The following is a 53,925-nucleotide window of genomic DNA, read 5'->3' as shown; positions in this document are numbered from 1 at the left end:
ACATAATCAAGAAAACGTAATTCAAACTGATAAGAATCACGTGTTGCATCAACACTTCGACGTTCATAAAGATTTTTTTCAAAGATTTCTTTAGGGGTGAATTGTTCATGGTCAGGTCGTAGATACTTTACAGGAATCTGATTATCATTTAATGTTTTTGTTGTGAGTAATGTATATATATTTTGACAAAAGGATGTAAAACTTTCAGTTGATTCACTTGAAATACGATAAGTTAAGTCTTTCATATATTGATCTTTAATCTGTGATCCTAAGACAAAACAGGGACCAATCAGAATACGATATGTTTGCTTATTGATAGGATAGAGAAAAGAAGCACCAAGAAATTGATAGTTATTAATGATATGTAAAGGGAATTCATCATTGGTATAAAGATATTGAAGGTCTCGTCGATAATGAAATAATGGTGAGTATTCAGGAAAAATGAGTTGATCATCTTTCACAATAGAAAAAGGAATATAAGTTCTTTGATAAAAACAATCAAAAATATTTTGTAATGTATGTAAATTCATCATTTCCTCCTTAAATATCTAATATAAATATTAAAATCATGATATATTGCATGTGTAAACTATTATATAATGAACATGCAATAAAGTAAAGCGTTTACATATATGGCCATATAATAAGACTTTACGATTGAAGAAAGGATTGAAAATATGAACAAATTAGAACAAATCATTAATGACAAATTAATGCCATTAGCTGAAAAGTTAACAAAGAATAAAATCTTAGGGGCATTAATGGAAGGGTTTATTAGAACAAGTCCTATTACTTTAGGAATTGCATTTATTACGATTGTGGGAAATTTCCCAGTGCCAGGATGGACACAGTATTTAGAAAGTATTGGTATAATGCAGCATGTCAATGCCATTACCAATGGAGCAACTGGTGTTTTAACACTGTATGTGATTTACTCATTAGCAATGGCTTATGCAAGTCGCATTGGAACAAATGAAAAGAATTCTGCGATTATCTCATTGGCGTTCTTTATTATGATTATGCCTCAAACAATCACAACATCTGCAATGCAAGATGGACAATTGGTTGAATCGACAATCAATGCCTTGAAATTAGATTATCTTGGGGGACAAGGTTTATTTATTGGTATGATTGTTGCTTTGGTTGTCACAAGACTGTACGCTTATTTATCTTCTAAGAACTTATCATTTAAATTACCTGATACAGTTCCACCAATGGTATCTCAATCATTATCACCAGTCTTTGTAGTAACAATTATCTTTGTCTTAGCATTTATGATTCGTGTTGGATTTAGTTATACATCTGCTGGAGATATCATTAATTTCTTTATCCAAGTTCTTAATGCCCCATTGATGTCATTAACAGCCAGTCCAATATCTATTATTATCATTATGGGATTGCTTGCTTTCTTATGGTTCTTTGGTATTCACAATGCTGTTTTACAAGGACCTTTGGGAGTGATTAGTTTAACAATGGTGATGGGAAATATTACTGCTTATCAAAATGGTCAGGAATTACCTTATTTATTACCATCAGTGATTTATGGTGGAATGATGGCATCAGGATTCTTAGGATTAATTATTATGAAAATGTTTAGAGGGAAATCTGCAAAATTCAAACAACTTGCAAAATTATCATTTATTCCTTCATTATTCAATATTACAGAACCAATTATGTTTGGTATGCCAATTATTTTAAATCCAATGTTCTTCATTCCACAATGTTTTACACAAATAATTTGTGGTTTTGTGACATGGGGATTAGTCGCAACAATTTTACCTATCAACTTAAATCCAACCATGGCATTATTACCTTGGACAACACCAATTTTTATTAAAATGCCTTTATCAGGAGGATTAAATTATACAATCTTAATGGTCATCTGTTTTGCTATTACATTCTTAATGTGGTATCCATTCTTAAAAGTCGCTGACAAAAGAGAATATGAATTAGAGCAAGCTAATGCTGCTGCTCAAAAAATAGAGAATGAATAATTGGGTAACATGGTGGGCAAGAGCACAGCGAGGTGTTGACTTCATGCCAGAAAAATGTCCATCACGTATTGAAATTGATATTCATGATGTGCCTCCATGTTCATCGATTCGTCTAACATTTGGGACATGTTATGATACTCAGCCAGTGATCATTAAGAATATTTATTGTTATTGTGATAAGAGTCAAAAGATACCTGTTACTTTTAAAGGACAAACAATGTATCAATTGCAGCCTCAACAGATGATAACTACAGATGAAATCAGTAGCCTTGATTTTACTGGAGATGTTCATTTGGTTTATGAAATTGAAACTCAAGATAATTATCTTTGTGCATCAGGCTTTGGATTAGAGTCATATGACAACATGACAGCTTCTTCTCCATTGATTTATTTATTAAGAAGAATTGATATAAAGGATTCTTCCTTAAAAGGATGTATTGTTGCTTTTGGTGATTCTATTACGGAACAGGGACACTGGACAACCCCACTATCTTTGATGTTAAGAAAACGTGGCTATGCATTATTACAGTTAGGAATCAGTGGGAATCGTCTTTTACGTGAACTAGAAAATGTGAATATTCGTAGAGAATATCATGAAGATATTCATTTAGAACATAAAATATACACTCGTATTCCTATTGATAAGCAAGTCTTTGGGAAAGCTGCTATCAAGAGATTTGATGAAGATGTTTTAAGTTGTTATGGCTGTCAGGGACTTATACTTGCAATTGGCGTCAATGATCTTTATCAGCCAGGTACATTCTGTGCCAGTATACAAGAGTTTCCATCAGTTGAAGATATGATTCAGGGCTATCAATGTCTACAAAAATTCTTTCCTATTGAAAAAACATTGACACTAGGTATTACATCTTTCTTGGGTGGTGAGGCTTCTTCAGTGGCAAAAGAAGAAGTGCGTCAAAATATCAATCATTGGTTAGAAAACAATTATCAAAATTATCTTTCATTTGATGAATGGCTATTAAATGAATTTCAGCAAATGAAAAATGAATATCATCATGGTGATTATCTGCATCCTAATGAAGAAGCAGGGAAAATCATGGCACAGCATATTATGCAGAAATTGGAGGTGTTGGTATGTGGATCATCATCATAACAATTGTATTACTTCTTATGTATATCTTCATATTCACACCTTATCCTTTTGTCTGGCTCTTGCGTTCTAAGAAGGAAGAACAAACAGAAAAAGAGCCAGAGAATATTGATGAAATCAAGGCTGGGTTGATAATCAAGACCAACCTCCCTTATCCTTCTGCTTATCCCCAGTCTACTTTTGATTTCTATTATGATCCTCATCAGCCTGTTCAACATGTCATTGTTTGGGTGCATGGGGGAGCATTTATTGCTGGATCAAGTATTGGTATGAGAAACTTTGGACCAATGCTTGCTAAACAAGGATATGCTGTGTGTGCAATGAATTATGCTTATGCACCACGATACTCTTTTCCAGTTCAAATAAGGCAAGTAGATGAAATGTTATGTTATACGAAAGACTATCTTCAAAAAGAATATCAGATTGACTTAGTTGGGGCTTTTTTAGGCGGTGATTCTGCTGGAGCTAATATTGTAGCCAGTTATGCGACTATGTATAAGAACAATCAACTTGCAACAAAAAGTCAGATTGAACTTCGTAACTCTTTGCCTATTCAAGGATTATTGTTGTTTTGTGGTCCTTATGATTTTACAGAAGATTTACAACGTGATGAATTTAAACAGTTAAAAACATTCTTGAAATATATTGGATGGTCATATTTAGGGCATAAGTCATGGATGAAAAGACAAGAAAAAGTTTTGGCGTCACCACTTATAAATATTCATTCAGACTTTCCGTCAGCTTACATTTGTGATGGGAAAAAGTTCTCATTTATGTGGCAAGGGAAAAAATTAGTCAAAGTTTTAGAAGAAAAGGGGATTGATGTGAAAAGTCGTTTTTATGATGATATGCCACATGAGTTTCAATTCAATTTTGTCAAATATCCAGAAGAATCTATGCAGGTTTTTAAAGAGAGTGTTGCTTTCTTGGATAGGATGACAGGAAAGGAAGAGAAAGAATGTTAAAGAAAAATTTTTTATGGGGTGGAGCTTTAGCTGCTAATCAGTGTGAAGGTGCCTATAATGAAGATGGGAAAGGTCTTTCAATTATGGATATCATTACTGCTGGTGATAAAGATCATCCTCGTCAAATAACAATGGATATCAAGGAAGATTGTTATTATCCTAATCATGAAGCCATTGATTTTTATCATCGCTATGAAGAAGATACTGATTTATTTGCTGAAATGGGATTCAAATGTTTAAGAATTTCAATTGCCTGGAGTCGTATTTTCCCTCATGGTGATGAAGAAGAACCTAATGAAAAAGGTTTGGCATTTTATGATCATTTGTTTAAAACACTTCATCAAAAAGGAATAGAACCCATTGTGACAATATCACATTATGAAATGCCATTAGAACTTGTGAAAAAATATGGTGGCTGGCGTAATCGGAAATTAATTGATTTTTATGTTCATTATGCCAAAACATTATTTGAACGTTATCAGGGTGTTGTCAAATATTGGATGACATTTAATGAAATCAATAGTACTATTCATATTCCTGCCATTGCAGGAGTTATAACAAAGCCAGAAGAAGATGCAAAGAGTATTGCTTATCAGGCTTTGCATTATCAATTTGTAGCAAGTGCTAAGGCTGTTCAAATCGCTCATTCTATTGATCCTGAAAATCAAGTAGGATGTATGGTGATGACAACAGTGGGTTATCCGCAAACACCACATCCATTAGATGTTGCAGCTGCGCAAAACTATTTACGAGATGGAACATTGTTTTTCTGTGATGTCCATGTGCGTGGAAATTATCCAGCTTATTTTAAGAGTTATGGTGTGAAGATTGATGTGACGAAAGAAGACCAGGAAATTTTATCACAAGGATGTGTTGATTATATTGGTTTCTCTTATTATTCATCACAAGTTGTTTCTTACAATAATGATGGTGAAGAAGCTCAAGGAAATATTGTGAAAGGTCTTAAAAATCCGTATTTACAAGCCAGTGAATGGGGATGGCAAATTGATCCTCAAGGTTTGTCTTTCTTAATGAAGGAACTGTATGAGCGTTATGAAAAACCGTTATTTATTGTGGAAAATGGTTTGGGATATGATGATCAGTTGACAGAAGATGGATGTATTCATGATGATTATCGTATTGATTACTTACGCCAGCATTTAGATATGATGATCAAAACAGTTGAAACAGAACATATTGATTTGATGGGGTATACAGCATGGGGTCCAATTGATATTGTAAGTGCAGGAACTGGTGAAATGAAGAAACGTTATGGTTTTATTTATGTTGATAAAGATAATCAGGGGAATGGAACTTTAAAGCGTATCAAGAAAGATTCTTATTATTGGTATCAAAAAGTCATTGCAACGAATGGAGAAGATTTATCATGAAGTATTTAAGTATAGATGCAGGTGGAACTTTTATTAAATATGCATGGTTAGATGAAAAAGCAAATATATTAACACAAGGGAAAAAACCAACACCACGGACAACGAAAGAAGATTTTCTCGCAGTTATAAAGGAAATATGGAATCATGAAAGTGATGAAAAAGGTGGTCTTTGTTTATCATTACCTGGAACAATCAATAATCAGACAGGTTTTGTTCATCAAGGTGGTTCATTAACTTATCATCATCAGTTCAATATTAAAGAATATTATGAAAAAGAATTACAAACACATGTTGAAGTAGAAAATGATGCCAGATGTGCAGCACTTGCAGAGATGACAAGTGGACATATGAAAGGAATTCAAAATGGAATTGTCTTAACATTTGGGACTGGTGTTGGGGGATGTTTTATTATTAATGGGAATATATATAAAGGAACACATTTGCTTTCTGGTGAAGTATCAGCATTAATATGTAAAGATTTAAAAACATATGGACATGATGCATTACTTGGAAATATGGCTGGTATTCCTAGTTTTGTAAAACGTGTCTGTGAGGCAAAGGGTGTTGAGAAAACGGATGGTAAGACTGTTTTTAAATGGATTGAACATGGTGATGAGATTGCAGTCAAAATGTTTAAAGAGTATTGTTATGATGTGATTATTCAGCTCATGAATCTACAGTTAATCATTGATCCACAACGTGTTTGTTTAGGCGGCGGTGTCTCTGAAAATCCAATCTTTATTGATGGTATCAAAAAAGCAATGGAAGATTTCTATAATTCATTACCATACCCAGTTCCTCATTTAGATATTATGTCATGTGCTCATCATAATGATGCAAATCTCAAAGGGGCTTTCTATCATTTTCAAAGATGTATGCGAGGTGAAAGACAATGATTAAAAAAAGAACAGCATGGATCATAGGGATTTCCTCCTTCCTTATTCCTGTGATCATTTTTATTGTACTTTTCAATTTTGTGATGAGTCAAGTCACAATGATGGGAACATCGCAAAGACTTACTAAAACAAATAATTATACATCACTAACTGATATTGCCCCACATGAAGCAACTGTCTTTTTTGGAGATTCCATTACAGAACTTTGTTCAACAGAAGAAATATATGCAGATTATATTAAAGAATCAGGTATTCCTATCATTAATAGAGGCATTAGTGCCGAAACCACTACAACAATGGTGGAAAGATTTGAAGATAATGTGATTGGTTTAAAACCAAGAAATCTTGTTTTATTAATGGGGGTTAATGATTTATCTGAAGGAACACCATTAGATCAAATTGTACAAAATATTCAGCAAATGATTCAAACAACCAAAACAAAAAGCCCTCAAACACATATTGTTTTACAGGCTGTTTATCCAATCAATAAAACAGATAGAAAAGAGTTTTACGAAAAGTTTCAAATTGGTGATCGTGATAATGAAACCATCAAGCAATTGAATCAAAAGTTAGAAAAACTTGCAAGTGATGAAGAAATCACTTTCTTAAATGTCAATGAACATCTTATGAATGAACAAGGTGAACTCAGGAACGATTATACAAGTGACGGACTTCATCCTAATATTGCTGGATATATGGCAATTAGGGATCAGATTATAAAAGAATTAAAATAGATATGAAAATCAGTAAGTGGTCTATTATTTCATGGTTATGTATTCTGTATAGTTTTGTTTATGATTATATTGATATAGGAATCAAAAAAATTCATAAATAAAAATGTAATATTAGTATTATAAAATGTATTTGAAATATTGATAGATGACTATTCAATCCATTTCTTTTGAAGAAATGGATTTTTGATCTATAAAGAATTTGGATTCGTCAAAGTTTAAAAACAAATAGATCGCATTAAACAATCTATTTATAGGTGTTGCTTTTTCTGTAACTGAAAAAGTACAATGCTTTATTCCTTTTTAAACATTGCTCCATGACATTTTGGACATTCTATTGCAGTTTTTCTATCTGCTTTTCCTAAGGCAATATCTTCTCCTCTCAATTCTCCATAGACCCAGTCAGGTACATTTTCCTCATATCCACACCTGTTGCATTTCATTCTTATGTAGGTGTCTCTAGGTCCCAAGAATTCTAATATCTCTTCCTCGCTCCAGTTTTCCCATTCCTCGAATGCTTCTGTTTCTGTATCTTCTGTCATTTTTCTTTCCTCCCTCAATATGATTGTATCATATGACAGCAATATTTGAGATCATCAAGTTTCCTTTTTAGAAGTTTTTTTGCGTTCCTGCGATGTTTTGATCTTTCTTATTTTTACTTTTTTACCATAGAGTTCATATATCCTTTCAAGCAGCGGTCTGCTTTTGTTTGAATAAAAGCCATAGTATCTTGTCATCTTGAAATTCTTTTCCGGACAGTGAAGAATAAGATGATGAAGAAAATTGTAGACCCCAATTGAACTTACTGAAACACATAGAAGTATAATATCAATAGTGTAAGAATAAAAACAATATAGAAAAATAAGTTCCAATTTTATGATAAGGATATCTAATATAGATATTGAAATATGCCAACAGGATGAATGAGATTGCTATTGGTTAATAGAAGTGATAAAATAGGATAAGAAAAGTTATCTGATTGAATATATGGTTGTGTTTTCATTGATTTTTCTATTATGAAAGGTAATGGGACTATATTAATGGGCAGGTTTAATTCGACGTCCAAAGAAGAAATGGAAAAGATAAAACAAATATAATCGTCATAAAATGATAAATGATTTAATATAAGAATGATCTCTCAAATCATTATAAAAAGTGGAGGTTAAAAAAAGTTAGAAAAATACAGATACAATCAGTGTAAATATGGATTTATGGAGGGTAGTATGAACAATAAACTAGAGGAGTCACAATTTATAATTTATAAGAATAAAGAAGGCGATATAACCGTTAATGTTATTTTGAAAGATGAAACTATTTGGATAACTAAAAAAGGGATGTCTGAATTGTTTGAATGTTCTACTGATAATATTGGTTTGCATTTAAAAAATATTTATCTAGAGCATGAGTTAGAAAAAGGAGCAACTACCGAGAATTTCTCGGTAGTTCGAAAAGAAGGCAATAGACAAGTTAAACGAACAGTAGAATTCTATAATTTAGATGCTATCATCGCAGTGGGATATAGGGTTAACTCGAAAAAAGCAACTCAATTTAGAATATGGGCAACAAATGTATTGAAAGAATATATGATTAAAGGGTTTATCATTGATAAAGAGAAAATGAAAAATGGGTCTTCTTTTGGTAAAGATTATTTCGATGAATTACTTGAAACCATCAAAGAAATTTGTTTAAGTGAAAGAAGACAATATCAGAAAATAACAGATATTTTTGAATCTACAAGTGTAGATTATAATGCTGAATCAGAAGAAGCATATACTTTTTTTAAGATTGTCCAAAACAAATTACATTATGCAATCACAGGAAAAACTGCTGCTGAACTCATTTATGAAAGAGTTGATGCAGATTTAGAGCATATGGGTTTAACAAATTGGAAAAATTCACCTGACGGAAAAATCTGATATAGAAATCGCAAAGAATTATCTAAAAGAAGATGAAATAAAAGGACTAGAACGTTTGACAATCACATTTTTAGACTATGCTGAGGACATGGCCTATGAAAATAAAGTGATGACTATGAACGATTGGATTCATGCTACAGATGAATTATTGACGTTTAGAAAAAAACAAGTTTTGGAATGTTCAGGGAAAATATCGCATAACCAAGCTATGCAAAAAGCGAGTGAGGAATATTCTAAGTTTAGAATAAGGCAAGATGAAGAATATATTTCTTCTATGGATGAATTACTTGGACAATATCTTATTGAAAATCAAAAAAAGAAGAAATGAACCAAGTGTCATGAATTATTTATTTAATGTATAGAGAAATGATTTAAATGTTGATTCTTTTTCTTTTAAATAACAACAATAAAACATAGCGTGAGCTTGTTGGTCGGTAATAGGAACAATAGCTCTATTAGGTGGAATACCATCATATTTCATACTATAATCTGATGTGAAAGAAGGTAAAGATGATAATTCAATGAGATCATAGAAAACACTGCGATCTTGTTGAATCAAGAATTTTGTATGAGGCATTGTTTCTTGATGCATTTGATTCCAAAAACCAATATTAGACATCAATAACATACGACCTCCATCCATTTCTTTTAATGAAATGGATTTTTTCTTTGCAAGAGGATGATCATAAGGTAATGAAAAGAAAAGCTGTTCTTCCATAAAAGGAATACTCTCAATTGTTTCATTATCTATTTCATAAGGTGTAATAATAAAAGTATATGTATTCTCTTTTAAACCTTTAAGAAGAATTTCCATATCTTTGATTTCACTAGAAATCGTTTTATCAGGATAAAAACGTGAAACTTTTTGATTAAGATAATTTTGAGGAGCAGGAGCACAGGATCCAATAGAAATAGTATGTTGCTTTCTATCAAATTCTTTGAGTTGTCTTTTCATATTGTCAGTATCATTGATAATTCTCTTGGCATGTTCGATAGCCAGCAATCCTGTTGCATTTAAACTAATACGGTTTTTTGTTCTTTCAAATAGTATTAAATCAAGTTCATCTTCTAATTTTTGCATAGAACGTGTCAACACAGGCTGAGAAATATGCAAGGATTTAGCTGCATTGGATAATGTTTTGTGCTCATTAAAGGCAATCAGATGGACTAATTGTTCAAGTTCAATCATGATAATCATCTCCTTTCACTATTCATATTCATTATAGCAGATTTCAATATTAATATTGTACTTTTTTAATATAATTGAGTAAAATGGATGTGTAAAGGAGAATAATAATTATGAAAAAAACATTATATTTAATGAGACATGGACAGACATTATTTAATTTACAGCATAAAATTCAAGGATGGTGTGATGCCCCATTAACACAACTTGGTATCAAACAAGCAAAGATTGCAAGTGAATACTTTAAAGATAATCAGATTACTTTTGATCACGCTTATTCATCAACTTCAGAAAGAGCCTGCGATACTTTAGAAATTGTCACAGATGGGAAAATGCCTTATACAAGAGTCAAAGGTTTAAAGGAATGGAACTTTGGAGCATTTGAAGGAAAAGATGAATGTTTAAATCCAAAACTACCTTATGGTGATTTCTTTAAACAATTTGGTGGTGATAGTGAGATGGAATTAAGAGAAAGAATGGTGAAAACATTAACTGATATTATGAATCAAGATGATCATAAAGTTGTTTTAGCTGTTTCTCATGGAGCTGCATGTGCGCAGTTTTATCGTGCATTTGAACAGTATGCTAAGGTTCTTAAAAAAGAAAGATTTTATAATTGCTGTATTTTAAAGTTTGAATATGAAAATGGGATCTTCACATTAGTAGAACTCTATAACAAGAATGTAACGGAATAGATGGATGATGGATATTCAAAAAAAGAAATTTGTGAATTTTGATGTTGATTTAATTCATGGCCCCATATTTAAATCATTGGTTATCTTTGCTATCCCATTATTGATATCTAATATTTTCCAACAATTATATAACACTGTTGATACAATGATCGTTGGGCAATACTTAGGTGATGTGTCTTTGGCAGCAATTGGTTCATGTGCAGCAATTTATGATTTACTGGTTGGTTTTGCATTAGGAATTGGCAATGGGTTATCAATTGTGACTGCACGAAGTTATGGATCGAAAGATGAAACATTATTAAAGAAATCAGTTGCCAGTTCGATTGTGATAGGTATTATTGTTTCTGTTGTTTTAACGCTTATTGGTCTTGTTTTTTTAAGACCATTATTGAATATATTGAATACACCAATTGAAATTATTGATGAAGCGTACAGTTATATTTTCTTTATTGTTTTGTTTATTATTGTAATGTTTGCTTATAACTTATGTGCTGGGTTATTAAGAGCTATTGGGAATAGTATGATGCCACTTATATTTTTGATTATTTCATCAGTATTAAATGTAGGTTTAGATATTCTTTTTATTACTCAATTTCAAATGGGGATTAGAGGAGCAGCAGTTGCTACGGTTATTTCACAAGGAATATCAGTTATTTTATGCATCATTTATATCATCAAAAAAACACGTGTTTTATTACCTGAAAAGAAACATTTTCAAATGGATAAAGATCTCTATAGAGAACTATTAGGACAAGGTTTTTCAATGGGATTGATGAGCTGTATTGTTTCAGCGGGTTCAGTGATATTACAATATGGAATCAATAACTTAGGTTATTTAATTATTGCTGGACACACAGCTGCGAGAAAGTTATACATGTTCTTTAATATGCCTTTTATTGCAATGGCATTAGGGATTTCTACTTTTGTTTCTCAAAATAAAGGTGCAAATCAAAAAGAACGTATTAAAAAAGCTTTGAAATATGCTTATATTTATGATGTGATTGCTGCTATTGTGGTTACTGTGATTATTCTCCTTTTTGGTAGTTCGTTAGTACAACTCATTTCTGGATCAAGTGAAGCTATTGTTTTAGATAATGGAACATTATATTTGCAAATTGTGGGACCATTTTATGCTGTGTTAGGAATTTTGATGCAAACACGTTATGCCCTTCAAGGAATTGGACAAAAATTATTACCACTTATATCAAGTGTAATTGAGTTCATTGGAAAGATTATCTTTGTTTTTGTATTCATTCCTCAATTTCAGTATATGGCAGTTATATTCTGTGAACCAGCTATCTGGTGTATTATGTGCATACAGCTTGTGTATTCATTTTATCATAATCCATATATCAAGGGAGTCAAAACTGAGTAATTTCATTATATTTTTGAGTTCTCCATATGATGAATATTCATATGCAGTTGTTTTTATTTGGGAAGGAGCATGTCAGTATGTATAATCCACAACTAGATACATTTATTGCAGTTGCAGATGCTGGTAGTTTTAATAAAGCATCAGAGAAACTTTATGTATCACCCAATGCAGTGATGAAACAAATGAATTTACTAGAATCAAACTTAGGTTTGCATTTGTTTGAACGGACACATAGAGGACTTCAATTAACACCAGCTGGTCAGTCACTCTATCACGATGCCTTGTATATCATTCAATATTCTAAAGATGCAATTGCAAGAGCAAAGCACTTTAATCCCCAAAAAACTTTAAGAATTGGTGTTTCTTTTACAACACCTGTTGAATATCTCATCTCATTATGGGATAAAGTTCAAAAAATATATCCACAGTTAAAATTTGAATTAATTTCCTTTGAAAATACACCAGATAATGCAAGAGAAATCATGAAAAACTTTGGAGTGAATATTGATATGGTGGCAGGTATTTACAGTTCAAATTTATTAGAAGAAAGAAGATGTGCTGCTATGCTTCTCTATCATACTCCAGTATGTTGTGCTGTTCCTAGAAATCATAAATTGGCAGCTCATGATAAATTAACTATTGAAGATTTATATCATGAAACAATATTTTTACTACAGCATCATTATTTTGATGATTTTGATATCATCAGAGCAGATTTGCTTAAAAACCATTCTGCCATTCAAATAGAAGATATATCCTTTTTTAATATGGACGTCTTTAATCGTTGCGTGAATGAAAGTAAGCTCATGTTGGCAATGCCTGAATGGAAAAATATCCATCCTATGTTAAAAATCATTCCTATTGAGTGGGATTATGTGATTCCTTTTGGTATTATGTATTCACCTCATCCGAGTCATGAAGTTCAATTGTTTTTAGATGCTATTGAACAATGAGAGTTATAACCCAAAGGTTCATACCTATGAAAAAACAGAGAATTCTCAAGATTCTCTGTTTTTTATATACTGTAGATGTAAGGAGGAATACAAATGAAAAATAAATTATTAAAAATGGCATTGTTATCAGTGTCAATGCTGGTCACAATTGCACCAGCAATCAATGCTAATATTCCAATGATGAAAGAGGCGTTTCCTGATATATCACTTTCATTGGTCGAAATGATTACAACAGTTCCATCATTGTTTTTAATGATATCTGTTTTGACAAGTGGGATAATTGCGAAAAAGTTAGGATATAAGGAGACAATTATGTTGGGGATTGGTATTGTTGCTGTATCAGGAATTGTTCCTGTGTTTGTGAATCATTTTTATATCGTGCTTCTATCGAGGGCATGTTTAGGATTCGGTATTGGATTATTTAATTCGTTGCTTATTACATTAATCAGCTATTTCTATGATGGTGATGAAAGAACAACTCTTATTGGGTATCATGAAGCGTTAGGTGGTTTAGGAGGTATGATGATTACATACATTGCGGGTCGATTCATGAATGTGAATTGGCAAGCACCTTTTCTTGCTTATGCTATAGCTATTCCTGTCTTTTTCTTCTTTTTAAAGGTCATACCACAGGTAGAAACAAAAGATATCTTGCAGAAATTTGAAAGCAATGTTCAAAAAGATACCACTCATCAATATGGTCGTTTTTCAAAAGTTTTTGTTTTTATGATTTTAATAGTAATAGGCGCAACTCTTAATATGACAATGGGAATTAAAGTTTCTAGTTTAATGGTAGAAGAAGGGTATGGATATGCAAGTGATGCAAGTATGGTCATTATGTTGCTTAGTTTAGGATCAATGATCTCAGGATTCTTGTTTGGAAAACTCTATAAGATTTTAAAAAATTATATTTTATCAGTAGGATTTATCATCACAGCGATAGCGATGATAATAATTGGTTTATCTCATACAGTTTGGATGAGTGTATTAGGAGGATTTTTGGTCGGATTTGGATTTAGGGTTATGATGCCTTGTCTGACAGATATTGTGAATAGCTCACATTTAAAAAATCCTACACTAGCAACTTCACTACTATTGGTAGCTTATAATTTGGGAAGTGCTTTTGCACCTTATGGCAGTATGCTGATTCAAAAATTGTCATGGACACAAGATTTAAGAGGGATTTTTTATGTAGACGGAATAGGATTTATGATCTTGGCTTTGATTGTAGGAGTGGTTGTTACTATTCAAATATTCAAAAAGCAAAGAATGAGAGGAGGTGTGAATGATGCAAAAAGTATTAATCAATTGTCAAATATTACAAAAGGATGATATCATTCATATTCTCAAAGTCAATAACTATCATCCAATAGAATTTGATAATGAAAATCAAGTCATTCTTTTATTGGAATTATACGACTATCAGATCAATTTATTGACAAAACTTATGCATGATTATAGTCAAAATCAACAGCATGAAGTATTCGTTTGTGTATGCCATAAGATATCATTTTATGGATAGAAAATCTGACTATCTGTTTTTGTTATAGCAGATTGCAGTATTGTTATTGTACTTTTCATAAGGACAAAGATAAAATAAAAGTGTAGAAAAAAAGGAGAACAGACTATGAAAACATTTCAACTGAATAATGGAGAATTGATACCAGCAGTAGGATTTGGAGTCTTTATGATTCCTAATAATGGACCAACTTATGAAGCAACATTAGCAGCATTAAAAGCCGGTTATCGCCATATTGATACAGCGGCTGGTTATATGAATGAATGTGATGTGGGAAAAGCCATTAAAGAGAGTGGTATTGATAGAAAAGACATTTATATTACATCTAAATTATGGTTACAGGATTATGGTTATGAAAATGCGAAGAAAGGAATTGAAAACTCTTTAAAAGCATTAGATGTTAATTATATTGATTTATATCTATTACATCAGCCTTATGGTGATTACTTAGGCGCATGGAAAGCGTTAGAAGAAGCATTAATAGCTGGAAAGATTAAATCTATTGGTATTTCTAATATGACTGTGAACTTATGGAATAAGTTTAAAGATGGAATGAAAACGATGCCAGTTGTGAATCAGGTTGAATTTAATCCCTTTACTCAACAAAGAGAATTAAGAAAAGTCATGGCTGAAAACAATATCAGATTAGAAGCGTGGTATCCATTAGGACATGGGAATAAAGATTTACTGGAAAATGATACAATCATATCTTTAGCAAAGAAATATCATAAAAATGCTGGACAGATTATATTAAGATGGATTTATCAGGAAGGTGTTATTTCATTACCTAAATCAACCAATCCAGAAAGAATGAAAGGTAATATTGAAATCTTTGATTTTGAATTAACAGATGATGAAATGAAAGCTATGGAAGCATTGGATACTGGAAAAGCAACACACAATCCTGAAGATCCAGCCAATGAAACAAGATTAATGGGATTAAAAATACATGATTAATAGGAGGATAAGAGAATGGAGTATGTAACATTGAATAATGGTATCAAGATGCCAGTCGTTGGATTTGGAGTTTTCCAGATTAAAGAGAAAGATGAATGTGTAAGAGTTGTTTTAGATGCAATTGAGGCAGGTTATCGTTTAATTGATACAGCTCAATCCTATGGTAATGAAGAAGCAGTCGGAGAAGCAATTCAAAAAACAAATGTGCCTAGAGAAGAATTATTTATTACAACAAAAGTATGGATTACAAATTATGGTTATGAAAATGCGAAGGCATCAGTAGAAGATTCTTTAAAGAAAATGCAGTTAGATTATCTTGACTTGGTTTTATTACATCAGCCTTTTAAAGATTATCATGGTGCCTATAAAGCATTGATTGATTTATACAAAGAAGGGAAAATCAAAGCTATTGGTGTTTCTAATTTCTACCCTGATCGACTTGTTGATTTATGTTTAGATACAGAAGTGATTCCAGCAGTGAATCAAGTAGAAGTGAATCCATTTCACCAGCAAGAAAAAGCACTTCAATATAATCAAAAATATGGTGTACAATTAGAAGCATGGGCACCTTTTGCTGAAGGAAAGAATGGTGTTTTTAATAATGAAACATTAAGTGGAATTGGTCAAAAATACAATAAATCAGTTGGACAGGTGATTTTAAGATGGTTAGTTCAAAGAGGAATAATTCCACTTGCAAAAACAGTGAGAAAAGAAAGAATGTTAGAAAATATTGATATCTTTGATTTTGAATTAACTGATGAAGATATGCAGCTTATTTCTGATATGAATAAAGATACAAGTTCATTCTTTTCACATTATGATCCAGCAACAGTTGAAATGATTTGTGGTTTAAAAAGATAAAAGAACAAGGAGAAAATATTTATGGAATATGTGACTTTAAGCCATCAATTAAAAATGCCGATTTTAGGATTAGGGGTATTTCAAGTACCAGATAAAAAAGAATGTCAGGAAAGTGTTTATCAGGCAATCAAAGCTGGTTACCGCTTAATTGATACAGCAGCTTCTTATATGAATGAAGATGCTGTTGGATTAGCAGTCAAACAGGCAATAAAGGATGGTATTTGTACAAGAGAAGAATTATTTATTACATCTAAACTTTGGGTACAGGATATGCGTACTTACGAAGATGCGAAGCAGGGAATAGACAATTCATTACAAAAGAGTGGATTGGAATATTTTGATTTATACTTGCTTCATCAAGCTATAGGTGATTATTTTGCAGCGTGGCGTGCGATGGAAGATGCTTTTCGTGAAGGTAAGTTAAAGGCAATTGGTGTTTCTAATTTTTATCCCAATATCTTAACAAATTTCTGTGAAATTGTAGACATCAAACCAATGGTCAATCAAGTTGAATTGCATCCTTATTTCACACAGGAGCAGGCACTTGAAACAATGAATTATTATGGAGTGATTGCTGAAGCTTGGGCACCACTTGGTGGTGGCAGATATAATCCTTTTGAGGATGAGATGTTAATATCAATTGCTAATAAATATCAGAAAACAGTTGGACAGGTACTCTTAAGATGGAATATTCAAAGAGGTGTTGTTGTGATTCCTAAAACAACCCATATTGAAAGAATGATTGAAAATATTGATGTTTTTGATTTTGTATTAAATGATGAAGAAATGAATAAGATATCTGCATTAGATATGGGTTATTCAGGAACAAGAGCCAAACATTTTGAACCTGATTTTGTGAGAATGGTTCTTAACAAGAAAATACATGATTAAGGAGAGAAAAATGAGTATCTTATTTATTAATGGTAGTCCTCATAAAAATGGGAATACAGTGAAATTAGCAGAAAGTTTTTTAAAAGATAAAGATTATGAGCATTAGATCTTGTTGATTATAAGATTTATAGTTATGGACAGAATTTTGAGGATGATCAGTTTGATGAAGTTGTTTTAAAAATGAGTCAGGCTGATACAATAATCATTGGTTCACCATTATACTGGCATAGTATGTCTGGTGCTATTCGTAATTTATTAGATAGATTTTATAATCATGTGAGTGAGAGTTTATGAAAAGGAAAGGACATGTATTTTATCTTTCAGGGATATGCACCGACTCTACAACAATTAGAAGCTGGTGATTATACAATGAAACGTTTTGCATCATTGTATGGTATGAACTACAAAGGTATGATTACAAAATAGGATATAGTTATGGAAAAAAGACGATTAGGAAAAACAGATATGTATGTTCGCCCTGTGGGGCTTGGATGTATGGGCTTTTCACATGCTTATGGATTGGCACAAGATAAGGAAACAGTAATTCAAACGATAAGGCAAGCTTATGAAATGGGATATAACTTTTTTGATACAGCAGAGTGCTATACTGGTGAAAATGCTGATGGAAGTATTTCTTATAACGAAGAACTTGTTGGTACCGCATTAAAAGACGTGAGAAATCAAGTCATAATTGCAACAAAGTTTGGCGTTGAACATAAAGGTGATCATTTAGAATTAGATAGTTCTCCTAAGAAAATACGTGAATCAATAGAAGGAAGTCTCAAAAAATTACAGACAAATTATATTGATTTATATTATCAGCATAGAATTGATCCAAATGTTGAACCAGAAGTCGTTGCACAAGTTATGAAGGAACTTATAGAAGAAGGAAAAATCAAAGCATGGGGTATTTCGGAAACCGATGAAGATTATTTACGAAGGGCTCATGCGGTTTGTCCAGTAACAGCGATTCAAAATAGATATTCCATGATGGCAAGATGGCATGAAAATCTATTCCCAGTATGTGCTGAATTAGGTATCACATATGTTGCTTTTTCACCTATGGCTAATGGCATCTTATCAGGACAATTTACACCACAATCTGCTTTTGAAAAAGGGGATTTTAGAAATAATATGCCTCAATATCAGAAAGAAGGATATCAAAAGGCAGAAAAACTATTAAGTTTATTAAAAGATTTGGCAAAAAAGAAAAACTGTACGATGGCACAATTATCATTAGCTTGGATGCTATGTAAAGAAGATTTTATTGTTCCTATTCCAGGAAGTCGAAAAGTAAACAGACTCACTGAGAATTTTGAAGCACAAGATGTCAAATTAATCAATTATGAGATTGAAAAGATAGATGCATTATTAGATAGTATTGACTTTGATATCTTTGGAGGACATTCTTCTTAGATGAAAAGTAGAGAGGAGAGAAAATATGCTATTTTATTTCACAGCTACAGGCAATTGCCTTTATGTAGCTAGAAAACTTGAAAACCAGATTTTGAGTATTCCTCAAGAATTAAAGAAAGAGAATCTTCATTATAAGGATGAAAAGATTGGAATTGTGACTCCTGTCTATGCAGGTGAATTACCTCAAATAGTCAGAAAGTTTATAGAACAGGCACATTTTGTTACAGATTATTTTTATATGATATTAACATATGGAAAATCTGACAGTGTTGCTACTGTTTGGAGTGAAGCATTTTATCAAAAAAATCATATACACTTAGATTATGCACAATCTATTCTAATGGTTGATAACTATCTCCCTTCATTTGATATGGAAGAAGAAATATTAATTGATAAAAAAATAGATGCACAAATTCAAATTGCAAAAGAGAATATTGAAAAAAGAATGAAATTTATTCCTGAACCAGATCAGGCTGCTAAAGATTTATATGCTATGGCTTCAAAAAGATTTGCAAAGCACCCTGAATTAAATAATGGAGAGGCTATTATCATGACCGATCAATGTGCAGGATGTAAGATTTGTGAGCAAGTTTGCCCAATAGGTAATATAAAAGTTATTGATGGGAAAGCCAAAAGACTCAATAAGACTTGTGAATTCTGTTTAGCATGTGTTCATCATTGTCCATTTAAAGCTATTCATTTGGTTACAGATAAAAATCCAGATGCACGATATCGTCATCCACAAGTGAGTTTAAAAGAAATTGTCAAATCAAATAAACAATAAGGAGAATAAAATGAAAGTATTAATGATAAATGGCAGCCCTCATCCAAAAGGGAATACACAAACTGCCTTGAATGAAATGATAAAAATATTTGATCAACAAAATATTGATACTGAGATCATTCATATTGGAAACAAAGATATCAGAGGTTGTATTGCATGTATGTCATGTAAGAAAACAGGAAAATGTGTTTTTGATGATATGGTCAATGAAGTGGCTCAAAAGTTTGAAGAATGTGATGGCTTGGTTGTTGGAACATCAGTTTACTTTGGATCAGCCAATTCAACATTAATATCGTTTTTAACGCGTTTGTTTTATAGTGTACCTTTTGATAAAACAATGAAAGTGGGGGCAAGTATTGTTGTTGCAAGACGTGGTGGCATTTCAGCAACTTATGATGAAATCAATAAATTCTTTGCGATTTCAGGAATGCCTATTGCTTCAACGCAATATTGGAATGCTATTCATGGTAGAGAGCAGGGAGAAGCGAGTAAAGATGAAGAAGGTTTACAAACAATGAGAGTCCTTGCTAGAAATATGTCATTCTTATTAAAGAGTATTCATGATGGTAAAGAAAAATATGGATTGCCTCAAAAAGAAGAATTTGTAAGAACGAATTTTATTCGTTAATTAAGGGTTTTGTTTGATGTTAGGTTTTTTGAATGATAAAATAGAAGTAAGAAGAATATATGAAATTTAAAGGAGAAAACCTATGGCAAATGAAACATTTGATTTTAAGACATGGATTTTAGGACATCAGAGTGAGGAGTATCATGTCAGTCAGGAAAATGATCAGTTGATTAAGTTGAAAACAGATTATGGTGAAGCATCTATTCAATTTACAGAAATAGATAATAATACAATTGTTGAATTTACAATAACATTTGATAAAGACCACTCTGTAAAATTCTATCTTCATTTTGAATTAAATGATGAAGATCATGCAAAACAACTATATGATGAGATGGTTGAAACATTGATTGGTTTAAAAGATCAAAAAACATTAAGAGTTTTATTATCATGTTCAGCTGGTCTGACAACGTCTATGTTTGCAGAAAATTTAAATTCTGTTGCTGAAATGCTAGGTTTAGATTATCATTTTGATGCAGTGTCTTATTTGAGTATTTATGAAGAAGTTCAAAATTATGATATTGTTTTCATTGCTCCTCAAATTGGTTATATGTTTAATCGTTTAAAAGAAAGTTTACCTAATAAATTGGTTTTACAGATTCCAACTGCTGTATTTGCATCATATGATGCCTTAGGGGCCATCCAATTTATTCAGCAGGAATTTCAAAATAAAGAAAAGGAAGAGGAAAAAGAAGAGGATTGTTGTGTTTGCTGTACAGAATATGAAAAAAGAATTTTATCTATTGCGATTATGATTAATGGCGAACAAACACGTATTACTTATCGTTTGTATGATCAATGTGAAATTATTGATAGTCATGTGATTATGAAACCTTCAATGGATATTTATGATTTATATGATATTATTGATACGGTATTATTGAAACATTCTTATATTGATGTCATTGGTATAGCCACACCAGGAATTGTAGAAGATAACAAAGTCTTTAAAGAACCTAATGATGGTAAGATGATTGATATGAAGAATGATTTTGAAAAGAAATATCATATTGATATATTTGTGTATAATAATGCTGATGCTGCAGCTGTTGGATTTGTATTAGAACATCCTGAATATCAAAATGTTATTTATCATTCTCAGCCATTTGGATTTGGAGTAGGTGGTCAGGGAATCGTTGTGAATGGGAAAGTCATTAGAGGAAAAAATGGTGTTGCTGGTGAAGTGAAGTATTTTTTAAGACGTATGCAGCTTTCAGATGATGTTCATAAATTAGCATGGACTCAGCAGGGAACATTAGAATTAATCACAAAATCATTATTACCATCTTTAACTGTTATTGGACCTGAAGCAGTCGCCTTATATGCACCTATGATGCCAGACATAAATGAAGTGAAGAATAAACTAAAATCATTTATTTCTGAAGAATTTTTACCTGAATTTTATTATATCAAGGAACCTATTTCATATATGTTAAGTGGAATTACAGAACTATGTATTGATTATCTTGAAAAATAATTCAAATAGATCTTTATCTTTCTGAGATGGGGATCTATTTTTGATTGATGTCTATGTTTTGATAGTCAGAAAAAACATGGGAAATAGGATTGTTTTATTTGAAATGATGTAATAGTATTAATTATAGAAGAACAGAGTTAAATAAATATTTGAAAATGGAGGAAAAAGAATATGTATTATCAATCAAGTTATGATTCACCAATAGGGAAACTCATTATTGTAAGTGATGAAAAAAATATCATTGGTTTATGGATGGTAGGTCAAAAGTATTTCTTGGGAACACTTTCTCATGAAGCTTTTCAGTATACTGACAATGTAGTTATAAAACAAACGAAGAATTGGATGGATAGATATTTTGCATCACAAAAACCAGATATAAAAGAATTACCAATAGTTCCTATTGGTAGTGAATTTAGACAAAGGGTTTGGAAAATTCTTTGTGATATTCCTTATGGAACAGTCACAACATATGGTGATATAGCAAAACAGATTGCAAAGGAAAAAGGTATAGCCTCTATGTCAGCACAAGCTGTTGGAAATGCTGTAGGACATAATCCTATATCTATTATTATTCCTTGTCACCGTGTTGTGGGAACACAAGGAAGCTTAACTGGTTATGCTGGTGGGATTGATAAAAAGATTGCTCTTTTAGAGTTAGAAGGCGTTGATTTAAGTGATTATCATAGACCAAAGAAGGGAACTGCATTATAATTTTTAGATGAAAAATCAAAAAATGATGCTAAATCACTTGATACATCATTCTTATTTGAGTTGATTTTAGATAGAAGTTTGATGGTCGTCCAAGTTATGAGATACTTACGAAAATGTATTGAAATATAATAAGGAATAGGTATGATCTATCTGTATAATGAGAAAGGAACTTGTTTATGTAACTATAAAAGGTGGTTAGATGAATAAGATTTATAAAACAATTGATGAGCAAATTAAATAAAATATAAAAAATAATTGTTTCGCAAGAAGATAAGTATGCTTTTGAAGAAAGAAATTATTCATTCTTGATTAATTCATATAAAGGTTTTTTCTTATGGGAGAGATGATAATGGAAATCATATATATAAGAACGCTGTTGGTTTTGAAAGAATTTTAGAAATTATAAGAAGAATACGAAATATTGTAAATCATTACGAACCTATATTTCCATTTTTGGTTTTAGAAATGAAACAACATAAAAAAATTGAAAACTCATAAATTTATTCTGTACTTAAATTTTTAGAAAAAATATTTTATTGAAATGAGCATGAATACCACGTCTTTTAGGCGTGGATGAAATGCTTCTAGTTGTTTCGTAGTCTTACAGACGAAGAAATTGTTTCTAATAAGTTGCGTATTCGATTGATTTACGCAACTATATATGATATAATTTGCTTATAGAAATGAGGTGATATGATGTCTGTTAACTATGTGACTAGAGGATACTGTGTTCCTTTATATCCTGACTGTCTTCAGAGGATAATGCTAGCAAAGACCTTTGGATGTGTTCGTCTTGTCTTTAATCATTTCCTTGATGTTCAAAAAAACAACTTGATCAATCAGGGCCATATTTATACAAAGAATGAAATATCTCATATGCTGACACTTATGAAAAAAGATGGACAGTTTTCTTTTTTGAAGGAAGTGGATTCAGTTGCTTTGCAATCATCATGTGAAAACCTGAACTGGGCTTTTATGAAGTTCTTTAATGAACATAAGGGATTCCCTCGTTTCAAGAAGAAAGGGTATTATAGTACCTATACTGCCAAGAACAATAACAACTGTATCCGTACTGGTAATAATTGTATAAGACTTCCTAAGATTGGTTGGGTGAAAACCAAACTCTATCAAAAAATAGAGGGTCATATACAGAGAGTGACAGTTATTGATCATGGAGATGGAAACTACTCACTTTCCATATGTGCAACAGATGTACCAGTTGAAACATTACCATCAACTGGTAAGCGTATTGGTATTGATGTAGGAATCAGTGAACTGCTGACATTAAGTAATGGAGATATCTATGACAATAAAAGATTCTATGCATCAACACTAGATAAGCTGATTGTTCAACAACAGAAACTTTCAAGGATGATAAAAGGATCCAACAATTATGAAAGACAGCGAAGGAAAGTTCATAAGCTGCATAAAAAGATAAGAAATCAAAGAACTGATTATTATCATAAACTGTCAAAACAGTTGATAGAGGATTATGATGTTATTGCAGTGGAAACATTAGATATCAAATCAATGATGAATGGAAAGGTCAGTAATCTTAATCTATCTGATGCATCATGGTCAAGATTCTTATATATGCTAAAATACAAGGCAGAGTGGTATGGAAAGAGGTTCATCAGGATTAATCAGTATGAACCAACATCACAGAAATGTCATGTTTGTGGATATATCAATAAAGGTGTTAAGGAACTCAGTATAAGAGAATGGGAATGTCGCCAGTGTGGAGCAAAACATAATCGAGACATCAATGCAGCAATCAATATAATAAAAGCCGCCAATATAGCGACTCTATAAAACAATAGACGAGGGCACAGTCTAGGAAACGAAGTGCGAGTTATACTCAGCACCGAAACGAAACCTCATGAGACATGGATATCCAAGATACCACATGTTTTACATGTGGAGTGTCATATAATAATTTTGATATAGAGATAACGAATTTTAACTCTAAATATGTAAAAAATTTAAATGTAATGAAAGATATTATAAATAAAAAGTGAACCTTTCGATTCACTAGTTTGAAGACCAAGTCTTCCTCCATCAATGTCATTATATGCAATTTTGGAAGAAAATCAATAGTAAATTCACTTTTTAATCTCATAACGATTAAAATGATTGCTGGAGAGAAAATACGAAAAGTATACTGATTATTTCTTAATATATTTCTAATATTAGTAAATGAAAAGAATGTGAGATGAGTATTTACCTTATTTTGTATTCAACAATAATTCTTCATATCATTCTTATTTTTTAGATGAATGACATTTAAAATCTTACTGATCTTTTAAATGTAAATCCTGATATTGTTTAGGAGTCATATGTTTATATTTTTTAAAAACTTGAATAAAGTTACTTTGAGAACTAAAATTTAATAAACAACTAATATCTATATGACATTTATTTGAAAATAAAAGTAATCTGGCAGCTTAGGCTGCTTTTTTAACATTCATATTATTTTGCTTTTATATTCAGTAGATAATACAGATTTGAAATTTTCATTGCAAAGGTCAAATGATTTTTTGTTAATATTTCTTAAAACTGGTATTATTTCTTAAAACAGGAAAACAATAGTGACTATGTGAGATGTCCCTTATAATTGTTGTTGTAGATTGTTAATCCGGAAAAAATGATCGAAAAACAACAAAATGGAGGATATTATGAAAAACAAAGATATAGCAAAAAAGATTCTTAATCTTGTCAAAGAAGATAACATCACTTATTTGACGCATTGTGCGACAAGACTTAGATTCAATGTGAAAGATGAAGACATCATTGACTTAAATGCATTGAGTCAAATTGAGGGAGTGTTGACAGCACAATTTAAAAATGGTCAATTACAAATTGTTATTGGGGCAAAGGTAGAAGGTGTTTTTGATGAATTGATGTCAATGGTTGATATTGATGATCATATGACGATTGAGAAACATAAAAAGAAGAAAAATATAATTTCTTCTGTTGTTGAAACGATTGCAGGATGTTTTAGTCCGGTTATTCCAGTTTTAATTGGATGTGGTATGGTAAAATCGGTTTTATCTATCTTAACAACATTCAATATCATTTCAACAACGAGTGGTGAATATCAAATATTAAGTATGATTGGTGATTTACTGTTTTATTTCTTTCCTTTCTTTTTAGCTGTTAGTGCTGCAAAAAAATTTAAAACAAACGAATTTTTAGCTTTAGCACTTGCTGGAGCATTGATGTATCCAACCATTCAAAATGGGGCAATTCATGCTGCTGAAACGGGTATAACTTCACTTCATTTTTTAGGATTACCAGCGTTGTTTGTGAATTATAAATCAACGATTATTCCAATCATTATAACGGTATGGATGATGTCTTATATATATAGATATGTGAATAAATTGATTCCAGATACATTTAAAGTTTTGTTTGTACCCATGATTGTTTTATTTATTATGGTTCCTTTAGAATTGATTGTCATTGGACCATTCGGTACTTATATCGGTAAAGGTGTTGCAGCATTTGTGACATGGTTATATGGAATAAATGGAGTATTAGGAGCTTTCTTGTTTGGTACATTTAGACCCTTGCTCATTATACTGGGAATGCATTATGCGATTACACCTATCAATACTCAATTGATTGCAGAATATGGCTATTCTGTTATTTCTCCAGCTAATTTAACGGGAAACTTAGCACAGGCTGGGGCATGTTTAGCAGTCTTTGTATTATTGAAAAACAAAGAGCGAAAGAGTGGTGCATTCACAAGTGGATTAACAGCAGTCTTTGGGATTACAGAACCAGCCATGTTTGGTTTTAATTTAAAATATAAAAAGCCTATGATTTGTGCGATGTTAGCAGGTGGAATTGGGGCAGCCTATATGAATTACTTTGGTGGCGGAGCAACAGCTGTTATTTTGCCTGGAATATTGGCTTTACCAACATATATTGCAGATCATTATATTCATGTTATTATCGCTGTTGCGATCAGTATTGTTGGTGCGTTTGTTGCGACTTTAATATTAGGAATTCATGAAGAAAGTAATTCTAAAGTTCATCAAAATGAAATGGTTAATGAAGACATACATGCTCCAGTCAAAGGTACGGTTATTGAATTATTAAAAGTCAATGATGATACCTTTTCAAAGGGATTATTAGGACAAGGCTTTGCAGTGATACCAGAAGAAGGACAATATTATGCTCCATTTAATGGGAAAGTCAAAATGATATTTCCTACAAAACATGCAATTGGATTGGTGAGTGAAACAGGAATAGAAGTTCTCATTCATATTGGAATAGATACAGTTGAGTTAAATGGACAGTATTTTGAGAGTCATGTAAAAGTTGATCAGGAAATTAAAGCAGGAGATTTATTAATCACTGTTGATAAGGAAAGTGTAGAACATTTAGGCTATGATATGACAACCGCAGTCATTATTACTAATTCCAATCAATATCAAAATATTGAACTCAAAAACATTGATAATCATTTATCATTGTGTGTGGAGGCATGATATGAAAATCAAAGATGATTTTTTATGGGGTGGTGCTATTGCTGCTAATCAAACTGAGGGTGCTTATGATCAAGATGGGAAAGGATTGTCAACAATGGATGTCGTTCCAATGAATCAAAAGCGGTCTCTTATTAAACAAGGAAAAATATCTTATACGAAGTGTCAAAAAGAAGATTATTTTCCTACTCATCAAGCAATTGATTTTTATCATACATATAAAGAAGATATCCGAATGTTAGCAGAAATGGGATTCAAGTGTTTTCGTACCAGTATTGCCTGGACAAGAATTTATCCTACTGGAATTGAAGAAAAACCTCATTTGTTAGGGCTACAATATTATTGAGATTTATTTCAGGAATGTCATAAATATGGAATAGAACCCCTTGTAACGATTAGTCATTTTGATGTACCAATGTATCTGGTAGAAACATATGGTTCATGGAGAAATAGAAAGATGATAGATTTCTATATCAAATATGCGAAGACATTATTTGAGGAATTCAATGGTTTGGTTAAATATTGGATCACTTTTAATGAAATTAATGTTATTTTACATAATTCATTTTCTGGTGCTGGTCTTATTTTGACAGACGATGAGAATCCAGAACAAATAAAATATCAGGCAGCTCACCATGAATTGGTCGCAAGTGCACTTGCAGTCAAAATAGCACATCAAATCAATCCTCATAATCAAGTTGGATGCATGTTGGCAGCAGGAGATTATTATCCGTATACATGTCACCCAGAAGATGTCTTTTACGCAATGAATAGAAATAGAGAGAGTTATTTCTTTATTGATATTCAATCAAAAGGTGAATATCCAAGATATGCACATAGAATATTTGAAGAAAAAGATATTAAACTCTCAATCAATGAAAGTGATTTAGAAATACTGAAAAATCATACTGTAGACTTTATTGCACTGAGTTATTATACTTCTCGTTGCATTTCAATTAAGAAAATGCAAGAGGAAAGTGAAGCGAATGTCATGAACTCAATGAAGAACCCGTATATTCCATCTAGTGAATGGGGATGGCAAATTGATCCATTAGGATTAAGAATAACATTAAATACTTTATATGATCGTTATCAAAAACCCTTATTTATTGTTGAAAATGGATTAGGTGCCAAAGATGAACTAATTAATGGAACAGTGGAAGATGATTATCGGATTGATTATTTGAGAGAACATATTAAGGCTATGAAGGATGCCATGAAAGATGGTGTAGAAGTGATTGGATATTTAACATGGGGATGTATTGATTTGGTAGCCGCTTCTACTGGTCAAATGTCAAAAAGATATGGTTTTGTCTATGTAGATAGAGATGACTATGCTCAAGGAACGAACCAAAGATTCAAGAAAAAATCATTTGCATGGTATCATAAAGTGATAGCGTCTCATGGTGAAGATTTATATTGATTTCCTACTTTAGGAAATCAATTGAGAAATCATGAAATCTAATTAAAATAAGAGATGTAAAGAATGAAGGAGGTAGAAAAATGAAAAAAGCAGCAGTAATCGTTGCACCTGGATTTGAAGAAGGAGAAACATTAACAATTGTAGATATTATTCGCCGAGCAAATATACAATGCGATATGTTTGGTTTTGATAAAGTTGTTGAGGGTGGACATAGCATAAGTGTTCAATGTGATCGAGTTCTGAGTGATGAAATCATTGATTATGATATGATTGTTTTACCTGGTGGATATGATGGGGCAGCGAATATGAGAGATAGTGAAGAAGTGATTTCCATTCTTCACTCTATGAATGAAAAAGGAAAATATATTTGTGCTATGTGTGCCGCACCTATTGTATTAGAAAGAGCTAACTTATTGATGAATAAAAACTATACAGCATATAGGGGGTATGATCAAAAAATAAAGCAAGGACATTATTTAGAAGATAAAATTGTGATTGATGGAAATCTTGTGACAAGTCGTGGTCCAGCCACAGCATATGCATTTGCATATAAATTAGTTGATTTATTAGGTGGAGATTCATTAGCAGTGAAAAAGAGAATGGTTTATTTCAATGCGTTTGATGTGAAGGAGGATGAATAGTATGGCACGTGTTGCAGTATTCATGTCTGAAGGATTTGAAGAAGGGGAAACATTAACAATTGTTGATTTGTTAAGAAGGGCAGGAATTGAATGTCATACCTTTAGTTTTGACAATGAATTTGTTAAAGGCATGCATCATATGTTGATTAAGGCTGATAAAATGTTTGGCCAAGCGGTGAAAGATTATGATATGATTGTTTTACCAGGTGGAAGACCAGGAGGAGAGAATTTGAAAAACAATCCAGATGTGATTGCAATGGTTCAGTATTTTCATGAGCATCATAAATATATTGCAGCAATGTGTTCGGGAACTCTTGTTTTATCAGATGCTCAAGTCATTACAGGTAAAAAAGTAACTGGATATACAGGATATGCTGAAAAATTAGTGGGTGGAGAATTTGTAGATGATGTTGTTGTCTTTGATCAAAATATTATCACAAGTCAAGGACCTGCAACACCTTATCCATTTGCATTTAAGATTATAGAAGTATTTAATAAAGATACGACTGAAATGAAGGAAAGATTGATGTATAATTTTGCTGGTGGAAGATAGAAAGTGAGTGATTAAGGATGATTTATGGAAAATTGCCTGTTGTGTTTTTAAGTACCATTGCGAGTGAAAAAAATGGGTCAACAAATTGTGTGATCGCAACATATATTTTGGAACATTTAGATGAGATGCAAGATATTGGTATTAAAGAAATTGCTAAGAAATGTAATGTTGCAGTGAGTTCTATTTCACGTTTTTGTAAAGAAACAGGATTAAGAGATTTTGTTGAATTAAAAGAGTTACTAGCTTCAATAGATTTTCATTTTGAAGAACAATCGCAGTCCAAGTCTTTGCATCAAAGAATTGAGGATTATAGCGATAAAATTCATGATAGTATTCAAATGGTGAAGAATACAATTGATGGTCATCAATTAATGAAACTATGTGATGATATCAAAAAGTATCAAAGAGTTGGCGTGTTTGGCTTGTTAAAAGCAGGTTCAGTAGCGATTAATCTTCAAGGAGATTTATTAATGCTTGGAAAACAAGTTTATACGCATATATCTTATACACAACAAATGCAATATATCATAACAGCTGATGAAAATGATTTAATTATTATTTTCTCTTATACGGGATCCTATTTTGATTATCAAAATTTGAGAGCATTGAAGAAAAAATTGATTGCTCCTAAAATATGGATGATATCTGGTGATAAGAAAAATTATCCTTCCTTTGTTGATGAAGTGATCTCATTTGAGTCATTACAAGATCAAGCAAGTCATCCTTATCAGTTACAGTTTGTAGCCAGTTTAATTGCACAAGAATATTCAAAAATGTGTAAACAATAGAGAAAATAATTGTGATATATAATGAAAAAGAGATTTTAAATACTATTTTCTCATAGTAGATAAAAATCTCTTTTTGTATTTTTGAATTGAGGAAAATCATCTATAGAATGAAAGATGATGAGGAGAGATAATGAAAGTAAGAATAGAAAAACAAATGTCTGAATCATTTATTCTTGCTGTTTTGTTAGCATTGGTAGGAGGCTTTTTAGATGCATATACATATGTTTGTAGAGGTCAGGTTTTTGCTAATGCTCAAACAGGAAATATTGTAAAAATGGGGATGACAATTGTTCATGGTGAGTATTTAAAAACAGTGAGATATTGTATACCTATCATTGCTTTTTGTTTGGGCATTATGTTAACAATGCTGATTAGAAATTATGATAGGCATAAAAGATATTTTCATTGGCGACAGATTGCACTCTTTATAGAAATGCTAGTAATGTTTTTTGTGAGTTGGATTCCTGTTGGTTCGTTTAATATTTTGGCGAATATTATGGTATCTTTTATTTGTGCAATGCAGGCAGAATGTTTTAAAAAAGTACTTGGAAAACCTTTTTCATCTACAATGTGTACAGGGAATTTAAGAAGTGGAACAGAATATTTTTATCATGCAATTTGCTATCATAATCAAGCAGAGATGAAAAAATGTATGCATTATTGTTTGATTATTCTATTCTTCGTGCTAGGTGTTATGCTAGGAGTTCAATTGACGAATGTGATTGTTGAAAAAGCCATACTGATTTGTATATTACCTATGATAATAGCATTATGGATCATGTTTAAAAGAAATACATAAAGTCAAGATATTTATTGTTGTTAAAAATATGTTATTGGTCTTTAAGATGTGAATCTTGATATTGTTTAGGAGTCATATGTTTATATTTTTTAAAAACTTGAATAAAGTTACTTTGAGAACTAAAATTTAATAAACAACTAATATCTATATGACTTTTATTTGTAAATAAAAGTAATCTGGCAGCTTCGTCCGCCTTTTTTCTTTGAATATAAGATGTGACTGTTTCATTCATTTCCTGCTTAAAAGCAAGTGAGAGATAACTAGAGGATAAGCCTGTATATTCGGCTAAATGATGAAGTGATATTTTATCATAAAGATGTGTATCAATATAATGAATACATTTATAAATATGTAATGAATAATTCATTTTTTTAGCTTCATTTAACTGATGATAGAAATCTTGAAGTGTCTGATAAAAAAGCGAAGATGTATCGCGATATTGATGAGCTTGTGTTATTTTTTGAATCATTTGATCAGACAAAGTAAATGCAAGTTCAGATGAAACACCTTCTTGGATATTAATACGTGTTAATATTGTAACCAGCCCAATATACTTATATTTTTGATCTTCTAAAATATCAGGGGAGAGTGGAAAGTATTCATACTGCTTAATTTCTGAAAATAACTCTTTAATTGTATGAAAATGTCCCTGTTTATATGCATTTAGCAACATTTGTTCCCAGTGATAGTAATCTGGTGTATTTTGTGTTATACGGCGATTTGTTAGAACATCGTTTTCTTTGGATTTTTGGTTTTTATTGACATAATCAATATGAATTTGATTCAATGATAAAACTTGATGAGTGACAATTTCATAGATCATTTTGACATGGTTTTGAAAAGACATGAAATGAAGATTGGCAATATGTGAACGAATGAGATGTTCAGGTATAATCTGTGTCCATGATTCAGGTAAACATTGATCTGTATTTTCAATGTCATTGAGAATACAGGCAGTAATAAAAAAATATGTTTTTTTAGCAAAATTAATTTGTAATCGTGCATATGCAACACTATGATCATAGACAAGAATATGAACATCGTGATGTGTCATTGTAAAGACATCATCAAGGAATTCTTTAAGATTTATCATTGTAATCTTAGGATGGATTAAATGATATTCCTGATCGAAAATGACACAGGGAATATGCAGGGTATTATAGAGTTCATCAATAATAGAAATAATAGCTTCCATAAATTCTCCTTTTATCTAAAAATAGTGATATAGACATAAAAATATAAATATAATCTTCTTGTTCTTTATTATATACTAAGGTCATCAAAAATGATATGAAAACGCTAACAAAAAAGGAGGAAAAGTGAAAAATGAAACATAAAAAGAAGATTATCATTGGTTCTGCAGTTGCTGTTCTGGTTATAGGAACTGCTGCTGGAGGGGGAACAGTCTTATCAACACTACAAAGTGGAACAGGACAATTGAATGATGGAGCGATAGCTTTAGAAGATGGAGCAGGTAAAATTTTATCTGGAGCTAAATCTTTAAACGATGGAAGTTCACAGTTGTACACAGGTGTTGAACAGTATACTGCCGGAGTTGATGCGTTAGCAAAGGGAACAGATGTTTTGAACCAAGGTTTAACAAAATATACAGGTGCTGTAACAGCATTAAAGACCGGAGCAGATGGTTTGTATTCTGGTGTTTATGCTTATATGGGTGGTGTCAAAGGATTGGATGCTGGAGTGCAAACTTTATATGATGGAACAACTGTTCTTATAAATGGAACACCTACATTAGAAACAGGAGCAACACAACTGAATCAAGGAACGGAAACTTTAACAAATGGTATGGCATTACTGGATGAAAATAGTGCAACATTATTGGCAGCACCAGATCAACTTGTAGAAGCTCTAACAGCTATAAAAAAAGGTTTAACTGTTTTGCCAGATCAAACAACAGTGAAAACATTGACAGATGGTTCACAACTTGTTTCCCAAGGAATTGCTGGATTAGAAACAGGAGCGAAAGGTGTTGATACAGTTGCAGGACAATTACAAACAAGTATAAGTAAGCTTCAAGGAGCATATAGTTCTGATGAATTAGCTCAATTTGCAGCTAAGCTTGCTAATCCACTAACATATTCTGAGGCTATGAGTCAGGAAAATGCACAAGTGTTGCTGATGCAATTAGCAGGAACTTACACTGCAACTGATCAAGCGCTAGATCAAGCTGTTCCAGTTGTGAATGGATTGAAAAACGCAACCAAAAATGTAGCAGAAGGTGCAAGTCAACTTAATCAAAAATACAGTCTAATCAATCAAGGACTACAAACATTAACAAAGTTACCTGGTGTGAAAGATGGATTGATTCAAGGTATTGATGGAATAATTCAATTGATTAAGGATAAAGATAAAGGGATTGAAACAGGTTTAAAGACATATGTTGAGGGTGTTCATACTGCTTATGTTGGTTCACAGGCTCTTCATCAGGGAACAACTGAATTAAAGAAAGGTGCTCAAACTTTAAATCAGGGATCACAAACACTTTATAGTGGTGTTAAGATTTTAAAAGAAGGAAGTTCTCAATTATCTCAAAATGCACAACCATTGACTGATGGAACATTTGCATTAATGAGTGGGTTGAATCAGTTAAGTTCAACAAATGCTCCTCTATTAAATGGGGTACAAACATTAAATACAGGACTTGTGAAGTTAAGTGAATTAAGAACAGGTTTATTAGCCGGTGCCAAAGGTATTAAAGATGGTAATGCTGGTGTTCATGATGCTATGAATGGATTGTATGAAGGAATTAAAGTTTTAAAGAATGGAACAAATGAATTATATTCAGGTGTTGGTGGTAAAAAGAAATAAATAGTAAAATGACAATGAAATTATTCTGTTTCATTGTCATTTTTTTCTTTTATATGATTGATTTGATTTTGTTCAAAGATGACTTCTCCTTCAAAAGGATATGTCTTTGTTATTTTATTGAACTTATCTAAGATTTGTGTTGCTTTAATAGGGTTATGATTGTGTAATAATTCATAAGCATACTCAACTCTAAGATTGGTTAAATCACTGGATAGTAATTTGCTTAATTTCATGTATTTCTTATCACGCATGATTTCAATGCGTGAATCTTGGGGATCATTTAATAACATATTATAAATCATCGTTCCTTTTAAGATAAAGCGATAATTATCATTAATATGAAAAACATGACTTAATATATCTTCTGCTAAATCATAGGCTTTCTGATAATGTCCTAAATCTATTTGCCTTAAACAAGCAAGAACTGTAATAGACATACAAAGAGAATATTTTAAATCCTGATGAGAATAGATTGTAAAATAGTCTTCAGGAGTATCTTTTAATGAATATCCTAGATTTATAGATTCAACAATTTTAAGTTGTTGAAAACATGCATATTTGGTGATTGGATATTTTATCATATTATAAACATTTGTTCCATCATTATCTAATTCTGCAATAAATGGAATAGCATTTGTTATTGCACTTATTATACCAAATACAGAAAGCGACATAAAAAATGTTTGAACGTAAGGCTGATTAATAACAAAGCATAAAATCAATGTAATCATTGCAGTAATGAGATTACTGAAAATCCCACCTAAATGATACAATACAAAAGGAAAAGGTTCTTGAAAATGATCAATTGTCATTAAACATTGTCCCATCGTCCCAGGTATTTTCATAGATTTTACTTTTAACTTCTCATCTTCTTTTATAAATGTAAAGTTGAAGAAACGTATAGATATGAATTGATATCCTGATAATAAGCCAAAAATCATGTGACCTAACTCATGAATAATGGTTTGTAAAAAGATACTGATATAAAATGAAAATAATATAAATAAGAGTGGTAAAATAAAATGATCTGAAGAATCTAAAAATGAAATTCCAAAATAACCACAGATACCACCACCAATTGCATAGAGAAGGATAACCAATATTTGAATAAGAACTTTTTTCATAAAAATACTCCTTTTGGTTTATTGTACATGATTAACATATATGAGTGCAATGATTTTTTATTACATGATATATCTTGTTTTGCGATTTTTGGATATAGAAATTGTATGAAAATATGAAAACTCTGTTTGGAGAATAGAAAAATTAAAATGAATAAATCAAAAATGTTTATATTATTTTAAATCTGATTGTAAAATAAAAATGAAAAATAACTTTACAATTACATTTTCTTTTTGTATGATATTCAAACATACAAGGAGGATTGTTATGAAAGTACAGGATATGTGTTTATATGCATTGTTTGCAATTTTAATAGCAGTGGGAGCTTTTGTCAAAGTACCAGTTTCAATTGTTCCAATTACATTACAAACATTATTTGTAATATTAACAGCATTGATTTTAAGAAAGAGAGCTGTCTATAGTGTTCTTCTTTATATTATCATGGGATTGGTTGGACTGCCTGTTTTTACAAATGGTGGTGGACTTTCTTATGTTTTTGTTCCATCATTTGGTTATTTAATAGGATTTGTGATCAGCAGTTATTTTATTGGAAGTTATCAAATGAGTGATTGTTTTGCTTTGTTTATAAGATGTTTTATTGGGCTTATAATCATTTATATAGTAGGCATGATTTATTTTGTTTTTATACAGTTTGCTTATTATCATCAAGTTTTTTCAATGAGCTGGATTGTTGTCAGTTTATGTCTTATTTATTTACCTGGAGATTTGCTGTCAATCATTATAGCAATAATCATCTATCAGCGTGTCCAATTCATGATACCACAATAGATGATACCACCAAAAGCATAGTCTATCAAAGATTATGTTTTTTATATAATTTAATCACTTTCTTTAAGCAACTATTGTGATATAATTTGCTTGTTGTAAATATGGGGATGTTTGTCATAATTTATATAACATAAGTATAGACGAGGAGAGAATGATATGGATGCCATTATGGAAAATGAAGTTGTACAATTTAGAGATAACGAATTTATATGAGATGTCATTATATCAGTAGGATATCGTGTGAAATCAAAACGAGGCATATTGTTTAGAAAATGGGCAAATAAAATATTAAAAGATTATTTGTTGAAAGGTTATGTTATTAACAATAGACATTTTCAAGATATTGATTATGTGACAAAGATTTTAGATGATGATCATCATACATTAACATTCCCTAAGGGAGAAAGAGATGTTTATGTTATTGATTATGAAGAATGTATAGAACTTATTCGTAAAACGATGTTTGTTGATAAGGAAGATCAGTTTGTGATTGAAAAAGATCAATCCTTTCATTCAAGTATTGCGACTATCTATCAAAGTTTTGGAAATCAGGATTTATATCCAATAATTGAGGATAAAGCAAGTGCATTACTTTATTTCATTGTTAAAAATCATAGTTTTATTGATGATAATAAAAGAATAGGGGCAACCATATTTTTATATTTCTTGTCGAAGAATAAAGCTTTATATAAAGGTAAAAAGGAAAGAATCAGTAATGATGCTTTTGCAACATTGACGATATTGGTAGCATCTTCTAGACCAGAGGATAAAGATATTGTGATAGATTTAGTGAAAACATTGTTAAACTAAAAAGATGATATTTCTTTGAAGATGGACTTATTCCATCTTTTTGTTTCACGATAATACTTAAAAAAATATATATAAAATTTTTTAAATAAATTTCATAAAAAGTATTTACAAATGGAAAAAACAGGTATATACTGACATTACTTCAAAAATTTGAAGTAAGAAATTAAAAAAATTTAAGTAAATATACAGGAGGAAATAGATATGTTTGAACAAGTGAAAGATGCATTAGTAGAATCATTAAATATTGATGGAGGAGATATTAAGTTAGAATCTAACTTAAAAGATGATTTAGGAATTGATTCATTAGCTGCTGTTGAATTATCTTTAGATTTAGAAACTGAATTTGATGTTGAAATCTCTGATGAAGAATTAGCTGCTTTAGTGACAGTTAAAGATATCGTTGTATTAATTGAATCTAAACAATCATAAGCTAAGTTAACTTAGCTTATTTTTCTAAGGAGGAAACTTATGGATACTGAAAAAATTAAATCAATTATGAAAATGTTTGAAGAAAGCCAAATTTCTAAAATGGATCTGACTGATGGTGATTTACACATGACATTAGAAAAAGAAACAGAAGCAGTAGAAGTCATCAGAAAGCCAGTTATTGAAAAAGAAATTGGAAAAGAGGAGCCTATTCAAGTGGGAACACCTGTTAAAAGTCCATTAGTAGGAACTTATTATCAGGCTAGTGGTACTGATCAAAAAGCATTTGTGAGTGTTGGTGATCATGTGAATACGGGTGATACGATTTGTATTATTGAGGCAATGAAAGTGATGAATGAAATTAAGGCAACAACAAGTGGAAATATCTTATCTATTGAAGTTAACGATGGTGAAACTGTTGAATATGATCAAGTTTTAATGATGATAGGGTAAGGTGATTTCATGATTGAAAAATTATTAATTGCAAATCGTGGTGAAATTGCAGTCAGAATTATAAGGACATGTAAAGAAATGGGAATACAGAGTGTTGCGGTCTATTCAACTGCTGATAAATTATCATTGCATGTACAGTTAGCTGATGAAGCAGTGTGTATTGGTGGACCACTTGCCAATGATTCTTATTTGAATATGAATGCAATCATACAGGCAGCCTGTAATACAGGATGTGATGCAATTCATCCGGGATTTGGTTTTTTAAGTGAAAATAGTCAATTTGCCAGATTGGTCATCCAATGTGGTTTGATTTGGGTAGGACCGACACCAGATATTATTGATATGTTAGGGAATAAAGCACAAGCGAGAAAATTAATGAAAGATGCTGGTGTACCTGTGATTCCTGGTTCTAAAGAAATTGTTGAATCAGTTGAACATGGTCAGGAAATCGCAAGAGAGATTGGTTATCCTGTCATCATTAAGGCAAGCAATGGCGGTGGTGGACGTGGCATGCGTGTTATTTCTAATGAAGAAGAATTTGAAACCCAGTATATGAATGCAAAAGCGGAAGCCAAAGCATGTTTTGGAGATGATGATGTATATCTGGAAAAATTTATTGAAAATCCAAAACATATTGAAGTTCAGGTTGTTGGTGATCAGCATGGTCATGTGATTCATTTATATGAAAGAGATTGTTCATTTCAAAGGCGTCATCAAAAGATGATTGAAGAAGCACCATGTCATATCTTAAAGAAAGATGTACGAGAAAAACTATTTGCTGATGCTTTAAAAGCTTGTCTTCATGTAGGATATGATAGTTTAGGAACAATTGAATTTCTACTAGATAAATATGGTCATTATTATTTTATGGAAATGAATACCAGAATCCAAGTGGAACATCCTATTACAGAAATGATCTGTGGAATTGATTTGGTGAAATTACAATTAAAGATTGCTGAAGGATTAAAACTTCCTTATCAACAATCAGATATTCATCAAAATGGATATGCCTTAGAATGTCGTATCAATGCTGAAGATATGAATAGAGATTTTGCGCCAACACCAGGAAAAATTGCTTTTATGCATTTACCAGGTGGTCGAGGAATTAGGGTTGATAGTGCAATGTATTGTGGCTATGAAATATCACCTTATTATGATTCTATGATCTTAAAATTAATTACATTTGCTCCAACTCGTTTAGAGTGTATCAAAAAAATGCGTGCTGCATTAAGTGAAGTGATTATTGATGGTATTTCTACTAACACAAAATTTCATTATTATGTCTTACATTCTAAAGATTTCATTGATGGTCAATATGATACAGGATTTTGTGAACGTTTTATAAAGGAGTTGAAAGAGAATGGATCAATTGTTTAAGAAAAGAAATCAAGAATTAAAAGAATTTTCTTCTTGGTTAAAAAGACATAAACCAAAACAGAAAAAAGAAGTTCCAGATAATATCTTTAAACAATGTGATGCATGTCATGAATCTATTCCTTATTTTTCATTTGTAGAAAATAATTATGTCTGTCCTAAATGTGGTCATCATATGAAAATTAGTGCTAGACAACGTATTCGAAGTTTAGTAGATGAAGGGACTTGGCGTGAATATTTTGAAAAAGATTGTTCTGTGAATATTGAAAACTTTCCAGGATATGATGAAAAACTAAAAAAAGCGAAAATGTCTACAGGAATGAATGAAGCTGTAATTTGTGGGATTGGTAAAATGAATCAACAGCGGGTTGTTTTATGTGTGATGGATTCTCATTTTATGATGGGGAGCATGGGAAAAGTTGTTGGTGAAAAGATTTGTAAAGGTGTTGAACTGGCAACTCGTAAAAAACTTCCTTTGATTATTAGTTGTACAAGTGGTGGTGCCAGAATGCAGGAAGGGATTGATTCTTTAATGCAAATGGCTAAAATTAGTGCGGCTTTGAAAAGATTTTCTAATCAGGGTGGTTTCTATATCACATTACTAACACATCCGACAACAGGTGGAGTCAGTGCCAGTTTTGCTATGCTGGGAGATATCATTATCTCTGAACCTCAAGCATTAATTGGATTTGCTGGAAAACGCGTCATTCAAGATACAATTAAACAAGAATTGCCAGAAGGGTTCCAAACTGCTGAATTCTTATTAGATAAAGGTTTTATTGATATGATTGTTGAACGTCAAAACTTAAAGACGGTTTTATCAGAACTATTAAGATTACATGGAGGAAAATTATGAGCCTCATAGATAACGAAAGAAAAATCAAAGAACTCCAGGCAACACGTGCATTGTTAGACGCTGGGAATGAATATGATCAATTATCAAAAGAGATCGATGAGTTAATGAAAGAAACATATGATCATTTAACGCCATGGGATCGTGTTTGTCTGGCAAGACATCCCAATCGTCCTAAAGCAATTGATTTTATAGACGGATTGTTTGAGCATTTTTATGAGTTGCATGGTGATCGCTGTTATGGGGATGATCATGCGATTATTGGTGGTGTTGGGTATTTTCATGATATGCCAGTCACAGTGATTGCTCAAGCTAAAGGAAAGACTTTACAAGAAAATCTAGATCGTCATTTTGGAATGTGTAATCCAGAGGGGTACCGTAAGGCTTTAAGACTTGCAAGACAAGCTGAAAAATTCCATCGTCCTATCATTACTTTTGTGGATACTGCTGGAGCTTACCCAGGGATTGAAGCAGAAGAACGTGGACAAGCACAAGCCATTGCTGATTGTTTATATACTTTTTCAGATATAAAGACGCCAGTTATTTGTGTTGTTTTATCAGAAGGTGGTAGTGGTGGTGCTTTGGCATTGAGTGTAGCTGATCGTATTTGCATGTTAGAAAATGCAGTTTATTCTGTCTTGTCACCAGAGGGCTTTGCGAGTATTTTGTGGAAAGATGATTCACGTGTTCAAGAAGCGGCTGATGTGATGAAATTAACATCTTATGATTTATATGATAAAGGTATTGTTGATTATTTAATCAAAGAACCAACTGGTGGTATGCAAAATGATTTAAAACTTGTTTTACATGATTTAGATCGTTATTTATATGAAACATTGCAGACATTAAAGGCAACCAAAGAAAAAGATATGTTAGACAACCGTTATGGGAAATTCCGTAAGATGGGAAGTATGTCAAGATGAATAATCAAGTAAAAATTCTAGGTTGTGGCTTGGCCAAAGCTCAACAGAAAATTACAAATTTTGATTTAGAGAAACGTGTAGAAACAAGTGATGAATGGATTGTTCAAAGAACAGGAATTTCTTCACGTTATATAACGATTGATGAAAATACGAGTGATTTGGCTGTACGTGCTTCTTTGCAGGCTATTGAAAGTGCCCATATACAAAATAAGGATATAGATGTTATTCTTGTTGCAACAATGACACCTGATTGTTTAACACCATCGACTGCTTGTCTTGTACAAGCCAAGTTAGGTTTAAATGATGTGCCAATCTTTGCGATTGATATCAATGCCGCCTGTAGTGGTTTCTTGTATGCTTTTCAACTTGCGAGTGATTTAATCAATCGTTATCAAAAAATATTAATTATTGGCAGTGAAACATTAAGCAAAATGTTGAACTGGGATGATCGCAGTACTTGTGTTTTATTTGGAGATGGAGCAGGGGCTATGATAATAGGTCAAGGTTCATCTCAATTATTTCATTATGCCAATAGTGAAGGTGATTTATCTGGTGTGTTAAAAGCCAATGGATTAACTTTAACGCAGAATTTACAAAATCAAATCCCAATTGATCAATTTTTGACAATGCAAGGGAATGATGTGTTTCGATTTGCAGTGCGTGTTCTTAAAGAATCAATTGAAAATGTTTTAAAACAGGCCCATCTCACAATTGATGATATTGACTTGATTATTCCTCATCAAGCAAATTATCGAATTATTAATCATGTTGCTAAAAGAATGAAAGTTGATATTTCTAAGTTTTATATGAATTTGCAAGAATTTGGAAATACTTCAGCAGCAAGTATTCCTATTGCTTATGCTCAGGCTCATGAAGCAGGATTGATAGACGAACATAAACGAGTGATTCTTGTTGGATTTGGGTCTGGACTCACATATGGCGCAACATTGATTGACAAAGTAGGAGGAGAAGAATGTGTTAAATAAATTATTAAATATAAAATATCCCATTATTCAAGGGGCAATGGCAAATATTGCGACAGCTGAGTTTGCAGCCTGTGTTTCCAATTGTGGAGGACTAGGAATTATTGCAACTGGATCAATGGATGCCAAGCAGACACGTGAAGAAATTCAAAAGTGTAAACAATTAACAAGTCAACCATTTGGTGTCAATGTCATGTTGATGAATCCTTATGCCAGTGAAATTGTCAAAGTGATTTGTGAGGAAGGTGTGCCAGTTGTGACAACTGGTGCAGGTAATCCTGGGACTTATATGGAACAGTTTAAAGCAGCAAGTATTAAGGTCTTTCCAGTTGTTCCAAGTGTCGGATTGGCTAAAAGAATGGAACGTGCTGGTGCTGATGCATTGATTGTTGAAGGTGGCGAATCAGGAGGACATGTTGGTGAAATGACAACTATGGCTTTGGTTCCTCAAGTAGTTGATGCAGTTTCAATTCCAGTCATTGCAGCAGGTGGTATTGCTGATGGACGAGGAATGATGGCAGCCTTTGCACTTGGTGCATGTGGTGTTCAAGTGGGAACATGTTTATTGGTTGCTGATGAATGTCCAATTCATGAAAATTATAAAGATGCTGTGATTAAAGCAAGAGATACAGATACAGTTGTGACAGGAAAAAGTGTGAACACACCTGTTCGTATTTTGAAGAATCAAATGGCGAGAGAATATTTGAAATTAGAAGGACATTTTGAAAGTCGTGAAGAACTTGAAAAATTAACATTGGGTGGTTTAAGAAAAGCTGTTCAAGATGGTGATGTGAAAATGGGTTCAGTCATGATGGGACAAATTGCAGGTATGATACAAGAAAAGAAACCAATGCAACAAATTCTTGATGAATTGATGTCTTCTAGCAAAGATGTTTATCAATCATTAAGTCAAATCATGGAGGCGTTATAAATGATTCAAATTCAAGATCAATTTTTAAGTATTCCTCTGATTCAAGGTGGAATGGGAGTAGGTGTATCGCTATCATCGCTAGCAGGACATGTTGCGAAATGTGGTGGTATGGGTGTCATCAGTGCTGCTCATCCAGGATATAATTTTGAAGGATTTAGAAAAAATCCTATCGCAACGAATTGCCAAGCGATTAAACACCATATCAAACGTGCCAAAGAAATAGCGCAAGGAAAAGGTTTGATTGGTGTGAATATCATGGTCGCTGGTCATGGGTATGAAGATATGGTCAAAGCATCTATTGAAGGTGGCTGTGATGCCATTATTTCTGGTGCTGGATTACCATTAGATTTACCAAAGTTTGCCAAAGGAAAGGCTCTTCTTGCACCGATTGTTTCAAGTGGAAAAGCGGCTAGACTGATTGCAAGAGTATGGGAAAAACGTTATCAATGTACACCTGATTTTGTAGTGATTGAAGGTAGTGATGCAGGTGGACATTTAGGATTTAAGAAAGAAGATTTGTTAGCAGGGACATGCCAGAAATTATCAGAAATTCTAGCAGATGTTAAAAAAGAATTACAGCCTTTTCAAGAAAAGTTTAAGAAGAAGATTCCTATTTTTGTAGCAGGTGGGATTGACTGTGGTCAAAAAATTGCAGAATATATCAAGTTAGGGGCAACTGGAGTTCAAATTGCAACGCCGTTTATTGCGACTTATGAATGTGATGCAGCTCAAGAATTTAAAGATATGGTTATCAATGCTTCAGCAGAAGATATAGAAATTGTTAAGAGTCCAACTGGGTTTCCAGGACGAGCTATTGTCAATGCATTTGTTCAAAAAACAAGAGACAGAGGCAATATTCACATGCAAAATTGTTTACATTGTATGATTCCATGTACACCTGAAGATACACCTTATTGTATTAGTGAGGCATTGATTCAAAGTGTTCAAGGAAATGTGAATCAGGGTTTAATCTTTGTAGGAACACAAGCAGCTAAGATTCACCAAATGAAACATGTTGATGAATTAATTCAGGAATATATGCAGGAAATGGAGGGAGAGCTATGAAAATAGGATTTATCTTTGCTGGACAGGGAGCTCAGTATGTTGGAATGGGAAAAGAACTCTATGAGAACTTTGAAGAAGCAAGAGCTGTTTTTGATCAGGCTAATATTGATGTTGATGTCAATAACATTTGCTTTGAGGGACCAGAAGATATTTTAAATGAAACATCATATGCTCAACCATGCATTTTAACAACATCATTAGCAATCGCAAAAGTTGTAGAAGCACATGGCATTAAACCTGATTATGTAGCAGGTCTTTCTTTAGGAGAGTATTCTGCACTTGCCTATGCCAATGCCTTTTCTATTCATGATGCGATTCAGATTGTACGTGCGAGAGGTCAACTGATGAGCGAAGCATTACCTGCTGGTACAACTTCGATGGCTGCTGTATTAGCCATGGAAGCTGATAAGATTCAGGAAGTGATTGCCGATATTGATGATGTTACGATTGCCAATTACAACTGTCCAGGACAAATTGCAATTACAGGTAAAAAAGAAGCTATTGAAATGGCGAGTGAAAAATTAAAGGAAGCAGGGGCAAAACGTGTTATTCCTTTAAAAGTATCTGGGGCTTTTCATTCACCATTGCTAGAAGAAGCATCGTTACAATTAAAAACTGAATTAGGGAAATATGATATTCAAAAACCAAAAATACCTGTTGTTTATAATATTTCTGGAAAAGAAGAAGATGGGGATCTTCAAGATATATTAACAAAGCAAATCAAATCAAGTGTTTATTTTTATCAGTCATTACAATATATGATTGAAAAAGGTGTAGACGTTTTTGTGGAAATTGGTCCAGGAAAAGCCTTGAGTTCTTTTGTGAAAAAGACAGATAAGACAATACCAGTTTATAGTGTTGATAATGTTGAAAGTTTAAATAAAATGTTAGGAGCTTTAAAAGATGAATAAAGTGGTAGTGATTACGGGTGCAAGTCGAGGGATTGGTAAAGCCATTGCCTTGAAGTTTGCTAAAGAGGGATACTGTATTGTGATTAATTATCGTGGGAATGAAGAAAAAGCCAATCAGGTCAGACAGGAATGTATGGCAAAAGGTGTGAGTGCCATTCTTTGTCAGGGTGATGTTTCTCAATATGAGGAGATGGAACATTTGATGAAAGTAGCTATGGATAATTATGGACGTATTGATGTTCTTGTGAACAATTCAGGAATTACAAAAGATCAATTGTTATTGAAAATGAATACACAAACATTTATGGATGTTGTTGATGTGAATTTAAAAGGAACATTTAATACAATCAAAGCAGTCACTCGTATTATGATGAAACAAAGAAGTGGAGTGATTATTAATATGGCTAGTGTCATTGGTGAAATTGGAAATGCTGGACAAGCCAATTATGCTGCTAGTAAAGCAGGAATTATTGGTTTAACAAAATCAGTAGCTAAAGAATTAGCACCTCGTTCAATTCGTGTGAATGCGATTGCTCCAGGATTTATTGCAACTGATATGACAGATGTTCTAGATGAAAAGACAAAAGAAAACATCTTGCAGGCGATTCCTTTAAATACATTAGGAGCGGTAGAAGATATTGCGAATATGGCATATTTTTTAGCGAGTGATCAAGCAAAATATGTAACTGGTCAAGTGATCAATGTTGATGGCGGAATGGTCATGTAGAGGAGGATGGAGAATGAAAAAAAGAGTTGTCATAACTGGAATGGGAGTTTTGTCCCCAATTGGAAATACAGTTGAGGAAACTTGGCAGAGTATTCAAAATCAGGTTTGTGGAATTGATGAGATTACACATTTTGATACAACTGATTATAAAGTGAAATTAGCTGGTGAAGTGAAAAACTTAGATATGGAAGAATATTTTACCAAACGTGAATTAAAATTCAATGATCGTTTTACGCAATTTGCAAGAGTTGCTGCAAAACAAGCGATTGAAGATGCACAGTTGGATTTAGAAAAGGTGAATAAAGATCGTTTTGGAGTGATTGTTGGTTCTGGTATTGGTGGTGTTGAATCAATTGAAAAAGCAGAACAGTCTTTACTCAATAGAGGACCATCAAAGGTTTCGCCTTATTTTATTCCTATGACATTGATCAATTTAGCGGCTGGAAGTGTTGCGATTGATTTAGGTGCCAATGGTCATGTTTCATCTATTGTTACAGCATGTGCTGCTGGTACAAATGCAATTGGTGAAGCTTTTCATAAAATCAGAGATGGTTATGAGGATATGATGCTAGCCGGTGGAAGTGAAGCTTCGATTACACCATTATCAGTGGCTGGTTTTGCTTCTATGAAAGCCTTGCATACGGGAACTGATAAAAATCGTGCATCTATTCCTTTTGATCAAGAACGTAGTGGATTTGTTATGGGTGAAGGAGCAGCTTTACTTGTTTTAGAATCTTTAGAACATGCTTTGTCTCGTGGAGCAAAAATTTATGGTGAAGTTGTTGGATATGGAGCAACTTGTGATGCTTATCATATTACAGCACCATTATCTGATGGCAGTGGTGGTGGAAAAGCTATGATAAATGCTATGAAAGATGCAGGTATAGAGCCATCGAATATTGATTATATTAATGCTCATGGAACAAGTACACCTTTAAATGATAAAACAGAAACAGCAGCTGTCAAATATGCATTTGGAGAAGCAGCGAAACATGTGGCGATGTCTTCAACAAAATCATATACAGGACATTTATTAGGTGCGAGTGGTGCATTAGAATCAGTGATTTGTATCAAAGCACTTGAAGATGGTTATATTCCTGCAACACTTCATTATCAAATCAAAGATGAAGATTGCGATTTGGATATTGTTCCAAATGATGGGAGATATCAGGATATTCATTATGCAATGAACAATTCACTTGGTTTTGGTGGACATAATGCTTCATTAATCTTTAAGAAGTGGGAGGATTAATCATGTTATATAATTCAAATGATATTCAAAAAATTATTCCTCATCGTTATCCATTTTTATTAGTTGATTGTGTTGAAAGTATAAGTGAAGATGGCAAAATGATTGTTGGAAGAAAATGTGTGACTGCTAATGAGATGCAGTTTTTAGGACATTTTCCAGATAAACATGTGATGCCTGGTGTTCTTATTATTGAAGCGTTAGCTCAAACAGGTTGTGTATTATTACTTTCTAAGGAAGAAAACAAGGGAAAAATTGCTTTCTTTGCGGGGATTAATAAAGCACGTTTTAGAAAACAAGTGATTCCAGGTGACGTTTTAACAATGACAGTCACTTTAACAAAAGAAAAAGGTGGCATTTATTTTGCCACCATTGAAGCAAGAGTTGAAAATGAAATTGCTGTGACAGGTGAAATCATGTGTGCTGTAGGAGATTAGTTTTTCCGAATGCTGACTTCACCTGATTGGAGAATCTTTTCTTGATCATTAACAATGATTGTTAGACTGGAATCATCATTAATAGAGGCCACATAGGCTGGATAAGTTGTGTTATTTTCAAATACTGTAATGTTTTGATGTAAGACATAAGAGGATTGACGATAGATGTCAAGAAATGATAAAGAAGATAATTTTGAATAATCATCATAGAAAATATTCAGAAAATCTATGATGATTTTTTGTCGTGGAACAAAACTTTGCAAATCATCTTCAATACAGCCAGCAATCCCTTGTAATTCATGAGGCATATCATAATGATGAACATTGAGTCCAACTCCGACAATCATATTTTCAATTTGAGCAGTATTCATTTCTAATGTTGCTTCACAAAGAATACCAGCTATTTTCAAGTCTCCTAACATGATGTCATTGACCCATTTGATGGTTGGCTCAAGTGAATAATTCTTCTTGATAGTTTTGATGAGTGCAACAGCACAACAGGAAGTGATTTTTAATGAATCATAGATAGAACGTTGTGGTTTGAGTAAAAAAGAAAGATAGATGCCTTTTTGTTTTGGTGAATAAAAAGTTCTGCCATTTCTTCCTTGACCAGCAGTTTGACTATCAGCAATAATAATATCACCTTGTTGATAATTTCCTGTTTTCATTAGTAAATTTGTTGAAGTGACTTCATCATAATATTCAATGTTTTGATAAAAGGAATGAAGTTGTTTTTTGATATCATCACTGAAAATAATATCATTGTCTAATGTTAAACAATATCCTTTTTTTGTTGAAGTGACAATTTGATATCCTTTCTCTTTTAATTTCTTCATATATGTAGATATTGTCATTCTTGAGACATTTAATTTGTTACTGATTTCCTGCCCGGAAATAAAGTGTCCCTGTTTTTTTGTTAATATTCGTAATATTTGTTTTTCCATGTTTTTATTATAGCGAGTATTTGTTATAATGGAAAGCAAAAGAGGTGAGTAAGATGATTTTATGTGATAATCCTCAAAAAGTAACAGAATTATTTGAAGGATGGCATGAGACTATGATTTATTCATATTTGCAGGGGTGTATGGGAGAATGCTATGTAGATAATCAAGAAAATCCACAATCCGCACAGATTTTGATTGCTGATTTTTATTTGTATGCAGGTGTTCCCTGTATTGAGTTGGTGAAAAATATCAAAAGTGATTTTGTGATTATGGTTCCTCAAAATGAAGCGTGGTCTTTATTGATTAAGGATGTTTATGGTATGAATGCGACACATCATCAGCGCTATGCAACATTAAAGGAAAAAGATATTTTTGATGTTGAATACCTTCAATCATTGGTTACTGGATTAGATGGACAATATAAATTGAAAATGATAGATCAAGAATGTTATCATAAAATTATGGCATCTTCCTATGAGCCATTTCATGATTTATGTAGTCAATTTAAGACTTATGATGTATATCAAAAGTATGGATTAGGGTGTGTAATTATGAAAAATCAAGAAATAATATCTGGAGCATCTTCTTATACTTATTATTTAGAAGGTATAGAAATAGAAGTGGATACACATCCTAATTATCAAGGAAAAGGTCTAGCGAAAATATGTGCAGCAAAACTCATATTAGAATGTTTAAAAAGAAATATATATCCAAGTTGGGATGCACATAATCAAATTTCTTTAGCTTTAGCTAGAAAATTAGGATATCAATTTGATCACTCTTATATTGTTTATGAAATTATAAAATAGGTGTTCATCTATAGCAGATGAATACCTATTTTTTCATGATAACTATGAATCTTTTGGATAAATGTTTGGTCAACAGCATTCATTAGTTTTAAGGCATAGTTTTGTGCCTCATAATGAGAAAATTCATGTTGGATAAGTAATTTGTAAAAGAATTGATATTCATTAATGAAATGATTAACTGTTTGTTGTCCTAGGGGTGTTAAAGAGATATTGTGAGTGGTAATAGAAATATAGTGGGCCTGTAAAAGCAATTGAATTGCACGATAAACACTAGCCTTTGAATAACCAAGTGATATAGCAATATCAATTTGATGAACATGAGAATTTTGAAGTGATAGAAGATAAATCGTAATTAAATATTTTTGCATTGATATTGTGAGTGACATTATTTTTTACCTTTCATGATAAAAGATTCTCCATCAACTTTATACCATCTTAATTCATGAAAATATTCACTCATAAGAGCATACATTTCCTTTTTTGAGTAAATTTTAATATCACCTTCCGTTGAAAATCTCATAAATAAATTCATTATCCATCTCGCTACGCCTATTTGATAACAGTCACCAATTAACAGTGTCCCTCCAGGCTTTAAGACACGATAAACCTCAGAAAGAACAAACTGGGGATGAGGATAATGATGAAATGAGTCATTACAGTAGACAATATCAAAGGATTGATCAGCAAATGGTAAATGTTCAGCATCACCTAAAATAAAAGTGGCTTTATTACCTAATTTATTTTCAGCAATTTTTAACATTTCTTCTGATAAATCTAAACCAATTATATTTCGTGAAGAATCTTCACGAATGACCTGATACATTAACTCGGCGGTACCACATCCTAAATCTAAAATATCCTGCCCATAGATGTGAATCATTTCTTGTAACATATGAGGATAAAGTTTTCTGGCATGAACACCTTTGATATCATGATCGTAAGTTAGTGCCTGCTGATTAAAAGCTTGTTTTGATAATTCTTTTCTGTTTTTCATAGTATTTTTCCTTTCAATGAACAATGTTCATTCATATATTTGGTTGAACCCTGATTAATTATCAGGGTTCATTTCGTGTTTTAATAAAATCATCATATAGTTTTTCATACTTTGAGCAATTTCTAGATTTGGCATATCAGTATGAGACAAAAGCCCAATTTGTCCATAGGTAAGAAATTGAATAAGGTAGTCAGGGTGGTTGATTTTGAGATGATTATCTAGACAATATTTTTGAACTTCTTCTAATATAATAGGAGAGAGATGCTGACAAATACGCATAGAAAGTTCATCATGTAAATTTTTGTTTTCTGGTTGATGAAAGAAGTGATGATATTGGTGGATATCTTTTTCTTGAATCATCATTTGAAAAAGAATTTCTATTTTTTCAAGTAAGTTTTTATTGGGATTTTGTAAAACAGATAGAAATAACGCGCAGCAATTTTCTACATATTGATTCATGGCTTCCTGAAATAAGACTTGTTTACTATCAAAATATCGGTAACATAAACCAAGTGAAACATTTATTTCTTTAGCGATATCACGCATAGAGGTTTGTTCATAACCTTGATAGGTAAATAATGTCATTGCTGTATCTAGAATTTCCTGTTTTCTGATTTGAGGATCTTTAATCTCCCGTTTGGATATGTTTCTTTCTCTAGGCATTGTTTCATCTCCTGACAATTGTATTATAAGACAATGATATAAAAAGTCAATGAACATTGTTCATTAATGGTTAGTCTTGCTAACAAAAGATAAACTATACTTTTTCTATAAGAAAGTGTAAAATAAGGATATGGAATGGGAGATGATATAATGGCGACTTATGAAGAGGTTTTAGATAATGTGACTTTACAGGCAAGTGAAATTATTGCACGAAAGAATCAGAATGAAATCGTTTCTGATTTATATAATGTTATAAGTGAAAAATGTGAAAATGGGGATTTGATTAATGAATTAAATGGAATTGAAAGAATATTTTATCTTTGTCAAACTTTTGAATCAGAAATGAATAATGGTGGGATTTATCATTTTTATCAAAGTGTTTCAGGTAATTTTGCAAATGAAACAGTAGAAGCTTTATTAGAGATAGGAGCTAAACATACTGCTTTGATTCTTGATAAAGGAAATAGTTTATTTAAAGAAGGAATTGTACCTGAAGATCAGGATGCAAGAATTGAAGAAATTGAGAATCTTGATTATCGAGATGTTTCTTGGCTATTTGATGAATTAGATAGAGAATTCTATTTATATGAAGATAATTTAGGACAAATGAATTTGGAATATGTTTTAGCAAACAAAGAAGCTTTTATGTAAGAAAATGACATTGTAATTCTATAAAAAACAATTATAATAAGAGAGAGGTGAATAAATATGAATTATTTTGATAAAATTAATGAGAGATTAGCTACAAAATTAAAAGGAAAAACATTAACGAAAGAATCTTCTTTTAAAGATTTAGGAATAGATTCTTTAGATTTAGTCGATTTGGTTTTTGAACTAGAAGAAGAAATTGGTGTCGAATTTCAAGATGATGAATTAATCAAGATTTCTACTGTTCAAGATTTATTAGATTTAATTGATTCTAAAAAATAGAGGATGTCCTCTATTTTTTGATATATAAGGAGAAGAATATGATTTATCAGGTTGATGACAATAAGATAGAGGTAGATATACAAGATATAAATGATGATCATATGTATATTGCAATGATGACATTAGATGAATTAAAGAATAGTTACCAGAAATTACATATTACAAAAAGATCTATTATGCGTTGTGAAGAAACATCTCTAATTAATGAAAATATTATTATTCCACATAAGAATTATTATTATGGTTTGATTAATTTAATTAATGCAAGAGATGTATTTGTTAAAAAAGATACTTTAGCATTTTTTATATTTAAGAATATCTTTTTGGTTGTCGTTGTTGATGATGAAGATCATCATATTAATGAAGTTTTTCAATCATCTAGTGGTTATGTTTTAGAAAAAGGTATTTCTATTACTCGTCTTGTTTATTATTTTTTAAGCGAATTGATTTCTAAAGATTATCAATATATTGAAGAATTGCAAGAAGAAATTGAAGAGTTAGAAATTCATGATAGTGAAGAAGAATCTATCCGTTTTACAAATCAGTTACGTCAATTAAGTAAAGAATTACTTTTATTAAGAAACTATTATGATAATTTAGTTATTATTGGAGAAGAATTACAGATGAATCATCATCATATTTTTGAAGATGATGATATGCGTTATTTTGAAATTTTTACTAGAAGAATAGAACGTTTATCTGGTAATGTACAAATGTTAAGAGAACTTTTAAATCAAGCTAATGAAGCACATCAGTCTAAATTGGATTATAAGTTGAATAAAACAATGCAATTTTTTACAGTTGTCACAACGATATTTATGCCATTAACATTGTTAACAGGGTGGTATGGTATGAATTTTAAAAATATGCCAGAATTGGATAATGTCTATGCTTATCCAATTGTTGTTGGTGTCAGTATATTGGTTGTGATTGGGTTAATTGTTTGGTTTAAGAAAAAGAAATTTTTTTAAAAAGTGAATGAGAATGGATGTTATGAACAGGTAGACGCCATTCTCTTTTTGTGTTCTAGAATATAGAGATAAAATTAAAAAATAAAATGAATATTGTACACAAAAATTCCACAACAGTGTTCTATAATGACGATATGTTCATATGAAATGATCTATATAATGAGAAAAATGAATATGATCATAGAGAAAGATATTAAATTGTGTTGAAATAACAAGAATGAACGGTTATACTCATGATGTTAATGATAAATGTCTTGAGTTATTTTATTGATGAAAAGATATTTTATAAAGAAGTGAAAGTAGGATGAGGGGAAGTTATGGCGTTTAATACATTGATATTTGTTCTTTTTTTTGGAATCGTTGTGATTGGAAGTTTTATAGTACCAGCAAAATGGAAATGGATGTTTTTATTAGCATCAAGTTACTTTTTTTATTTTTATGCGAGTGCGAAATTTGGCATATTTATTATTTTGACAACAGTCACATCTTATTTAGCTGCTCTCTATATTGGGAAACAGCATGAATTAGAGAAAAGTGACGGTGTGACTAAGGAAGATAAGAAGCATTTAAAGAGTCAACGTAAAAGAATGTTGGTTGGTTTATTGCTTTTGAATTTTGGTATTTTGTTTGTTTTGAAATATTTTAATTTCTTTTCAGAAAATTTAAATTACTTATTGAATTCTTTATCATTTGGAGGCAATATACCAAAATTAAATCTAATTTTACCTTTGGGTATTTCATTTTATACGTTCCAAACAATGTCTTATGTGATTGATGTTTATTGGGGAAAGGTAAAACCAGAAAGAAATTTAGCAAAGGTTGCTTTGTTTGTTTCATTTTTTCCACAGATTTTACAAGGACCAATTGGACGTTATAAGGATTTAGCTCCACAGTTATATGCGCCTAAAAAAGCAAGTTATGAGGACCTTAAGTTTGGTTTGCAACTGATGATGTGGGGATATTTTAAGAAAATGATTATTGCTGATCGTGCTGCGGTCATTGCGAACTATGTCTTTGATAATTATTTTCATGTTTCAGGTATGGGTGTTGTTTTTGGTGTTTTTATGTATGCAATTCAAGATTATACAGATTTTTCTGGGTGTATTGATATTGCTCGTGGTTGTGCTCAAACAATGGGTATTACAATGGCAGAGAATTTCCGCAGACCATATTTTTCTAAGACAGTCTCAGAGTTTTGGAGAAGATGGCATATGTCATTGGGTGCATGGATGAAAGATTATGTTTTTTTCCCATTTTCACTAACAAAGAGTGTTTCTAAACTTGGGAAATTTGCAAAGAAAAAATTCGGTAAACATATTGGACGAACATTGCCTATCGCATTAGGAAATTTATTGGTGTTCTTTTTGGTTGGTGTTTGGCATGGAGCAAGTTGGAACTACATCATTTGGGGAATTTTCTATGGTTTATTAATTGCCATAAGTGGTATGATGAGACCAGTATTTAATTGGATGAATAAAACTTTACATATCAATACAAAGTCGAAAGCTTTCCAATTATTTCAGATTTTAAGAACATTTTGGATTACTTGTGTAGGTTGTATCATTTTCCGTGCTGCCA

The 53,925-nt window shown here is 31.8% G+C and carries 58 protein-coding genes and 2 pseudogenes; 49 read left to right on the top strand and 11 right to left on the bottom strand.

Annotated features, from left to right (window positions below; genetic code table 11):
- Window positions 1-530 (bottom strand): annotated as a pseudogene (locus BN350_RS21425) (helix-turn-helix domain-containing protein); the annotation flags it as partial.
- Window positions 531-677: 147 nt separating this feature from the next.
- On the opposite strand from BN350_RS21425, the gene BN350_RS13620 reads away from it, so the two are divergent.
- The 6 genes from BN350_RS13620 to BN350_RS13595 are packed head-to-tail and all read left to right on the top strand — an operon-like array spanning window position 678 to window position 7,091.
- Window positions 678-1,994, top strand: a complete 1,317-nt coding sequence (locus BN350_RS13620; RefSeq protein ID WP_028044101.1) for a PTS sugar transporter subunit IIC — start codon at window positions 678-680, stop codon at window positions 1,992-1,994.
- Between the two features lie 43 nt (window positions 1,995-2,037).
- Window positions 2,038-3,108 carry an SGNH/GDSL hydrolase family protein gene (locus BN350_RS13615; RefSeq protein ID WP_231385291.1) on the top strand — a complete coding sequence of 357 codons (1,071 nt, stop codon included), beginning with the start codon at window positions 2,038-2,040 and terminating at the stop codon, window positions 3,106-3,108.
- A complete protein-coding gene (locus tag BN350_RS13610) occupies window positions 3,090-4,070 on the top strand; it encodes an alpha/beta hydrolase (protein ID WP_028044099.1) in 981 nt (326 codons plus the stop codon). Before BN350_RS13615 ends, BN350_RS13610 begins: the two co-directional genes overlap by 19 nt.
- The gene (locus BN350_RS13605; RefSeq protein ID WP_028044098.1) at window positions 4,064-5,461 is read left to right on the top strand and encodes a 6-phospho-beta-glucosidase; all 1,398 of its coding nucleotides are present in this window, start codon (window positions 4,064-4,066) and stop codon (window positions 5,459-5,461) included. The genes BN350_RS13610 and BN350_RS13605 overlap by 7 nt, the downstream gene beginning before the upstream one ends.
- A complete protein-coding gene (locus tag BN350_RS13600; protein ID WP_028044097.1) occupies window positions 5,458-6,357 on the top strand; it encodes an ROK family protein in 900 nt (299 codons plus the stop codon). The genes BN350_RS13605 and BN350_RS13600 overlap by 4 nt, the downstream gene beginning before the upstream one ends.
- Window positions 6,354-7,091 carry a GDSL-type esterase/lipase family protein gene (locus BN350_RS13595; protein WP_081652920.1) on the top strand — a complete coding sequence of 246 codons (738 nt, stop codon included), beginning with the start codon at window positions 6,354-6,356 and terminating at the stop codon, window positions 7,089-7,091. The genes BN350_RS13600 and BN350_RS13595 overlap by 4 nt, the downstream gene beginning before the upstream one ends.
- Window positions 7,092-7,381: 290 nt before the next feature.
- Here BN350_RS13595 and BN350_RS19280 read toward each other — a convergent pair whose 3' ends face one another.
- Both BN350_RS19280 and BN350_RS21875 read right to left on the bottom strand, forming a co-directional pair.
- Complete coding sequence (locus BN350_RS19280) at window positions 7,382-7,630, bottom strand: hypothetical protein (protein ID WP_044600327.1); 249 nt, start codon at window positions 7,628-7,630, stop codon at window positions 7,382-7,384.
- A 54-nt stretch (window positions 7,631-7,684) separates the two neighbouring features.
- Complete coding sequence (locus BN350_RS21875) at window positions 7,685-7,960, bottom strand: transposase (protein ID WP_187117137.1); 276 nt, start codon at window positions 7,958-7,960, stop codon at window positions 7,685-7,687.
- Window positions 7,961-8,311: 351 nt separating this feature from the next.
- Between BN350_RS21875 and rhuM (BN350_RS21710) the strand changes: the two genes are divergently transcribed.
- Window positions 8,312-9,004, top strand: a complete 693-nt coding sequence (gene rhuM, locus BN350_RS21710; protein ID WP_196802964.1) for a RhuM family protein — start codon at window positions 8,312-8,314, stop codon at window positions 9,002-9,004.
- The gene (rhuM, locus tag BN350_RS21705) at window positions 8,973-9,332 is read left to right on the top strand and encodes a RhuM family protein (RefSeq protein WP_196802967.1); all 360 of its coding nucleotides are present in this window, start codon (window positions 8,973-8,975) and stop codon (window positions 9,330-9,332) included. The genes rhuM (BN350_RS21710) and rhuM (BN350_RS21705) overlap by 32 nt, the downstream gene beginning before the upstream one ends.
- A 15-nt stretch (window positions 9,333-9,347) precedes the next feature.
- On the opposite strand, the gene BN350_RS13580 is transcribed toward rhuM (BN350_RS21705), so the two are convergent.
- A complete protein-coding gene (locus BN350_RS13580; RefSeq protein ID WP_028044094.1) occupies window positions 9,348-10,193 on the bottom strand; it encodes a LysR family transcriptional regulator in 846 nt (281 codons plus the stop codon).
- A 110-nt stretch (window positions 10,194-10,303) separates the two neighbouring features.
- On the opposite strand from BN350_RS13580, the gene BN350_RS13575 reads away from it, so the two are divergent.
- The 15 genes from BN350_RS13575 to BN350_RS13495 all read left to right on the top strand — a co-directional run bounded on the left by BN350_RS13575 (window position 10,304) and on the right by BN350_RS13495 (window position 24,269).
- Complete coding sequence (locus BN350_RS13575) at window positions 10,304-10,885, top strand: histidine phosphatase family protein (RefSeq protein ID WP_008788266.1); 582 nt, start codon at window positions 10,304-10,306, stop codon at window positions 10,883-10,885.
- Window positions 10,886-10,892: 7 nt separating this feature from the next.
- Window positions 10,893-12,260, top strand: a complete 1,368-nt coding sequence (locus BN350_RS13570) for an MATE family efflux transporter (protein WP_044600326.1) — start codon at window positions 10,893-10,895, stop codon at window positions 12,258-12,260.
- A gap of 77 nt (window positions 12,261-12,337) precedes the next feature.
- Window positions 12,338-13,213 (top strand): LysR family transcriptional regulator, encoded by an 876-nt coding sequence (locus BN350_RS13565; RefSeq protein WP_028044092.1) that lies wholly within the window; start codon window positions 12,338-12,340, stop codon window positions 13,211-13,213.
- Between the two features lie 93 nt (window positions 13,214-13,306).
- Window positions 13,307-14,545 carry an MFS transporter gene (locus tag BN350_RS13560; RefSeq protein WP_028044091.1) on the top strand — a complete coding sequence of 413 codons (1,239 nt, stop codon included), beginning with the start codon at window positions 13,307-13,309 and terminating at the stop codon, window positions 14,543-14,545.
- Window positions 14,502-14,735 carry a hypothetical protein gene (locus BN350_RS13555; RefSeq protein ID WP_028044090.1) on the top strand — a complete coding sequence of 78 codons (234 nt, stop codon included), beginning with the start codon at window positions 14,502-14,504 and terminating at the stop codon, window positions 14,733-14,735. The genes BN350_RS13560 and BN350_RS13555 overlap by 44 nt, the downstream gene beginning before the upstream one ends.
- A gap of 105 nt (window positions 14,736-14,840) precedes the next feature.
- Entirely contained in the window at window positions 14,841-15,689 is an 849-nt protein-coding gene (locus BN350_RS13550; protein ID WP_028044089.1) for an aldo/keto reductase, read from the top strand.
- 15 nt (window positions 15,690-15,704) lie between these two features.
- Window positions 15,705-16,550, top strand: coding sequence for an aldo/keto reductase (locus BN350_RS13545; protein WP_028044088.1), 846 nt, complete (start codon window positions 15,705-15,707; stop codon window positions 16,548-16,550).
- 21 nt (window positions 16,551-16,571) lie between these two features.
- Window positions 16,572-17,441, top strand: coding sequence for an aldo/keto reductase (locus BN350_RS13540; RefSeq protein WP_028044087.1), 870 nt, complete (start codon window positions 16,572-16,574; stop codon window positions 17,439-17,441).
- A gap of 123 nt (window positions 17,442-17,564) precedes the next feature.
- Window positions 17,565-17,735, top strand: a complete 171-nt coding sequence (locus tag BN350_RS21415) for an NAD(P)H-dependent oxidoreductase (protein WP_338140308.1) — start codon at window positions 17,565-17,567, stop codon at window positions 17,733-17,735.
- Between the two features lie 141 nt (window positions 17,736-17,876).
- Complete coding sequence (locus BN350_RS13520) at window positions 17,877-18,857, top strand: aldo/keto reductase (protein ID WP_028044086.1); 981 nt, start codon at window positions 17,877-17,879, stop codon at window positions 18,855-18,857.
- 25 nt (window positions 18,858-18,882) lie between these two features.
- Window positions 18,883-19,641 (top strand): EFR1 family ferrodoxin, encoded by a 759-nt coding sequence (locus BN350_RS13515; RefSeq protein WP_028044085.1) that lies wholly within the window; start codon window positions 18,883-18,885, stop codon window positions 19,639-19,641.
- 10 nt (window positions 19,642-19,651) lie between these two features.
- Window positions 19,652-20,269, top strand: a complete 618-nt coding sequence (locus BN350_RS13510; RefSeq protein WP_028044084.1) for a flavodoxin family protein — start codon at window positions 19,652-19,654, stop codon at window positions 20,267-20,269.
- Window positions 20,270-20,351: 82 nt separating this feature from the next.
- Window positions 20,352-21,746, top strand: a complete 1,395-nt coding sequence (locus BN350_RS13505) for an ROK family protein (protein ID WP_028044083.1) — start codon at window positions 20,352-20,354, stop codon at window positions 21,744-21,746.
- A gap of 171 nt (window positions 21,747-21,917) precedes the next feature.
- Window positions 21,918-22,457, top strand: coding sequence for a methylated-DNA--[protein]-cysteine S-methyltransferase (locus BN350_RS13500; protein WP_028044082.1), 540 nt, complete (start codon window positions 21,918-21,920; stop codon window positions 22,455-22,457).
- Window positions 22,458-23,153: 696 nt separating this feature from the next.
- A complete protein-coding gene (locus tag BN350_RS13495; RefSeq protein WP_044600325.1) occupies window positions 23,154-24,269 on the top strand; it encodes an RNA-guided endonuclease TnpB family protein in 1,116 nt (371 codons plus the stop codon).
- A 479-nt stretch (window positions 24,270-24,748) separates the two neighbouring features.
- Here the strand turns inward: BN350_RS13495 and BN350_RS20685 are convergent, their stop codons facing one another.
- Entirely contained in the window at window positions 24,749-24,859 is a 111-nt protein-coding gene (locus tag BN350_RS20685; RefSeq protein ID WP_231385296.1) for an AraC family transcriptional regulator, read from the bottom strand.
- A 273-nt stretch (window positions 24,860-25,132) separates the two neighbouring features.
- Between BN350_RS20685 and BN350_RS13490 the strand changes: the two genes are divergently transcribed.
- From BN350_RS13490 to BN350_RS13465, 6 genes and pseudogenes are all read left to right on the top strand, one after another.
- Window positions 25,133-26,953 (top strand): beta-glucoside-specific PTS transporter subunit IIABC, encoded by a 1,821-nt coding sequence (locus BN350_RS13490; protein WP_028044080.1) that lies wholly within the window; start codon window positions 25,133-25,135, stop codon window positions 26,951-26,953.
- A 1-nt stretch (window position 26,954) separates the two neighbouring features.
- Window positions 26,955-28,373: pseudogene (ascB, locus tag BN350_RS19265) on the top strand (6-phospho-beta-glucosidase).
- 80 nt (window positions 28,374-28,453) lie between these two features.
- The gene (locus BN350_RS13480; RefSeq protein ID WP_028044079.1) at window positions 28,454-29,014 is read left to right on the top strand and encodes a DJ-1 family glyoxalase III; all 561 of its coding nucleotides are present in this window, start codon (window positions 28,454-28,456) and stop codon (window positions 29,012-29,014) included.
- A 1-nt stretch (window position 29,015) separates the two neighbouring features.
- On the top strand, window positions 29,016-29,567 hold the full coding sequence (locus tag BN350_RS13475; protein WP_028044078.1) for a DJ-1 family glyoxalase III: 552 nt from the start codon (window positions 29,016-29,018) through the stop codon (window positions 29,565-29,567).
- Between the two features lie 17 nt (window positions 29,568-29,584).
- Entirely contained in the window at window positions 29,585-30,355 is a 771-nt protein-coding gene (locus BN350_RS13470) for a MurR/RpiR family transcriptional regulator (RefSeq protein ID WP_028044077.1), read from the top strand.
- A 130-nt stretch (window positions 30,356-30,485) separates the two neighbouring features.
- Window positions 30,486-31,154, top strand: a complete 669-nt coding sequence (locus BN350_RS13465) for a YoaK family protein (RefSeq protein ID WP_028044076.1) — start codon at window positions 30,486-30,488, stop codon at window positions 31,152-31,154.
- 31 nt (window positions 31,155-31,185) lie between these two features.
- On the opposite strand, the gene BN350_RS13460 is transcribed toward BN350_RS13465, so the two are convergent.
- Complete coding sequence (locus tag BN350_RS13460) at window positions 31,186-32,349, bottom strand: helix-turn-helix domain-containing protein (RefSeq protein WP_028044075.1); 1,164 nt, start codon at window positions 32,347-32,349, stop codon at window positions 31,186-31,188.
- Between the two features lie 131 nt (window positions 32,350-32,480).
- Between BN350_RS13460 and BN350_RS13455 the strand changes: the two genes are divergently transcribed.
- On the top strand, window positions 32,481-33,983 hold the full coding sequence (locus tag BN350_RS13455) for a hypothetical protein (RefSeq protein ID WP_028044074.1): 1,503 nt from the start codon (window positions 32,481-32,483) through the stop codon (window positions 33,981-33,983).
- A 20-nt stretch (window positions 33,984-34,003) separates the two neighbouring features.
- Here the strand turns inward: BN350_RS13455 and BN350_RS13450 are convergent, their stop codons facing one another.
- On the bottom strand, window positions 34,004-35,107 hold the full coding sequence (locus BN350_RS13450; RefSeq protein WP_028044073.1) for a hypothetical protein: 1,104 nt from the start codon (window positions 35,105-35,107) through the stop codon (window positions 34,004-34,006).
- A gap of 265 nt (window positions 35,108-35,372) precedes the next feature.
- Between BN350_RS13450 and BN350_RS13445 the strand changes: the two genes are divergently transcribed.
- From BN350_RS13445 to fabZ, 14 genes are all read left to right on the top strand, one after another.
- Window positions 35,373-35,894 carry a biotin transporter BioY gene (locus BN350_RS13445; protein ID WP_028044072.1) on the top strand — a complete coding sequence of 174 codons (522 nt, stop codon included), beginning with the start codon at window positions 35,373-35,375 and terminating at the stop codon, window positions 35,892-35,894.
- A 219-nt stretch (window positions 35,895-36,113) separates the two neighbouring features.
- Window positions 36,114-36,704 (top strand): RhuM family protein, encoded by a 591-nt coding sequence (locus tag BN350_RS19260; protein WP_196802966.1) that lies wholly within the window; start codon window positions 36,114-36,116, stop codon window positions 36,702-36,704.
- 201 nt (window positions 36,705-36,905) lie between these two features.
- A complete protein-coding gene (locus BN350_RS13435) occupies window positions 36,906-37,133 on the top strand; it encodes an acyl carrier protein (RefSeq protein ID WP_028044071.1) in 228 nt (75 codons plus the stop codon).
- Window positions 37,134-37,172: 39 nt separating this feature from the next.
- A complete protein-coding gene (locus tag BN350_RS13430) occupies window positions 37,173-37,583 on the top strand; it encodes an acetyl-CoA carboxylase biotin carboxyl carrier protein (protein ID WP_028044070.1) in 411 nt (136 codons plus the stop codon).
- A gap of 9 nt (window positions 37,584-37,592) precedes the next feature.
- Window positions 37,593-38,960 carry an acetyl-CoA carboxylase biotin carboxylase subunit gene (gene accC, locus BN350_RS13425; protein ID WP_028044069.1) on the top strand — a complete coding sequence of 456 codons (1,368 nt, stop codon included), beginning with the start codon at window positions 37,593-37,595 and terminating at the stop codon, window positions 38,958-38,960.
- Window positions 38,944-39,813, top strand: coding sequence for an acetyl-CoA carboxylase, carboxyltransferase subunit beta (gene accD, locus BN350_RS13420; RefSeq protein ID WP_028044068.1), 870 nt, complete (start codon window positions 38,944-38,946; stop codon window positions 39,811-39,813). The genes accC and accD overlap by 17 nt, the downstream gene beginning before the upstream one ends.
- Window positions 39,810-40,733 carry an acetyl-CoA carboxylase carboxyltransferase subunit alpha gene (locus BN350_RS13415; protein WP_028044067.1) on the top strand — a complete coding sequence of 308 codons (924 nt, stop codon included), beginning with the start codon at window positions 39,810-39,812 and terminating at the stop codon, window positions 40,731-40,733. The genes accD and BN350_RS13415 overlap by 4 nt, the downstream gene beginning before the upstream one ends.
- Complete coding sequence (locus BN350_RS13410; protein WP_028044066.1) at window positions 40,730-41,719, top strand: beta-ketoacyl-ACP synthase III; 990 nt, start codon at window positions 40,730-40,732, stop codon at window positions 41,717-41,719. Before BN350_RS13415 ends, BN350_RS13410 begins: the two co-directional genes overlap by 4 nt.
- A 37-nt stretch (window positions 41,720-41,756) precedes the next feature.
- Window positions 41,757-42,647: a DUF561 domain-containing protein gene (locus tag BN350_RS13405; RefSeq protein WP_044600343.1), complete on the top strand. Its 891-nt coding sequence runs from the start codon at window positions 41,757-41,759 to the stop codon at window positions 42,645-42,647.
- Window positions 42,648-43,712, top strand: coding sequence for an NAD(P)H-dependent flavin oxidoreductase (locus BN350_RS13400; protein ID WP_028044064.1), 1,065 nt, complete (start codon window positions 42,648-42,650; stop codon window positions 43,710-43,712). It abuts the gene before it with no gap.
- Window positions 43,709-44,623 carry an ACP S-malonyltransferase gene (fabD, locus tag BN350_RS13395; RefSeq protein ID WP_028044063.1) on the top strand — a complete coding sequence of 305 codons (915 nt, stop codon included), beginning with the start codon at window positions 43,709-43,711 and terminating at the stop codon, window positions 44,621-44,623. Before BN350_RS13400 ends, fabD begins: the two co-directional genes overlap by 4 nt.
- Window positions 44,616-45,350: a 3-oxoacyl-[acyl-carrier-protein] reductase gene (gene fabG, locus BN350_RS13390; RefSeq protein WP_028044062.1), complete on the top strand. Its 735-nt coding sequence runs from the start codon at window positions 44,616-44,618 to the stop codon at window positions 45,348-45,350. The genes fabD and fabG overlap by 8 nt, the downstream gene beginning before the upstream one ends.
- A gap of 13 nt (window positions 45,351-45,363) precedes the next feature.
- Entirely contained in the window at window positions 45,364-46,602 is a 1,239-nt protein-coding gene (fabF, locus tag BN350_RS13385; protein ID WP_028044061.1) for a beta-ketoacyl-ACP synthase II, read from the top strand.
- A 2-nt stretch (window positions 46,603-46,604) separates the two neighbouring features.
- Entirely contained in the window at window positions 46,605-47,036 is a 432-nt protein-coding gene (gene fabZ / locus BN350_RS13380; RefSeq protein ID WP_028044060.1) for a 3-hydroxyacyl-ACP dehydratase FabZ, read from the top strand.
- On the opposite strand, the gene BN350_RS19255 is transcribed toward fabZ, so the two are convergent.
- A complete protein-coding gene (locus BN350_RS19255; RefSeq protein ID WP_231385288.1) occupies window positions 47,033-47,980 on the bottom strand; it encodes a biotin--[acetyl-CoA-carboxylase] ligase in 948 nt (315 codons plus the stop codon). The genes fabZ and BN350_RS19255 overlap by 4 nt on opposite strands.
- 53 nt (window positions 47,981-48,033) lie before the next feature.
- Here BN350_RS19255 and BN350_RS13370 point away from each other — a divergent pair, with 53 nt between their 5' ends.
- Window positions 48,034-48,789, top strand: coding sequence for a GNAT family N-acetyltransferase (locus BN350_RS13370; protein ID WP_044600324.1), 756 nt, complete (start codon window positions 48,034-48,036; stop codon window positions 48,787-48,789).
- Between the two features lie 8 nt (window positions 48,790-48,797).
- On the opposite strand, the gene BN350_RS19250 is transcribed toward BN350_RS13370, so the two are convergent.
- From BN350_RS19250 to BN350_RS13355, 3 genes are read right to left on the bottom strand one after another with little or no spacing between them, the layout of a single operon-like run.
- A complete protein-coding gene (locus tag BN350_RS19250) occupies window positions 48,798-49,175 on the bottom strand; it encodes a helix-turn-helix domain-containing protein (protein ID WP_044600323.1) in 378 nt (125 codons plus the stop codon).
- On the bottom strand, window positions 49,175-49,783 hold the full coding sequence (locus BN350_RS13360) for a class I SAM-dependent methyltransferase (RefSeq protein WP_028044058.1): 609 nt from the start codon (window positions 49,781-49,783) through the stop codon (window positions 49,175-49,177). Before BN350_RS13360 ends, BN350_RS19250 begins: the two co-directional genes overlap by 1 nt.
- A 54-nt stretch (window positions 49,784-49,837) precedes the next feature.
- A complete protein-coding gene (locus BN350_RS13355; RefSeq protein WP_044600322.1) occupies window positions 49,838-50,446 on the bottom strand; it encodes a TetR/AcrR family transcriptional regulator in 609 nt (202 codons plus the stop codon).
- 150 nt (window positions 50,447-50,596) lie between these two features.
- Here BN350_RS13355 and BN350_RS13350 point away from each other — a divergent pair, with 150 nt between their 5' ends.
- The 4 genes from BN350_RS13350 to BN350_RS19245 form a co-directional block, all read left to right on the top strand.
- The gene (locus BN350_RS13350; RefSeq protein WP_028044056.1) at window positions 50,597-51,097 is read left to right on the top strand and encodes a DMP19 family protein; all 501 of its coding nucleotides are present in this window, start codon (window positions 50,597-50,599) and stop codon (window positions 51,095-51,097) included.
- 57 nt (window positions 51,098-51,154) lie between these two features.
- Complete coding sequence (locus tag BN350_RS13345; RefSeq protein ID WP_028044055.1) at window positions 51,155-51,376, top strand: acyl carrier protein; 222 nt, start codon at window positions 51,155-51,157, stop codon at window positions 51,374-51,376.
- A 38-nt stretch (window positions 51,377-51,414) separates the two neighbouring features.
- A complete protein-coding gene (locus BN350_RS13340) occupies window positions 51,415-52,347 on the top strand; it encodes a magnesium transporter CorA family protein (protein WP_028044054.1) in 933 nt (310 codons plus the stop codon).
- Between the two features lie 317 nt (window positions 52,348-52,664).
- The coding region (locus tag BN350_RS19245; RefSeq protein WP_049945575.1) for an MBOAT family O-acyltransferase at window positions 52,665-53,925 on the top strand (1,261 nt) is incomplete at its 3' end.

The organism is Candidatus Stoquefichus massiliensis AP9, from assembly GCF_000455285.1.
Classification (GTDB): Bacteria; Bacillota_I; Bacilli_A; order Erysipelotrichales; family Coprobacillaceae; genus Stoquefichus; species Stoquefichus massiliensis.
Note: the sequence above shows the minus strand (reverse complement) of the source record. Positions and strands in the feature narration are given on the sequence as shown.

What these genes read in the sequence shown, in the direction of transcription:
- BN350_RS13620 (WP_028044101.1), top strand. Translation starts at nt 678, where the DNA reads ATGAACAAATTAGAACAAATCATTAATGACAAATTAATGCCATTAGCT.
- BN350_RS13615 (WP_231385291.1), top strand. Translation starts at nt 2,038, where the DNA reads ATGCCAGAAAAATGTCCATCACGTATTGAAATTGATATTCATGATGTG.
- BN350_RS13610 (WP_028044099.1), top strand. Translation starts at nt 3,090, where the DNA reads ATGTGGATCATCATCATAACAATTGTATTACTTCTTATGTATATCTTC.
- BN350_RS13605 (WP_028044098.1), top strand. Translation starts at nt 4,064, where the DNA reads ATGTTAAAGAAAAATTTTTTATGGGGTGGAGCTTTAGCTGCTAATCAG.
- BN350_RS13600 (WP_028044097.1), top strand. Translation starts at nt 5,458, where the DNA reads ATGAAGTATTTAAGTATAGATGCAGGTGGAACTTTTATTAAATATGCA.
- BN350_RS13595 (WP_081652920.1), top strand. Translation starts at nt 6,354, where the DNA reads ATGATTAAAAAAAGAACAGCATGGATCATAGGGATTTCCTCCTTCCTT.
- BN350_RS19280 (WP_044600327.1), bottom strand. Translation starts at nt 7,630, where the DNA reads ATGACAGAAGATACAGAAACAGAAGCATTCGAGGAATGGGAAAACTGG.
- rhuM (WP_196802964.1), top strand. Translation starts at nt 8,312, where the DNA reads ATGAACAATAAACTAGAGGAGTCACAATTTATAATTTATAAGAATAAA.
- BN350_RS13580 (WP_028044094.1), bottom strand. Translation starts at nt 10,193, where the DNA reads ATGATTGAACTTGAACAATTAGTCCATCTGATTGCCTTTAATGAGCAC.
- BN350_RS13575 (WP_008788266.1), top strand. Translation starts at nt 10,304, where the DNA reads ATGAAAAAAACATTATATTTAATGAGACATGGACAGACATTATTTAAT.
- BN350_RS13570 (WP_044600326.1), top strand. Translation starts at nt 10,893, where the DNA reads ATGGATATTCAAAAAAAGAAATTTGTGAATTTTGATGTTGATTTAATT.
- BN350_RS13565 (WP_028044092.1), top strand. Translation starts at nt 12,338, where the DNA reads ATGTATAATCCACAACTAGATACATTTATTGCAGTTGCAGATGCTGGT.
- BN350_RS13560 (WP_028044091.1), top strand. Translation starts at nt 13,307, where the DNA reads ATGAAAAATAAATTATTAAAAATGGCATTGTTATCAGTGTCAATGCTG.
- BN350_RS13555 (WP_028044090.1), top strand. Translation starts at nt 14,502, where the DNA reads ATGCAAAAAGTATTAATCAATTGTCAAATATTACAAAAGGATGATATC.
- BN350_RS13550 (WP_028044089.1), top strand. Translation starts at nt 14,841, where the DNA reads ATGAAAACATTTCAACTGAATAATGGAGAATTGATACCAGCAGTAGGA.
- BN350_RS13545 (WP_028044088.1), top strand. Translation starts at nt 15,705, where the DNA reads ATGGAGTATGTAACATTGAATAATGGTATCAAGATGCCAGTCGTTGGA.
- BN350_RS13540 (WP_028044087.1), top strand. Translation starts at nt 16,572, where the DNA reads ATGGAATATGTGACTTTAAGCCATCAATTAAAAATGCCGATTTTAGGA.
- BN350_RS13520 (WP_028044086.1), top strand. Translation starts at nt 17,877, where the DNA reads ATGGAAAAAAGACGATTAGGAAAAACAGATATGTATGTTCGCCCTGTG.
- BN350_RS13515 (WP_028044085.1), top strand. Translation starts at nt 18,883, where the DNA reads ATGCTATTTTATTTCACAGCTACAGGCAATTGCCTTTATGTAGCTAGA.
- BN350_RS13510 (WP_028044084.1), top strand. Translation starts at nt 19,652, where the DNA reads ATGAAAGTATTAATGATAAATGGCAGCCCTCATCCAAAAGGGAATACA.
- BN350_RS13505 (WP_028044083.1), top strand. Translation starts at nt 20,352, where the DNA reads ATGGCAAATGAAACATTTGATTTTAAGACATGGATTTTAGGACATCAG.
- BN350_RS13500 (WP_028044082.1), top strand. Translation starts at nt 21,918, where the DNA reads ATGTATTATCAATCAAGTTATGATTCACCAATAGGGAAACTCATTATT.
- BN350_RS13495 (WP_044600325.1), top strand. Translation starts at nt 23,154, where the DNA reads ATGTCTGTTAACTATGTGACTAGAGGATACTGTGTTCCTTTATATCCT.
- BN350_RS13490 (WP_028044080.1), top strand. Translation starts at nt 25,133, where the DNA reads ATGAAAAACAAAGATATAGCAAAAAAGATTCTTAATCTTGTCAAAGAA.
- BN350_RS13480 (WP_028044079.1), top strand. Translation starts at nt 28,454, where the DNA reads ATGAAAAAAGCAGCAGTAATCGTTGCACCTGGATTTGAAGAAGGAGAA.
- BN350_RS13475 (WP_028044078.1), top strand. Translation starts at nt 29,016, where the DNA reads ATGGCACGTGTTGCAGTATTCATGTCTGAAGGATTTGAAGAAGGGGAA.
- BN350_RS13470 (WP_028044077.1), top strand. Translation starts at nt 29,585, where the DNA reads ATGATTTATGGAAAATTGCCTGTTGTGTTTTTAAGTACCATTGCGAGT.
- BN350_RS13465 (WP_028044076.1), top strand. Translation starts at nt 30,486, where the DNA reads ATGAAAGTAAGAATAGAAAAACAAATGTCTGAATCATTTATTCTTGCT.
- BN350_RS13460 (WP_028044075.1), bottom strand. Translation starts at nt 32,349, where the DNA reads ATGGAAGCTATTATTTCTATTATTGATGAACTCTATAATACCCTGCAT.
- BN350_RS13455 (WP_028044074.1), top strand. Translation starts at nt 32,481, where the DNA reads ATGAAACATAAAAAGAAGATTATCATTGGTTCTGCAGTTGCTGTTCTG.
- BN350_RS13450 (WP_028044073.1), bottom strand. Translation starts at nt 35,107, where the DNA reads ATGAAAAAAGTTCTTATTCAAATATTGGTTATCCTTCTCTATGCAATT.
- BN350_RS13445 (WP_028044072.1), top strand. Translation starts at nt 35,373, where the DNA reads ATGAAAGTACAGGATATGTGTTTATATGCATTGTTTGCAATTTTAATA.
- BN350_RS13435 (WP_028044071.1), top strand. Translation starts at nt 36,906, where the DNA reads ATGTTTGAACAAGTGAAAGATGCATTAGTAGAATCATTAAATATTGAT.
- BN350_RS13430 (WP_028044070.1), top strand. Translation starts at nt 37,173, where the DNA reads ATGGATACTGAAAAAATTAAATCAATTATGAAAATGTTTGAAGAAAGC.
- accC (WP_028044069.1), top strand. Translation starts at nt 37,593, where the DNA reads ATGATTGAAAAATTATTAATTGCAAATCGTGGTGAAATTGCAGTCAGA.
- accD (WP_028044068.1), top strand. Translation starts at nt 38,944, where the DNA reads ATGGATCAATTGTTTAAGAAAAGAAATCAAGAATTAAAAGAATTTTCT.
- BN350_RS13415 (WP_028044067.1), top strand. Translation starts at nt 39,810, where the DNA reads ATGAGCCTCATAGATAACGAAAGAAAAATCAAAGAACTCCAGGCAACA.
- BN350_RS13410 (WP_028044066.1), top strand. Translation starts at nt 40,730, where the DNA reads ATGAATAATCAAGTAAAAATTCTAGGTTGTGGCTTGGCCAAAGCTCAA.
- BN350_RS13405 (WP_044600343.1), top strand. Translation starts at nt 41,757, where the DNA reads ATGGCAAATATTGCGACAGCTGAGTTTGCAGCCTGTGTTTCCAATTGT.
- BN350_RS13400 (WP_028044064.1), top strand. Translation starts at nt 42,648, where the DNA reads ATGATTCAAATTCAAGATCAATTTTTAAGTATTCCTCTGATTCAAGGT.
- fabD (WP_028044063.1), top strand. Translation starts at nt 43,709, where the DNA reads ATGAAAATAGGATTTATCTTTGCTGGACAGGGAGCTCAGTATGTTGGA.
- fabG (WP_028044062.1), top strand. Translation starts at nt 44,616, where the DNA reads ATGAATAAAGTGGTAGTGATTACGGGTGCAAGTCGAGGGATTGGTAAA.
- fabF (WP_028044061.1), top strand. Translation starts at nt 45,364, where the DNA reads ATGAAAAAAAGAGTTGTCATAACTGGAATGGGAGTTTTGTCCCCAATT.
- fabZ (WP_028044060.1), top strand. Translation starts at nt 46,605, where the DNA reads ATGTTATATAATTCAAATGATATTCAAAAAATTATTCCTCATCGTTAT.
- BN350_RS19255 (WP_231385288.1), bottom strand. Translation starts at nt 47,980, where the DNA reads ATGGAAAAACAAATATTACGAATATTAACAAAAAAACAGGGACACTTT.
- BN350_RS13370 (WP_044600324.1), top strand. Translation starts at nt 48,034, where the DNA reads ATGATTTTATGTGATAATCCTCAAAAAGTAACAGAATTATTTGAAGGA.
- BN350_RS19250 (WP_044600323.1), bottom strand. Translation starts at nt 49,175, where the DNA reads ATGTCACTCACAATATCAATGCAAAAATATTTAATTACGATTTATCTT.
- BN350_RS13360 (WP_028044058.1), bottom strand. Translation starts at nt 49,783, where the DNA reads ATGAAAAACAGAAAAGAATTATCAAAACAAGCTTTTAATCAGCAGGCA.
- BN350_RS13355 (WP_044600322.1), bottom strand. Translation starts at nt 50,446, where the DNA reads ATGCCTAGAGAAAGAAACATATCCAAACGGGAGATTAAAGATCCTCAA.
- BN350_RS13350 (WP_028044056.1), top strand. Translation starts at nt 50,597, where the DNA reads ATGGCGACTTATGAAGAGGTTTTAGATAATGTGACTTTACAGGCAAGT.
- BN350_RS13345 (WP_028044055.1), top strand. Translation starts at nt 51,155, where the DNA reads ATGAATTATTTTGATAAAATTAATGAGAGATTAGCTACAAAATTAAAA.
- BN350_RS13340 (WP_028044054.1), top strand. Translation starts at nt 51,415, where the DNA reads ATGATTTATCAGGTTGATGACAATAAGATAGAGGTAGATATACAAGAT.